Annotated in this window: 48 protein-coding genes and 3 pseudogenes (1 of these 51 running past the window's edge); 12 read left to right on the top strand and 39 right to left on the bottom strand. The window is 61.6% G+C overall.

What is annotated here, in order from left to right:
• The 4 genes in view from SO139_RS22210 to SO139_RS22195 are tightly spaced (at most 10 nt apart) and all read left to right on the top strand, a layout consistent with a single transcriptional unit that may run on beyond the window.
• A protein-coding gene (locus tag SO139_RS22210; RefSeq protein ID WP_449382211.1) for a carbohydrate ABC transporter permease crosses the window boundary here: on the top strand, positions 1-658 show its 3' portion. 221 nt of this gene lie to the left of the window's left edge; 658 of the gene's 879 nt are visible here — the last part of the coding sequence; its start codon lies beyond the left edge, outside the window; its stop codon occupies positions 656-658.
• Positions 655-1,494 (top strand): carbohydrate ABC transporter permease, encoded by an 840-nt coding sequence (locus SO139_RS22205; protein WP_449382210.1) that lies wholly within the window; start codon positions 655-657, stop codon positions 1,492-1,494. The genes SO139_RS22210 and SO139_RS22205 overlap by 4 nt, the downstream gene beginning before the upstream one ends.
• Before the next feature lie 3 nt (positions 1,495-1,497).
• Positions 1,498-2,568 carry an ABC transporter ATP-binding protein gene (locus SO139_RS22200; protein WP_449382209.1) on the top strand — a complete coding sequence of 357 codons (1,071 nt, stop codon included), beginning with the start codon at positions 1,498-1,500 and terminating at the stop codon, positions 2,566-2,568.
• 10 nt (positions 2,569-2,578) lie between these two features.
• A complete protein-coding gene (locus SO139_RS22195; RefSeq protein ID WP_449382208.1) occupies positions 2,579-4,543 on the top strand; it encodes a D-apionate lactonase family protein in 1,965 nt (654 codons plus the stop codon).
• 347 nt (positions 4,544-4,890) lie between these two features.
• Here SO139_RS22195 and rbsK read toward each other — a convergent pair whose 3' ends face one another.
• The 3 genes from rbsK to deoC all read right to left on the bottom strand — a co-directional run bounded on the left by rbsK (position 4,891) and on the right by deoC (position 9,194).
• Positions 4,891-5,814, bottom strand: coding sequence for a ribokinase (rbsK, locus tag SO139_RS22190; RefSeq protein WP_449382207.1), 924 nt, complete (start codon positions 5,812-5,814; stop codon positions 4,891-4,893).
• Positions 5,815-5,879: 65 nt separating this feature from the next.
• Positions 5,880-8,267: an aldehyde dehydrogenase family protein gene (locus SO139_RS22185; RefSeq protein ID WP_449382206.1), complete on the bottom strand. Its 2,388-nt coding sequence runs from the start codon at positions 8,265-8,267 to the stop codon at positions 5,880-5,882.
• Positions 8,268-8,276: 9 nt separating this feature from the next.
• Complete coding sequence (gene deoC, locus SO139_RS22180; protein ID WP_449382250.1) at positions 8,277-9,194, bottom strand: deoxyribose-phosphate aldolase; 918 nt, start codon at positions 9,192-9,194, stop codon at positions 8,277-8,279.
• Positions 9,195-9,550: 356 nt separating this feature from the next.
• On the opposite strand from deoC, the gene SO139_RS22175 reads away from it, so the two are divergent.
• Positions 9,551-10,345: a DeoR/GlpR family DNA-binding transcription regulator gene (locus SO139_RS22175; RefSeq protein ID WP_449382205.1), complete on the top strand. Its 795-nt coding sequence runs from the start codon at positions 9,551-9,553 to the stop codon at positions 10,343-10,345.
• A 77-nt stretch (positions 10,346-10,422) separates the two neighbouring features.
• Here the strand turns inward: SO139_RS22175 and SO139_RS22170 are convergent, their stop codons facing one another.
• From SO139_RS22170 to SO139_RS22100, 15 genes are all read right to left on the bottom strand, one after another.
• Positions 10,423-11,574, bottom strand: coding sequence for a substrate-binding domain-containing protein (locus SO139_RS22170; RefSeq protein ID WP_449382204.1), 1,152 nt, complete (start codon positions 11,572-11,574; stop codon positions 10,423-10,425).
• 203 nt (positions 11,575-11,777) lie between these two features.
• The gene (locus SO139_RS22165) at positions 11,778-12,770 is read right to left on the bottom strand and encodes an ABC transporter permease (protein ID WP_449382203.1); all 993 of its coding nucleotides are present in this window, start codon (positions 12,768-12,770) and stop codon (positions 11,778-11,780) included.
• The gene (locus SO139_RS22160) at positions 12,767-14,335 is read right to left on the bottom strand and encodes a sugar ABC transporter ATP-binding protein (protein WP_474799997.1); all 1,569 of its coding nucleotides are present in this window, start codon (positions 14,333-14,335) and stop codon (positions 12,767-12,769) included. The genes SO139_RS22165 and SO139_RS22160 overlap by 4 nt, the downstream gene beginning before the upstream one ends.
• Positions 14,336-14,871: 536 nt before the next feature.
• On the bottom strand, positions 14,872-15,678 hold the full coding sequence (gene iolB / locus SO139_RS22155; RefSeq protein WP_449378127.1) for a 5-deoxy-glucuronate isomerase: 807 nt from the start codon (positions 15,676-15,678) through the stop codon (positions 14,872-14,874).
• A 58-nt stretch (positions 15,679-15,736) separates the two neighbouring features.
• Positions 15,737-16,630, bottom strand: coding sequence for a myo-inosose-2 dehydratase (gene iolE, locus SO139_RS22150; RefSeq protein WP_449378126.1), 894 nt, complete (start codon positions 16,628-16,630; stop codon positions 15,737-15,739).
• A gap of 8 nt (positions 16,631-16,638) precedes the next feature.
• Complete coding sequence (gene iolD, locus SO139_RS22145) at positions 16,639-18,474, bottom strand: 3D-(3,5/4)-trihydroxycyclohexane-1,2-dione acylhydrolase (decyclizing) (protein WP_449378125.1); 1,836 nt, start codon at positions 18,472-18,474, stop codon at positions 16,639-16,641.
• Positions 18,471-20,381 carry a bifunctional 5-dehydro-2-deoxygluconokinase/5-dehydro-2-deoxyphosphogluconate aldolase gene (locus tag SO139_RS22140; RefSeq protein ID WP_449378124.1) on the bottom strand — a complete coding sequence of 637 codons (1,911 nt, stop codon included), beginning with the start codon at positions 20,379-20,381 and terminating at the stop codon, positions 18,471-18,473. The genes iolD and SO139_RS22140 overlap by 4 nt, the downstream gene beginning before the upstream one ends.
• Positions 20,382-20,395: 14 nt before the next feature.
• Positions 20,396-21,406, bottom strand: coding sequence for a Gfo/Idh/MocA family protein (locus tag SO139_RS22135; protein WP_449378123.1), 1,011 nt, complete (start codon positions 21,404-21,406; stop codon positions 20,396-20,398).
• A gap of 28 nt (positions 21,407-21,434) precedes the next feature.
• Complete coding sequence (locus tag SO139_RS22130) at positions 21,435-22,364, bottom strand: sugar phosphate isomerase/epimerase family protein (protein WP_449378122.1); 930 nt, start codon at positions 22,362-22,364, stop codon at positions 21,435-21,437.
• Between the two features lie 10 nt (positions 22,365-22,374).
• Complete coding sequence (locus SO139_RS22125; protein WP_449378121.1) at positions 22,375-23,550, bottom strand: Gfo/Idh/MocA family protein; 1,176 nt, start codon at positions 23,548-23,550, stop codon at positions 22,375-22,377.
• A 25-nt stretch (positions 23,551-23,575) separates the two neighbouring features.
• Positions 23,576-24,478 carry a sugar phosphate isomerase/epimerase family protein gene (locus SO139_RS22120; RefSeq protein WP_449378120.1) on the bottom strand — a complete coding sequence of 301 codons (903 nt, stop codon included), beginning with the start codon at positions 24,476-24,478 and terminating at the stop codon, positions 23,576-23,578.
• Positions 24,479-24,657: 179 nt separating this feature from the next.
• On the bottom strand, positions 24,658-25,680 hold the full coding sequence (locus SO139_RS22115) for an ABC transporter permease (protein WP_449378119.1): 1,023 nt from the start codon (positions 25,678-25,680) through the stop codon (positions 24,658-24,660).
• Positions 25,681-25,730: 50 nt separating this feature from the next.
• On the bottom strand, positions 25,731-27,269 hold the full coding sequence (locus SO139_RS22110) for a sugar ABC transporter ATP-binding protein (protein WP_449378118.1): 1,539 nt from the start codon (positions 27,267-27,269) through the stop codon (positions 25,731-25,733).
• 107 nt (positions 27,270-27,376) lie between these two features.
• Positions 27,377-28,315, bottom strand: a complete 939-nt coding sequence (locus tag SO139_RS22105) for a sugar ABC transporter substrate-binding protein (RefSeq protein ID WP_449378117.1) — start codon at positions 28,313-28,315, stop codon at positions 27,377-27,379.
• Positions 28,316-28,396: 81 nt separating this feature from the next.
• Positions 28,397-29,215, bottom strand: a complete 819-nt coding sequence (locus tag SO139_RS22100) for a TIM barrel protein (RefSeq protein WP_449378116.1) — start codon at positions 29,213-29,215, stop codon at positions 28,397-28,399.
• Positions 29,216-29,542: 327 nt separating this feature from the next.
• On the opposite strand from SO139_RS22100, the gene SO139_RS22095 reads away from it, so the two are divergent.
• Complete coding sequence (locus SO139_RS22095) at positions 29,543-30,574, top strand: LacI family DNA-binding transcriptional regulator (RefSeq protein ID WP_474800017.1); 1,032 nt, start codon at positions 29,543-29,545, stop codon at positions 30,572-30,574.
• A 130-nt stretch (positions 30,575-30,704) separates the two neighbouring features.
• On the opposite strand, the gene SO139_RS22090 is transcribed toward SO139_RS22095, so the two are convergent.
• Positions 30,705-31,184: a cyclic nucleotide-binding domain-containing protein gene (locus SO139_RS22090; RefSeq protein WP_449378115.1), complete on the bottom strand. Its 480-nt coding sequence runs from the start codon at positions 31,182-31,184 to the stop codon at positions 30,705-30,707.
• Positions 31,185-31,432: 248 nt separating this feature from the next.
• Between SO139_RS22090 and SO139_RS22085 the strand changes: the two genes are divergently transcribed.
• Positions 31,433-31,666 (top strand): DUF6894 family protein, encoded by a 234-nt coding sequence (locus SO139_RS22085; RefSeq protein ID WP_449378114.1) that lies wholly within the window; start codon positions 31,433-31,435, stop codon positions 31,664-31,666.
• Positions 31,667-32,194: 528 nt separating this feature from the next.
• On the opposite strand, the gene SO139_RS22080 is transcribed toward SO139_RS22085, so the two are convergent.
• The 5 genes from SO139_RS22080 to SO139_RS22060 form a co-directional block, all read right to left on the bottom strand.
• A complete protein-coding gene (locus SO139_RS22080) occupies positions 32,195-32,635 on the bottom strand; it encodes a hypothetical protein (protein WP_449378113.1) in 441 nt (146 codons plus the stop codon).
• An 85-nt stretch (positions 32,636-32,720) separates the two neighbouring features.
• On the bottom strand, positions 32,721-33,056 hold the full coding sequence (locus SO139_RS22075; RefSeq protein WP_449378112.1) for a hypothetical protein: 336 nt from the start codon (positions 33,054-33,056) through the stop codon (positions 32,721-32,723).
• Positions 33,057-33,152: 96 nt separating this feature from the next.
• Positions 33,153-33,425 (bottom strand): curlin repeat-containing protein, encoded by a 273-nt coding sequence (locus SO139_RS22070; protein ID WP_449378111.1) that lies wholly within the window; start codon positions 33,423-33,425, stop codon positions 33,153-33,155.
• Positions 33,426-33,809: 384 nt separating this feature from the next.
• Positions 33,810-34,220 carry a hypothetical protein gene (locus tag SO139_RS22065; RefSeq protein WP_449378110.1) on the bottom strand — a complete coding sequence of 137 codons (411 nt, stop codon included), beginning with the start codon at positions 34,218-34,220 and terminating at the stop codon, positions 33,810-33,812.
• Between the two features lie 29 nt (positions 34,221-34,249).
• A complete protein-coding gene (locus SO139_RS22060) occupies positions 34,250-35,125 on the bottom strand; it encodes a formylglycine-generating enzyme family protein (RefSeq protein ID WP_449378109.1) in 876 nt (291 codons plus the stop codon).
• A 65-nt stretch (positions 35,126-35,190) separates the two neighbouring features.
• On the opposite strand from SO139_RS22060, the gene SO139_RS22055 reads away from it, so the two are divergent.
• Together SO139_RS22055 and SO139_RS22050 are read left to right on the top strand one after the other, a co-directional pair.
• On the top strand, positions 35,191-36,309 hold the full coding sequence (locus tag SO139_RS22055; RefSeq protein WP_449378108.1) for a DUF4399 domain-containing protein: 1,119 nt from the start codon (positions 35,191-35,193) through the stop codon (positions 36,307-36,309).
• Between the two features lie 91 nt (positions 36,310-36,400).
• Positions 36,401-37,633 carry a caspase family protein gene (locus SO139_RS22050; protein ID WP_449378107.1) on the top strand — a complete coding sequence of 411 codons (1,233 nt, stop codon included), beginning with the start codon at positions 36,401-36,403 and terminating at the stop codon, positions 37,631-37,633.
• Between the two features lie 61 nt (positions 37,634-37,694).
• On the opposite strand, the gene SO139_RS22045 is transcribed toward SO139_RS22050, so the two are convergent.
• The 7 genes from SO139_RS22045 to SO139_RS22015 are packed head-to-tail and all read right to left on the bottom strand — an operon-like array spanning position 37,695 to position 46,592.
• Entirely contained in the window at positions 37,695-38,693 is a 999-nt protein-coding gene (locus SO139_RS22045) for an FAD:protein FMN transferase (protein WP_449378106.1), read from the bottom strand.
• An 11-nt stretch (positions 38,694-38,704) separates the two neighbouring features.
• Entirely contained in the window at positions 38,705-39,253 is a 549-nt protein-coding gene (locus SO139_RS22040; protein ID WP_449378105.1) for a nitrous oxide reductase accessory protein NosL, read from the bottom strand.
• A complete protein-coding gene (locus SO139_RS22035) occupies positions 39,250-40,077 on the bottom strand; it encodes a DUF2705 family protein (RefSeq protein ID WP_449378104.1) in 828 nt (275 codons plus the stop codon). Before SO139_RS22035 ends, SO139_RS22040 begins: the two co-directional genes overlap by 4 nt.
• Positions 40,074-40,982, bottom strand: a complete 909-nt coding sequence (locus tag SO139_RS22030; protein ID WP_449378103.1) for an ABC transporter ATP-binding protein — start codon at positions 40,980-40,982, stop codon at positions 40,074-40,076. Before SO139_RS22030 ends, SO139_RS22035 begins: the two co-directional genes overlap by 4 nt.
• On the bottom strand, positions 40,979-42,337 hold the full coding sequence (locus SO139_RS22025; RefSeq protein WP_449378102.1) for a nitrous oxide reductase family maturation protein NosD: 1,359 nt from the start codon (positions 42,335-42,337) through the stop codon (positions 40,979-40,981). The genes SO139_RS22030 and SO139_RS22025 overlap by 4 nt, the downstream gene beginning before the upstream one ends.
• A 14-nt stretch (positions 42,338-42,351) precedes the next feature.
• Complete coding sequence (nosZ, locus tag SO139_RS22020) at positions 42,352-44,301, bottom strand: TAT-dependent nitrous-oxide reductase (protein ID WP_449378101.1); 1,950 nt, start codon at positions 44,299-44,301, stop codon at positions 42,352-42,354.
• 17 nt (positions 44,302-44,318) lie between these two features.
• Positions 44,319-46,592 (bottom strand): 4Fe-4S binding protein, encoded by a 2,274-nt coding sequence (locus tag SO139_RS22015; protein ID WP_498540561.1) that lies wholly within the window; start codon positions 46,590-46,592, stop codon positions 44,319-44,321.
• A gap of 175 nt (positions 46,593-46,767) precedes the next feature.
• Here SO139_RS22015 and SO139_RS22010 point away from each other — a divergent pair, with 175 nt between their 5' ends.
• Positions 46,768-47,649, top strand: coding sequence for a ferritin family protein (locus SO139_RS22010; RefSeq protein ID WP_449378099.1), 882 nt, complete (start codon positions 46,768-46,770; stop codon positions 47,647-47,649).
• 151 nt (positions 47,650-47,800) lie between these two features.
• Here the strand turns inward: SO139_RS22010 and SO139_RS22005 are convergent, their stop codons facing one another.
• The 8 genes and pseudogenes from SO139_RS22005 to SO139_RS21970 all read right to left on the bottom strand — a co-directional run bounded on the left by SO139_RS22005 (position 47,801) and on the right by SO139_RS21970 (position 55,058).
• On the bottom strand, positions 47,801-49,597 hold the full coding sequence (locus SO139_RS22005) for a flavin-containing monooxygenase (RefSeq protein ID WP_449378098.1): 1,797 nt from the start codon (positions 49,595-49,597) through the stop codon (positions 47,801-47,803).
• A 373-nt stretch (positions 49,598-49,970) separates the two neighbouring features.
• Positions 49,971-50,222: pseudogene (locus SO139_RS22000) on the bottom strand (HpcH/HpaI aldolase family protein); the annotation flags it as partial.
• 1 nt (position 50,223) lies between these two features.
• A pseudogene (locus SO139_RS21995) lies at positions 50,224-50,531 on the bottom strand (SDR family NAD(P)-dependent oxidoreductase); the annotation flags it as partial.
• A 26-nt stretch (positions 50,532-50,557) separates the two neighbouring features.
• Complete coding sequence (locus SO139_RS21990) at positions 50,558-51,244, bottom strand: haloacid dehalogenase type II (protein WP_449378097.1); 687 nt, start codon at positions 51,242-51,244, stop codon at positions 50,558-50,560.
• 29 nt (positions 51,245-51,273) lie between these two features.
• Positions 51,274-51,846 carry a YkgB family protein gene (locus SO139_RS21985; RefSeq protein WP_449378096.1) on the bottom strand — a complete coding sequence of 191 codons (573 nt, stop codon included), beginning with the start codon at positions 51,844-51,846 and terminating at the stop codon, positions 51,274-51,276.
• A 117-nt stretch (positions 51,847-51,963) separates the two neighbouring features.
• Positions 51,964-53,385, bottom strand: coding sequence for a mercuric reductase (locus SO139_RS21980; protein ID WP_449378095.1), 1,422 nt, complete (start codon positions 53,383-53,385; stop codon positions 51,964-51,966).
• 37 nt (positions 53,386-53,422) lie between these two features.
• Entirely contained in the window at positions 53,423-54,295 is an 873-nt protein-coding gene (locus SO139_RS21975; RefSeq protein ID WP_449378094.1) for an alpha/beta fold hydrolase, read from the bottom strand.
• 67 nt (positions 54,296-54,362) lie between these two features.
• Positions 54,363-55,058 carry an alpha/beta fold hydrolase gene (locus SO139_RS21970; protein WP_449378093.1) on the bottom strand — a complete coding sequence of 232 codons (696 nt, stop codon included), beginning with the start codon at positions 55,056-55,058 and terminating at the stop codon, positions 54,363-54,365.
• A gap of 192 nt (positions 55,059-55,250) precedes the next feature.
• Between SO139_RS21970 and SO139_RS21965 the strand changes: the two are divergent.
• Together SO139_RS21965 and SO139_RS21960 are read left to right on the top strand one after the other, a co-directional pair.
• Positions 55,251-55,886, top strand: a pseudogene (locus SO139_RS21965) (AfsR/SARP family transcriptional regulator); the annotation flags it as partial.
• A gap of 573 nt (positions 55,887-56,459) precedes the next feature.
• Complete coding sequence (locus SO139_RS21960; RefSeq protein ID WP_449378133.1) at positions 56,460-57,233, top strand: tetratricopeptide repeat protein; 774 nt, start codon at positions 56,460-56,462, stop codon at positions 57,231-57,233.
• Positions 57,234-57,671: the final 438 nt, after the last annotated feature.

Here is a 57,671-nt window from a genome sequence, read left to right as displayed (position 1 = left end):
GCTTGTCATGGTCATAGCCCTTCCTATCGAACTGCTCCTCGGCCTCGCCATGGCCTATCTGTTCCTCGACCACATGCCCGGACGGCAGCTTTTCGTTTCGCTACTGGTGCTACCGGCAATCATCTCGCCGATCGTCGCCGGCGCCACATGGCGGCTCCTGTTCGACAACCGTTATGGCCCGATCAACCAGATCATCGGCTGGTTCGCTGGTCACCCCGTGCCGGCTCTTTGGACGGTCAATCCTAGCCTCGTCTATCCCGCCATCATCTTCTGTGAGATCTGGCAGTGGACGCCGTTCATGTTCCTGATCTTGCTTGCCGCCCTTTCGAATGTCGATCGCTCGTTGACCGAGGCCGCGGAGATTGACGGAGCGCGGTTCTGGCGCAGCTTCCGCTATGTGGTCCTTCCCGCAATCTTTCCGGTCATGTCGATCGCCATTCTGATTCGTGGCCTCGACCTCTTTCGCATCTTCGACATCATTTGGGCGCTCACGGCGGGCGGTCCCGGCACAATGACCGAGACGATCTCGGTCTATACCTACGTTCAGGGCTTCAGGCAGTTCGAGTCGAGCTACACGGCGGCGATCGCGTTTCTGGTCATCGCGCTTCTCACCGTCATCGTGACCTGGGCCATTCGACGCATGGGATTGGCAAAATGAAAGGCTTGCCGTTTCATCGTCGCAAGGAAACGAAGCTGGTCTGGCGCTATCTCATCGCGACGTTCCTCGTCGTTATCTTTGTCTTTCCGATATACTGGCTGTTTGCGATTTCGTTCAAGACGCCAGGCGAGATCTTCGCTTTCCCACCAGTGTGGTACCCCAAGAGCATCCAGTTCAACAATTATGCGGTGCTGTTCAAGGATGGCGATGCCAAAACGGTCGGCAACAGTCTGGTACTTGCTTCGGTATCGACCTTCTTTGCCATGATCTTCGGCACTATCGCCGCCTACTCACTGGCACGTTTCAAGACAGGCGGCGAGAACCTCGCCGTGTGGATCATCTCGCAACGCATGATGCCCCCCGTGGCCATCGCATTTCCGGTCTTCCTATTCTATGTCTGGCTCGGCTGGGTCGATACCTATATCGGGCTCATCATCCTCTATACCGCGTTTGGCCTGCCCTATGTGATCTGGATGATGCGGGGCTATATCGAGGACATTCCACTAGAGCTCGAAGAGAGCGCTCTCATCGACGGCTGCAGCCGCTGGGAGGTCCTGTGGAAGGTGGTATTTCCGATGGCGCGCTCCGGGCTGTTCGCCACCGCCGTCTTCACCTTCGTCTTTTCCTGGAACGACTTTCTGTTTTCACTGGTTCTCACGCGCACCGAGGTCACGACCTACACGGTCCAGGTCACGCATTACTTTGGAGGCCAGTCGAACTTCTGGTCCAAGATCGCCGCGATGTCGGTGCTCGGGACCATTCCCGTATTCATCACCGTCGCAACGCTGCAGCGCTATCTCGTCCGCGGCATATCCATGGGCGCAGTCAAGGGTTAACTCGTGTCGGACCTGAAGATTACCGGACTCCACAAGCACTACGGCACATACCACGCCGTCAAGGGAATCGATCTTGAGGTGCCCTCGGGCGAATTCACAGTCCTGGTAGGCCCGTCGGGATGCGGCAAATCAACCTTGCTTCGCACTATCGCAGGCCTCGAGGAGGCGAGCGCCGGCAAAGTTGAAATCGGCGGAAAGGATGTGACGTGGGCACGCCCACGCGATCGCGACATCGCGATGGTGTTTCAGAATTACGCGCTCTATCCCTATCTCAACGTCTATGAAAACATTGCATTTGGCTTGCGAGCGAGGAAAGTTGCATCCCCCCAGATCGACAAACGTGTGAAGCGTGCCGCCGACTTGCTCGGCATTGCACAACTTCTCCAGCGATTTCCACGTGAGCTTTCTGGCGGCCAACGCCAGCGCGTCGCGATCGGCCGCGCGATCGTGCGCGACGCGCTGCTCTTTCTATTCGATGAACCGCTGAGCAATCTCGATGCCCAGCTTCGCGACGACATGCGGGTCGAAATCAAGCGGCTCCATCAGGAGCTCGGCCGTACCATCATCTACGTGACCCACGACCAGATCGAGGCGATGACGCTTGCTGACCGCATCGCGCTGCTGCGCGACGGCAAGATTGAACAGCTCGGCACGCCGCTCGATTTGTTTGAGCGGCCGGCAACGCGCTTCGTGGCCGGCTTCCTCGGCAGCCCGAAGATGAACTTCCTTCCGGCCACGATCGAGACCGGAGAGGTGACCCTTCGCGACGGAACCAAGCTGACCCTGCCTACCGGACGAAAGGCGCCAAACGGCCAAGCCATTTTGGGACTCAGGCCCCAGCACATCGCCAAGGCTAGCGCGAATGCTGCGCCAGGTCACGTGCAGTTGCCATCGACTATAGAGCTCGTCCAACCGACGGGCTCGCGGGTGCAGGTTAGCATGCCGCTCGGGGGCATCAGCATCACCGCCGAATTTGCGGCTCACGAGGTCACGGCGCCGGGCGAACAGGTCAGTATCGACATCGATATGAACCGCGCCGTTCTGATCGATCCACAAACTGACAAGGTCATTTGAGGGAGCCGTCATGGCCCAGAGGAAGCCGAGCCGCGCAATCAAGCTCTTCGGAACCGAAGCTCCCGAAGGCAAACGTCGCGAATTGACCGCAGGTCCCATCTCGGCTGTGTTCGACAGCGGCGCCTTACGCTACATCCGCTATTACGGTGACGAGATCTTGCGAGGAATTTCCTATATCGCGCGGGACAAGGACTGGGGCACGTATGCTCCGGCGATCGAAGACCTGAAAGTCCACCAAAACAAGGATGGGTTTGCCATCACCTATCAGGCCGTTTGCAAGGACCAAAATCAGGCGATCCGATATTCCGCCAAGATCGACGCAAACAGCAATGGGACACTGAAGTTCTCGGCCGAAGGAACGCCCCTTTCCGACTTCCTCACTAATCGCACAGGGTTTGTGGTGCTGCATCCGCTCGCGGGAACGGTGGGGCGCCCGGTCGAAGTCGTGCACACGGATGGGAAGAAAGAGAGGCGCAAATTCCCGAAGTTCATCAGCCCCGGTCAGCCCATCTTTGAAATCCGCTCGCTTAAGCACGAGCCGCTGTCCGGCGTTGCAATGACCGTTCTTATGGAGGGAAACAAGTTCGAGATGGAGGACCATCGAAACTGGATGGATGCTTCCTACAAGACCTATGTGTGCTCCCTGCTCGATCCCTGGCCGTACACGCTGGAGAAAGGCAAGAGCTTCAGCCAGTCAATCACGCTCACCATCTCAGGCAAACCGCCGAAATCGAGACCGAGGACCTCCGCTGCCGATACGACGATAACTCTTGCGGGCGCGAAGGGCCGTATTCCGCAAATCGGCCTCGGCGTGCCGATGGAGGAAGCCGCGGCCGCGCTCGAGGCCGTGGACCTGATCGCTGCGGCAAAGCCTCAATCACTCGTATGTCAGATCGACGGACGCCGGCGAGGACAGGAAGAAGCCGCCGCCTGTTACCGCGATCTTTCAAGGCAAACGGGATCTCCCGTCACACTTGAGATCATTCTGCCAGCCAGAGAGCCGGCCGATAAGGAAGTGGCTGCGATCGCGAGCGCAGTGAATGCCGCGGGGCTCACACCTGCGTCCGTAGTTGTCACCCAGATGCACGATCTCAAATCGTTTCAGCCCAACACACCGAGGCCCTGGGGCCCCACCTACGAGGAAATGGCGACGGCAGCGCGAACCTCCTTCCCCGATGCCATGCTTGGTGGTGGAATGCTTTCCTATTTCACCGAATTGAACCGCAAGCCCGCCCCTCAGGGCGTGTTTGACTTCATCACACATACCGGATGTCCCATTGTCCATGCGCCTGACGACATCTCCGTCATGGAGACGCTTGAGACTCTTCCGTGGATCTTCGCTTCAGCACGCGCCATGATCGGCAAACTGCCCTATCACATTGGCCCGACCAGTATTCCATGTCGTGACAACCCCTATGGCGCAGCGGTTGCGCCAAACCCCGACAATAGGCGGGTCTGCCTCTCCGATATTGATCCGCGCCAGCGCGGGCTCTTCGCCGCCGCATGGAGTCTTGGCTATCTGTCGGCGGCCGCGAGAGCCGGTGTCGACGCAGTGGCCCTCGGCTCTGCCACCGGCCCGCAAGGGATGATCTATCGCAAATTGGCCCATGCCCAACCGTGGTTCGATGGCGGCGCCGGCCGACTGCTCCCTGTCTACCATGTGATTGCAGGTCTTGCCCCTGCGAGCAGCGCAAGGCGCATCGATACGGATTCGTCTGCGCCTTCAAAGCTTTCCGCTCTTGCCCATCGCAACAAGGCCGGGCAAGTGCTTTGGCTTGCCAACCTGTCGAGCGAGACTCAGCGCCTGAAGGTCAAGGGCTTCGATGGCCCTGCCAGTCTGGATGTCCTCGACCAAGGAAGCTTTGAAGCGGCCGTGCGCGATCCCGTCTGGCTCGACAGCGGCCGCACCTACATCCGCAAGGTGGGAGGCTTTGAACTTCAGCCCTATGGGATTGCTCGAATCAGGAGTGGCTGACCGCTTGAAAGGGTTGCGTGTTGCTCTAATTTGGCGATGCTTGTGCGTATTGGCATCATGAGCTCAACCGAAATTATTAGGCCAGCAATGACCGGCCAGCGTTCAAACCTTGCAGACTTGTAACGACATGAACACCAAGGCGCCGCTCCCGCGGCCAAATGCTGGCGAAATGTGAAGGCTTATGAGCGGCTCACCCTTGGCCCCACAGAAACCACTCCGATGTTATTTCAAGCCGCAATTGTTTGCCTGATGGTACTCAGCTTGAGCATTCTCATCGCCCACGCGGTCGACGCTCTTAGGACATAGCGAGCCCGCCGCCATGAAACCGGCGGGCATCATGGAGGAGATCACCCCGCCAACAATGCTTCGATCTCCGCACGTCGCGGCATGGCAGGCGCAGTCCCGGCCCGCGTCACCGAAATCCCCGCCGTCGCCGAGCCGAATCGTGCGGCCTGGAGCGGATCCGCACCGTCCGCGAGCGCCGCCGCGAAACCGCCGACGAATGCATCGCCCGCGCCCGTGGTCTCGACCACGTTGCCCGCGGTAAAGGGCGGCACGTGCAGCGAGCGGTCCGGCGCGTGAAATAGCGCCCCGCGTTCGCCGAGCGTGATCAGCGCTGTTCCGGCTCCCTTGGCCAGCAGCACATCTCCAGCACGGCGAGCGCCCGCAAGGTCGCTCACGGCAATTCCGGTCAACGCCTCAGCCTCGGTTTCGTTGGGGACGACGTAGTCGCACAGAGCAAACAGGCTGCTGTCAAACTTGATCGCAGGCGCTGGGTTGAACACTGTGATGCTTCCCGCGCCGCGCGCGATCTCGAGCCCTCGCCGCGCCGCATCCACCGGCTGTTCAAGCTGCGTAACGAACACGCGGCTGGCGCGGATAGCGTCAGCCGCTTTGTCGACATCGACCGGGCTGATGCCGCCGGCCGCTCCAGGCACCACGATGATCGCGTTGTCACCGCGCGTCTCGTGGACATAAATGAACGCGGCGCCGGTTGGCGCCTCCGTGGTCCTGGCCACGCACGGCTTGATTCCCTCGGCCTCCCACGTCTTGATCGCAAGCTCGCCGAAGGCGTCGCTACCAATCCGGGAGATGAAGCTCACGCTGGCGCCGGCGCGCGCCGCCGCCACGGCCTGGTTCGATCCTTTGCCGCCGGGTCCCATCGCAAATCCCGATCCGGCAATCGTCTCGCCGATCGCAGGCATATTGCCGGCGCGGAACGCCAGATCGACGACAAAAACGCCAAGGACTGCGACACCATTCTTGCTCATGTCATCACTCCGCGTCCGACCCGATAACGCCCTTGCTGAACAGGAAGCAGCCGTAGAAGCGGCGCTTAGTCTCCATAGGGGATCCATATGTTCTTCACCTGCACGGCATGGCGCAGCAGGATCGGGCCTTCGCAGGCAGCCTTGTCGTACCAATCGAGCGCGAGGCCATGATCGACGAGCGTGCGCTTGAGATTGCCGATCGAGAGCCGTTCGGCTGCTGTCGAGGCGTCCTGCGATCCAAAAACCCAGACCGCGTCGACATCGTCGTGCTCGGCAAGAACCTTCACAAGTCCGTCGCGGTCGCCCGTGACAATATTGACGACGCCCGCCGGCACGTCCGACGTCTCCAGCACCTGATAGAAATCGGTCGCGGCGAGCGGATGCCGCTCGCTCGGCACAACGACGACCCGGTTACCCATTGCTACCAACGGCGCGACCAGACTGACGAAGGCAAGCAGCGGCGCCTCATCGGGACAGGCAACACCAACCACGCCGATCGGCTCGTGCATCGCGAGCGCCACACCACGCAGCGGCGGTGCATGGACAGTCCCCTCGAATTTGTCGGCCCAGGCGCCATAGCTGAACAGCCGCTCGATGCTCGCATCGACTTCCGCGCGCGCCTTTGTACTTGATATCCCCGTCATGTCGGAGATGCGTCGGGCAAACTCGTCGTCGCGTGCCGACAGGTTCTCGGCAAGATAGTACAGAATTTGAGCCCGATTGTGCGCTGTTGCCCTTGTCCACGACTCGGCTGAGCGCGCCGCGGCCACGGCATTGCGGATATCCTTGCGGTTGCCTTCGCCCGCCTCGCCCAGATGCCGGCCGTTTAGCGACAGCACAGCACGCGAATAGTTTCCGTCGGGACGCACCTGCTTGCCACCGACGAAAAGTTTGGCCGTTCGATCGATCGGCGGCACGCCAAATCCGGCGCCGGCGTCGGAAGCAGCGGGCAGCGGCGATGCCTTGGTCCTCGCCTTGCGCCCGCTCCATACCTTCGGCTTGAGGTACTCATACATGCCTTCACGGCCACCCTCGCGGCCGAAGCCGGACTCGCGATAGCCACCGAATCCGACGCTTGCGTCGAACAGGTTGGTCGCGTTGACCCAGACAACGCCGGCCAGCAGTTTCGGCGCGATGTCCAGCGCCAACCCGATCGTTTCGCTCCACACGCTGGCGGCAAGGCCGTAGCGTGTATTGTTGGCGAGCATCACAGCTTCGTCCGGCGTGCGGAACGTCATCGCCACGAGAACCGGGCCAAAGATCTCCTCCATCGCAACCGTCGACGATGGATGTACGTTCCAGAGCAGGGTCGGCGGATAGAAACATCCCTCCGTGGGCATCGCGGCGGACGCCTGATATTTCTCTGCGCCCTCCCTCACCCCGGTCTCGACCAGTAGTTTGATCCGCTCGAGCTGGACTGGCGCCACCACCGCGCCCATGTCGATCGCCTTGTCGAGCGGCATGCCGACGCGAAGCGTCTCCATGCGACGGACAAGTCGCTTGCGGAAGGTCTCCGCGATCCCCTCCTGCAAGAGCAGGCGCGAGCCGGCACAGCAGACCTGCCCCTGATTGAACCAGATGGCATCGACCACGCCTTCCACGGCACCGTCGATGTCAGCATCGTCGAAGACGATGAATGGCGATTTGCCACCGAGCTCGAGTGTCAGGGATTTGCCGGAGCCTGCGGTCGATTGGCGGATCAGCCGCCCGACCTCGGTCGAACCCGTGAAGGCAATCTTGTCGACGCCGGGGCTCTCGACGAGCAAAGCGCCAGTCGTACCGTCGCCGGTCACCACGTTCAACACGCCCGGCGGCAGACCGGCCTCGGCCGCAAGCTCGGCGAACAGCAAGGCCGTAAGCGAGGTAAACTCTGCCGGCTTCAGCACCACCGTGTTGCCCGCAGCCAGTGCGGGCGCGATCTTCCAGGCCAGCATCAGTAGCGGAAAATTCCACGGAATGATCTGGCCGATCACACCGATCGGAACCTGGTCGGCGAATTCGCGCTCCTGCAACTGGGCCCAGCCAGCATGATGCAGGAAATGGCGCGCGGCGAGCGGCACATCGAGATCCCGGGTTTCCCGGATCGGCTTGCCATTGTCGATCGCCTCGAGCACGGCAAACAACCGGGCATGACGTTGCAACATGCGCGCCAACGCATAGAGATGGCGCGCCCGGCCGTGACCGCCGAGCTTTGCCCATGGCAACTGCGCAGTGCGCGCGGCGTTGACCGCCGCCTCCACATCGGCAGAAGAGCCTTGCGCAATCCGGGCCAGCGCCTTGCCGACGGCAGGCTCGATCGTCGTGAGATGCTGGCCCGAAAGTGGCGCGACGAATTTGCCGTTGATGAAATGCCCGAACGAGGCTTCATGCCGCGTCAGCCAGGCGCGCGCCTCGCCGTCTGCCTCGGGCGCGGGACCGTACTCCATCGTCTCGAAATAGTCTGCGACGCTCATCGCTGGGTCTCATCCCACGGGGTGGCGGTTGAAGGCCGAGTAGCGACCGGTGACGTGATGCTCGAGCTGCCGCTCGATGTCGGCGAGCAGGCTCGAAGCGCCGATGCGGAACAGATCCGGCTCGAGCCAGTCGCGCCCCAACTCCTCCTTCATCAGGAACTGATAGTTGAGCACGTCCTTTGCCGTCGAAATTCCTCCGGCCGGCTTGAAGCCGATCCTGTGCCCCGTGCGCTCCTGATACACACGGATCATCCGCAGCATCGCGAGCGTCACCGGCAGCGTGGCATTCACGCCTTCCTTGCCGGTGGATGTCTTGATGAAGTCCGCTCCGGCCATCATGCAAACCATCGACGCCTTTGCGACATTGCGCAGCGTCTTGAGATCGCCCGTTGCAAGGATCGTCTTCAGATGCGCGTCGCCGCAAGCGGCGCGAAAATCGCGAACCTCCGCGTAGACGGCCCGCCAATCGCCGGTCAGCACATGCTCACGGGTGATGACGATGTCGATCTCCCGCGCGCCGTCCCGGACGGATGCCTCGATCTCCTTGAGCTTCAGGTCGTGGGGCACGAGACCTGCAGGAAATCCGGTGGAGACCGCAGCGACCGGGATATCGGATCCGTCGAGCGCTTCGACGGCAGCCGCAACGAAGCGATGATAGACGCAGATCGCGCCAGTGTGCAGTTCGCGCGCGGCGAAGCCGAGCGCCGCGAGGAGGTCGCCGCGCACGGGGGCCTTGGCCTTGGCGCAGAGGCGCTTCACCCGCTCGGTCGTATCGTCGCCGTTGAGCGTCGTCAGGTCGATGCACGTGATCGCCTTCAGAAGCCACGCGGCCTGCGCGTCCTTCTTGACCGTTCGCCGGCCCGGCAAGCTCGCGACACGCCGTTCGGCAGCCGATAGGTTGATCCTGATCTCGTCGACCCAATCCATCTCGAGCGCGTGGCCGCTGTTGCGCGAGACGGAGTGCGCATGCCCCTCGCCTCGGGCATGGGGCTGCACGGGTACAGCGGACGCATCCTGTATCAAGACGCTCTGCTTCATCGACGCGCCCGTGCAGTCCTAGCGAATCGACGAGATCGCCAGATAGATTGAATGAGCTGATCGAAGCATGTGATCCTCCCTGGTCCTGGCTGCCCGGGGTTTGCCGCATGGGCGACGGACGGCATCGCTGGGATGTTCCGCTAACCTCGAACAGGCCGCGTGTTATAATTCTAACATTTCCACGTTGGCAAACTCACAACATTGTAAGATCATTGTCAACCGGATAAGCAAGCTCGGTGACCAAAATGGCTGAAACAGCGAACGCACGATCAAGCGAGACGCGCGTCCAGCGTTTGCAGAGACTGCGCCGCGCCGTCGAGACGAGCGGCGCGCTGCATCTGAAGGACGCGGCCGGGCTCCTCAAGGTTTCCGAGATGACGGTTCGACGCGACCTCGCCGGGCCGGAGGCTGCGCTCGCTTTGCTTGGCGGCTACGTCGTCAACGCGGCCTCGCCGACCGGAATCAAGTATGCGTTCGAGCAGGAGATCGACCAGCATACCCAGGACAAGCGCCTCGCCTGCCGGTCCGCTGCCGCCGCAATCAATGAAGGCGACACGATCTTCATCGACTGCGGCACCACGATGCAATCGCTGGCGGACTGCCTGCCCGAAGATCTGCCACTCTCGATTATCTGCTATTCGCTGAATGTGGCCACGATCGTCACGCGGCGGCCGGCCACGCAGGTGATGCTGATGGGCGGGCTCTACCACCCATCATCGCAGTCATTTGCGTCGGACGACGGCCTGTCCTACCTGCGACGGCTCGGAATCAACAAGGCGTTCATATCCGCCGGTGGCGTACACTGGACCCGCGGCACCAGCTGCTCCAACTTTCATGAAGTCGCGATCAAGCAGACTGTGATCGCGACCGCTATGGAGAGCATCCTGGTCGTCGATGCCAGCAAGCTCGGCAGCCTCAAGCCGGCCTTCTTTTCCGATATCAGCGCGTTTTCACGGATCATTGTCGGCGGCTCAGCGTCGTCAGACATGCGCAAGCATTTCCGCAGCCTTCCCGTGGAATACGTCACCAGCGCAGCCTGATCCGGACGGGGGCTGGTTCGCCCGGACCAAGTCTGCCTGGCGATGCGCGGCCTCCTGTGACCACGCATCCCGATCGCTCAATTGCAGGCGGGCTTCGCCTTGTTGCAGGCGTCGGTCAGTTCCTGCGGCGGCTCCTTCTTGAAAACCGTCCGATAGGATTCGAGCACGTTCGACTGCGTCACCGGCAGCGACTGCACACCGATCCAACCCGGCGTTTCCTTGCCGAGCAGCGCGTTCATCATTGCCATCGCTTCCGCCACGCCCTGATCATAGGGGCGCTGCGAGCCGGTGGCCTTCAACGGACCACCCTTGGCGATCTCGATCGCTGATTGCAGGCCGAGATCGACCGTGGTGACGGGAATGTCGATGCTCTGCGCCCGCATCGAACTCAGCGTATCCAGCGCCGGCTGATCCCAGACAGCGAACAGTCCCTTTACATCGGGATTGCCGGTGAGGAAGTCGCCCGCGATCTGCGAGACTTTCGGCGGATCCGTGAAATCGACCTGCTTCATTTTTATGTCTGGACGGTTCGCCTTCATCCATTCCCGAACCCCCTTGGTGCGCTCGTTGGTGCTGAAATAGTCGACGCCGAAATTGACGAGACCGATGGTGCCGCCCTGCGTAACACAGGATGCAAGGATCTGTGCCGCGATCTGGCCGTTGCCCTGGCTGTCCGCAGAGACCATCGAGGCATACTCTTCTGGGTGCTTCAGGCCGGTCGGAATGCTGTCCATCAAGACCAGCTTGATGCCGGCCTTGGCGATCTTCTTATAGGTCGGTGCGGTCGCCGTGAAATCGACCGGGATCGAGATAATGCCGTCCGGATGCTGCTGGATGGTGTTCTCGATGTCGGCGATCTGCTTGTCCACCTGATATTCGGCGGACGCAACCCCCGTCACCGTTACTCCGTACTTCTTCAACGTATCGGTGATGCCCTGGATCTGGAGCTGCGACCAGTCAAGGTTGACCGTCTGCATGGAAATGCCGACCTTGAAGTGCTTCTCCTTGACCTTCGCAGCGTCAGCCTCCGAGAGCGCGAGCACCTCGGGCGAAGCCGCCTTCTCGCCGTGGGGTCCCTGGCCGACGATCGATTTCGGTCCAAGCGTCGCGAGATCGACGCCCTTGACGCAGGTCGCAGGCACTTCGGCGCGGGCCGAGGGGGCGAACGAGACGGCTGTCGCTGCGATCAGCGCGGTCAGCGGCAAGGTTCGTCGTAAGATTGGCATCATTGCTTCCTCCATTTTGGCCACCGATTCACTGGAGGGCCGGCAGCCTTGCCCCCACCCAAGCAGCGCAATGATCCTGTGCTCATGCGCTGCGCCTTAATCTGACTAAAGCGCGATGAGATTAGGATGAATCGTCATCGCACTTTAGGTTGTCGTTTGAGCATGATCTTTTCGGAAAACCGCTGCACACTTTTCCGGATCATGCTCTAGCGTTTCGTGAAAGCGACCGCGGCAACGATGATCGCGCCCTTGATCACGAGCTGCATCGGCGAGCTCACACCGAGCAGCACAAGGCCATTGTTGAGCGTGCCGATCATCAGGCTGCCGAACAGCGTTCCCAGGATGTAGCCACGCCCCCCGAACAGGCTGCAGCCACCGAGGATCACCGCGGCGATGACGTCGAGCTCCATTCCCTGGACGACATCTGGCCGCGCAGCATGTGAACGCGCCGACAGCACCAACGCCGCGAGGCCGGCCAGCGTGCCAGTCAGGACAAAGGCTGCGGTCGTCACCCATTTGGTGTTGATGCCGGAGTAGAGCGCTGCCGTCGGGTTGCCGCCGACCGCGTAGATACGACGGCCGAACACGTTGTAGTGCAGCAGCAGGATGCCGAGGATCGTCGCGACCAGCGTCCAGGCGATCGGCACCGGTATGCCGAGGAACGTGCCTTCGCCGAAGATTGCAAAATAGGTCTCGTTGGTGATGATCACGGGCTTGGTGTTGGTGACCATCATCGCCAGTCCCCGGGCCATGCTCAACGAGCCGAGCGTCACCAGGAAGGACGGGATCGAAAGCTGCGTGGTCAGGATGCCATTGAGCAGCCCGATAAGCGCGCCGGTGCCAAGCCCGGCGACCGCCCCTACAACCCAGCTGTTGTTGATTTGGCTCATCGCGAGCGCGGCCGCCATGCCTGATAGCGCCAATGTCGATGCGACTGAAAGATCGATCTGACGCGCGACGATGACGAAGGTCATGCCCACCGCAATGATCGATACCAGCGTCGTCTGGCGTCCAATGTTCAGAAAATTGTCGACCGACAGGAACCAGGGTGAGGACAGGCTGAATACGACGAGCAGGATCACGAAGGCGATGTAGAGCATGTAGGGCCGCTCGCCCCGCAGCAGATTCTGCAGAAGCTTGCGGCGACGATCGGATCGGGTCGACGCGGCGACGACATTGGGCGCGATCAGTTCGGTCATGCGGGCAGCCCTTGCGATACGCCAGCCTGGTACATTTGAAGAAGATGGTGGAGCTCTTCGGCATCGTCGATCTCCCCGCGCATGAGCGTTCGAGCCACATGGCCATTGACGATCACTGAGATGCGGTCGCAGAGCTCGATCAATTCGACGAGATCGGACGAGACGACGAGGACGCCGGTGCCGTCACGAACGGCATTCCGGATTACACCGTAAATTTCCTCCCGTGCGCCCACGTCGACGCCAACCGTCGGCTCGTCCAGAAGCAGGACGCGCGGTCGCGGATCATTCCATTTTGCGAACACGACCTTCTGCTGGTTGCCGCCCGAGAGTGTCCGGACCAAGCTGGAGGCACCCTGCGCCTTAACGGCAAGCTTGGTGATCGCGGCCGCCGCACGCTTGGCGGCGGCGTGCTGCTGCATCCAGCCCCACCGCGAGAAATAGGGAATTCGTGACAGGGTGACGTTGCGTTCGATCGAATGGTCCAGGACCAGACCCTGCACGTGCCGATCTTCCGGCACTAGCGCGATACCCTGATCGATCGCATCGGCCGGGCTCTTCGGCAACCAGCGCCGGCCCTCGATCTCAATTGTGCCGCTGTCGAGTGGCCGGAGGCCGAACACCGTCTCCAGAATCTCCGTGCGTCCGCTGCCGATCAATCCGGCGAGGCCGTGGATCTCGCCTTTCAGCACGGACAGATCGACGGATCGTAGCCGGTCATTGAACGCACCCGACAGAGACAAGACCGACGACGGATCGAACGCGCGCTTTGCCGCGGGCTCGGCGCGCGACGCCGCTGCGGGCGTCAGTCGATCGGTTCCGACGATCGCATTCACCAGCCGCTTCATGTCGGTATCGACGGTGACGAACGTGCCAGCATTGGCCCCATCACGGAGCACTGTGACACGCTGCGAGATCTCGAAGACCTCGTTGAGCCGATGGGTCACATAGATCACGCCGACCCCCCGCCGCGTCACCTTTCCGATCGCATCAAACAGGATTCGGACTTCGTCCGACGTCAGCGACGATGTCGGCTCATCGAGGATGAGCAACCGCACCTCGCCCATTAGCGCCTTTGCGATCTCCGTCATCTGGCGGAAGGCGAACGGCAGCGAGCCGACCGTCGCTTTCGTATCCAGGGGTATGCCGAGTTCCGCCAGGAATGCTGTGGCCTGCGCCATCAGTTCTCGCTTGCGGACGAAGCCGAAACGCATGCGCGGCTCGCGGCCGAGCAGCAGATTGTCAGCGACGCTAAGCGATTCAACCAGGCTCAGGTCCTGATAGACGACGGCAATCCCCGCCTCGCGCGATTTTGCCGGACGGTCGAACGCCACTGGCCTGCCCGCAATCTCGATCGTGCCGCTGTCGAGGGCATGAACACCGCTCAGTATCTTGATCAGTGTGGATTTTCCGGCGCCGTTCTCGCCCAGCAGCGCGTGTACCTCGCCGGCTCGCACCTCGAGATTTACGTCGCGCAGCGCACGCACTCCACCGAAGCGCTTGTTGATGCCGTTGACCATCACAAGCGGCGTCGGAGGCCGTGCGGCAACCGAACCAGACGGCTCCAAGCTCTCCTCCGTCGTAGTCCCACCTCTGGTACGATGGTGACATTTTGTTATTATCGCAACTTAGTTTGTTATAATTCTATCAGATTGACCGACTGTCAATGGGAGATCGGCCCGAACGAACGTTTGAGGACACTGATCCGGCCGCATGCGGCCGTCATCATCGTGCGATAGGGTCGTGCGATAGAGATTGTCGTCGGCGTCGACATGCGGCCAACGCGCTGGGTGCGCCTGGTTCGCCGCAACCGATCTCTGCGCCAAGCCCTGCGGATTTTGCTTCGAACAGAAGCTTCACGGTAATCGCCGCAGCGACTACGTCTTGGCGTTGCCCAATTAGAACCGACCCGGCTCGCTCCGAGGCGGCTTCATCAGGCTTGAAAGTTGCGGGCTTCACCAATGGTTAGAAAGAGGCAGTCGACCTTACCAAGTTGGTGCCTTTTCCTTGTCAAAGATGAGACGTTGAAGCTGGACGTCACCTTCTCGAGGACAGAATTGGCCTGATCTCGGATCTGCGCTCCGGATGACCAGGCGTCCTCATTTTAGGCATCACGCTTCATGATCCATTCGACCGCCGGGCTCGGCAGGAAACGCCATTTGCGCAAAGGGCCGGCCATCACGTTGAGATAGTACATCTCGAAGCCATGGGGTGCGCCGCAGGGATGGTGCCCGCGCGGAACCAGGACTACGTCGCCGTCGTGCACAGCCATCGTCACGTCGAGTTGTAAATCGTCGGTGTAGACACGCTGAATACCGAAACCGCTCGATGGTTTGATGCGATGGTAGTATGTTTCCTCAAGGTAGGTGATACGCGGAAAATCATCTTCGTCGTGACGATGCGAGGGGTAACTCGACCAGTGGCCCGCAGGCGTGAACACTTCGGTTACGAGAAGGCTATCGCAATAATCCTCGTTCTCCATCGCAATATTGTTGATGTAGCGCGTGTTCGTCCCCTTGCCACGCTCGATCAGCGTGATTCCGTCCGGACCAATGCGCCGCGCCGCGTGGCCACCCCTGCCAGGAGCCGAACAGACGGCGATTGTACAATCTGTTTCGGCAGTTGCCTGCCACGCGGCGCCGCTGGGTAGATAGAGGCAGTGTGGCGGGGTCTTTTCAAAGACGTCCATCCGCTCGCCCAGACTACCCCAGTCATGCCCACAGCCGGTAAAGGCGGCCTTGCCCTCTACCATCACAAGGATCACCTCGCGATCGCCCTGCGCCTCGGCGGCCTGCTCGCCCTGGCGCAGCCGGTAAAGCGAGAAGCCGACATATCGCCAGCCTGCGGATTGCGGCGTGATTTCATGCACCTTCCCGTGGGTACCAAAGGGTTTGCGTAGCAGTTCCGCCATATTTTTCTCCTGAAGCGCCGCATGCTGGTTCAGCTAGGTTGGCGCTAACCCGCACGATCTACGCGAGGCCGACACGCGCGGCGATCTCCTTGAGCGTGCGCAAGCCCAGACCCTGATATTTGAGCGGTTCGCGGACCCGGCTGTCCTGCTCGGCCTCAATGACGATCCAGCCCGAATACCCATGTTGAGCGGCAATCGTCAGCACCGGCTCAAAGTCGATACAGCCTTCGGGATCGCCCGGCACCGTGAAGGCTCCGCGCCGCACACCTTCGAGAAAACTCAAACCGTGCTCACGCACCTGCCGCATGATCGGGGGACGGATGTTCTTGCAATGGATATGAGTGATGCGGTCGATATATTTGCGCACCATTTGCGATGGATCAGCACCTCCGAAAAAGGCATGGCCCGTGTCGAACAATAGCCGGGTATGGGGACCTGCCATTTCCATGAAGCGATCGATGTCGGCGCCGCTTTCAATGATCGTACCCATGTGATGATGATACCCCATCTTCACACCCTGACCATGGGCGTACTTCGAGAGCTCCTCATATCCTTTCGAGAAGCGCTCCCATTGTTCATCTGTCATGATCGGGCGGTCGTTGACCGCCTCGCGGTCATTGCCATGCACTGTGTTCGAACACTCGCACGCGTTGATGTGATCTCCACCGGCGGCTCTTACCATGTCGATGAAATGCTGAAGGCTCTTCTTCTCAGCATCGATATCGTTCACGAGAATATTGGTCGAGTGCCAGCCGGCCGCAAAGCGCAGACCGTACTCTGCGAGCTTCGCTTTGAGCGCCTGCCCCTCATCAGGCATCTTGTGGCCCTTTTCGATGCCGTCGAACCCGATTTTCTGGCAGTCGCTCAGACAGTCTTCGAGCGTGAGATGATCGCCAATGCTCCAGTCATCATCATTCGACCAAGCGATTGGGTTAGTACCAAACAGGATCATGAGGGACCTCAATCAAAAGTGCGCTGAAGTTGCGCGTTGGCTTCGTGCCGTTCTCGGGCATGCTCAAGACGCTCAGGACCACCGGCTTGCGGAACGGCCACGTCCCACCAGTGTCCGCCGGCGCCTGTACCGGGTACGGCGTCGGTATCGATCACGATGACAGTAGGCTTGTTTCGCGCGCGCGCCGCGATGATCAGCGCTTCCAGATTGGCGATGTCCGATGCTTTCTCCGCCCAGGCGCCCATGGCTCGAGCATGTGCGACGAAGTCGATTTCGGGCTGCTCCTCAACGGCGCAGTCCTTGTACAGGTTGTTGAACTCGGCTCCGCCGCATTCGATCTGCAGACGGTTGATGCAACCATAGCCGCGGTTATCGGTCAGAACGACGGTAAACGGGATGCGCCTCATGACGGCGGTGGCAAGTTCAGAATTCGCCATCATGTAGGAGCCGTCGCCGACGAAGCAGACGACCTCCTTGTCCGGCGCGGCGAGCGCGATGCCGAGCGCGCCGGCGACCTCGTAGCCCATGCAGGAATAGCCGTACTCCATGTGGTAGCCACCCGCTGCCGCCTGCCACAGAACCTGCAGCGCGCCCGGCATGGTGCCGGCGGCGCACATGACGACGGTCTTTTCGGTCGCGACCCGCTGCACTGCGCCGATCACCTGCGCGTCAGTCGGCAGGACGTTGGCGGTCCCCTCCGGCGCGGCCGTCACCGCCTTCACCTTGGCGTGCCAGGCGGTGCGCGAAGCGGCGTCCGGGGCTTGCGCCTTGTGGCCGCCGAGCAGAGCCGAGAGCTGTTCGAGCGCCACCTTGGCATCGCCGACAACACCGATCGCGCCGTGCTTGGTGGCGTCGTAGCCGTGCAGATTGATCGAGACGAGCTTGCGGGCGCCGTTCTTGAACAGGGCCCAGCTGCCGGTCGTGAAATCCTGAAAGCGCGTGCCGACGCCGATGACGAGATCTGCGTCGGACGCAAGCGCGTTGCCGCATTCCGAACCGGTCACGCCGGGCGAGCCGAAGTTCAGGGGATCGGTCCAGGCGTTCGCCCCCTTGCCGGCCTGGGTCTCCAGGAAGGCGATGTTATGCTTCGCGGCGAAAGCGGCGAGCGTCGCCTCGGCGCCGGAATAGACCACGCCGCCGCCTGAGATCAGCACCGGCTTCTTGGCGGCACGGATCAGGCCCGCGACCTCCTCGACCTCGCGCGGGTCCGGCCGCGGCCGGCGGATGCGCCAGATCTTGGGCTCGAAGAAGCTTTCCGGATAATCGTAGGCCTCGGCCTGGACGTCCTGGCAGAAGGCCAGGCACACCGGCCCGCAATTGGCCGGATCGGTCATCACGGCCAGCGCGCGCGGCAGCGCGGTCAACAGATGTTCGGGCCGCGTGATGCGGTCGAAGTAGCGCACCACCGGCCGGAAGGCGTCGTTGGCCGAGCCCGTGCCGTCGTCGAAATCCTCGACCTGTTGCAGCACGGGGTCCGGGCGACGGTTGGCGAACACGTCGCCGGGGATGAGCAGGACCGGCAGGCGGTTGACATGCGCGAGCGCGGCCGCCGTCACCATGTTGGTGGCGCCGGGGCCGATCGACGAGGTCACCGCCATCGCCTTGCGGCGCTTCATGGTCTTGGCATAGGCGATCGCCGTATGCGCCATCGTCTGCTCGTTCTGGCCGCGCCAGGTCGGCAACGCCGTGCCGATGCCGTGCAGCGCCTCGCCGAGACCGGCGACGTTGCCGTGGCCGAAGATCGCCCAGACACCCTCGATGAAGCGCCCGCCCTCTTCCGTCATCTGCACCGAGAGCCAGCGCACCATGGCCTGCGCCGCGGTCAGTCGGATCGTCTTGGTCATGCCGCCTTCTCCCCCGCGGTTGCGCGCGCCTCGTCCCAGATCTCGCAGAGCCGGCGGTAGCGCAGTGCCATTTCGGCGACCGCCGCCTCGTCGGACGTCTCACCCTTGAACCACGCCCGCGCCACCTCGCCGAAAATGGTGCGCCCGACCGCAAAGCCCTTCACCAGCGGGAAGCTGGCGGCGACGCGGAAGCTGGCGGCGAGTTCGGCCTCGGGCGCATCGAGACCGAGCACGACGATGCCGCGGGTAAAGCGGTCGTGCGCCTCGATCGCCTTGCAGGCAGCATCCCAGGCGGCTGCGCTCGCCAGCGGTTCGAGCTTCCACCAGTCGGGATAGATGCCGGCGGCGTAAAATTGCCGGATCAGCGTTGCCGTCGTCGCATCGTCGACCGGCCCGACCTTCGAGGCCACGATCTCCAGCAGGAACTCGAGGTTGTTGCGCCGTGATGCCTCGAACAGGCGCTTGACGCTCTCTTCCTGCGCCGCGCGCGTCGCAACGTCATCGTTCGGATGGCAGAAGCAGAGCACCTTCACGACGTTCTCGCGCGCCCACTCACCGAGGCCGCCGCAGTCGGCCCCGAGCTCCGGCTCCAAGGAGAGTGGCCGCGAGCCCGGCCATTCGCAGGGCCGGCCGATCCAGAGGCCCGAACCGGAGGCAGCGTGGAGCGCGCGCCGACCGGTGCGGTTGTCGCAAAGGATGCCGTAGCCGGGCTGCCCGCCCTGCACCTCGAGCGCGGCCTTGAGGCACAGCTCCTTGAAGGCGCCACCCTTGGCGAGCGTGTAGCCGTCCATCTGCTCGAGCTGCGACCGATGGTCGAAGGCGAACACCCGACATTCCGACCAGTCGCCCGACCGATTTGTCGCCCAGTGGATCTGTTCGAGCTCGGTGTCGTGGCGCAGCGCCTTCACCGTGATGCCGCGCTTGAGGAAGAACCGGAGCTCCTCCCAGGACGGATAAGCCGGCGTGCAGCCGTGGCGGCTGACCGCGAAGGCGCCGCAGGCATTGGCGTATTCGAGCGCCTTCGGCCAGCTCTCGTCGTCGAGCCAACCGCGCAGCAGCCCGGCGAAGAAGCCGTCACCGGCGCCAAGCACATTGAAGACTTCAATCGGGAATCCCGGGCCCATCTCGCCGTCGTCGAGACTGTCGGGGATGGCGGCAGCGAAGGCGACCGCCCCCTTCGCCCCGCGCTTGCAAACCAGCGTCGCCGGGGTCAGCGCGCGGACAGCTCGCAGCGCGGCGACCGTGTCGGTCGAGCCGCCGGCAATGTGGAATTCCTCCTCCGTGCCGACGATCAGGTCGAAGAGATGGAGCGCGCCCTGGAGCTTCCTGGTGACCGTCGCGCTTTCGATGAAGCGGCTTTCACCGGCGCCATGGCCCGCGAGGCCCCAGAGGTTCGGGCGATAGTCGATGTCGAGCGCGGTGCGGGCGCCGTGGGCGCGGGCGAGCCGCAGCGCCTTGAGGACGGTGGCTTCGGTTCGCGGGTTCGACAGATGCGTACCGGTCGGCACGACCGCGCGCGCGGAGGCGATGAAGGCCTCCTCGATGTCGTCCTCGGAGAGAGCCATGTCGGCGCAATTCTCGCGATAGAAGATCAGCGGGAACTGGTCCTCGTCGCGGATGCCGAGCAGCACCAAGGCAGTCAGACGCGCGGGGTCGGTCTTGACCCCCTGCACGTCGACGCCTTCCCGCTGGAGCTGTTCGCGGATGAACCGGCCCATGTGCTCGTCGCCCACCCGCGTGATCAGCCCGGACTTCAGCCCGAGCCGCGCCGCCCCGCAGGCAATGTTGGTCGGAGAGCCGCCGATGTACTTGTTGAACGATCCCATGTCCTCGAGCCGCCCGCCGACCTGCGCGCCGTAGAGATCGACCGAGGATCTTCCGATCGTGATGACGTCGAGTTTCTTCATTGGCCGGCTCCTCGTCAGCGGTAGAGCGACGGCCGGTCCGCCATCGTGATGGCGACGAGCGCGCCTGCACTTTCCTGCGCGGCAACGCAGGCATCAGAGGTGATCGCCGCGACATAGCCGTCCCAGGAGCTCGGACCCGTTGCCGTCCCCTCCGCCGCTGCCTTCAGGAAGTCCTGAAGCTCGACGTCATAGGCTGCGACGAAACGGTCCTTCCAATCGGTCAGGATGTCGTTCTGCAATTTCGCGCCGAGCCGCAGCTCGATCGCCATGGGCTCGGGCAGGCGCGCGGTTCCGTCCTCGCCCACGATTTCGCACTGGATGTCGTAGCCGTAGTGGCAGTTCACGAAGATCTCGACGTCGATCAGCACGCCCTTCTTCGTTTCGAGCACCACCACCTGCGGGTCGCGCAGCTTGGCATGCGACCGCGTGGCTCGACGCGGAAACAGCACACGGGCCGAGACGTAGTCGTCGTCGAGCAGCCAGCGCAGCACGTCGATCTCGTGGATCAGCGTGTCGTGGATCGCCATCGGCGTGACGTAGGCCTCGGGCACCGTGGGGTTTCGATGGGCGGCATGGACCATGATCGGCGCGCCCGTTCGCGTCCGGATCGCCTCCTTGAGGGCGACGTAGCCCGCATCATAGCGGCGCATGAAACCAACCTGCACGAGCCGGCGGCCGAGAGCCGCCTCCGCATCGACGATCCGCCGCGCGCCCTCCGCCGTCGTGGCGAGCGGCTTCTCGCAGAAGCAGGGCTTGCCGGCAGCAATGGCTGCGAGAACATACTGCTCGTGCGTCGCGCCCCAGGACGTGACCAGAACCGCATCGACGTCCTTCGCCGTGACCAGTTCCTCCCCCGTCGCGTAGATCGCCGCATCCGGCGCCACGTCCGCCTTGACGGCCTCCGCCACCGCCCGGTTGACGTCGGTAACGGCAACGATCCGACCTCCCGCGAGCACGTTATTGATCCTGCGGGCATGGTCGCGGCCGATGGCTCCCGAGCCGATCACGCCGATCTTGACTGTCATTGCTGGTCTCACTTTCTGTTCGGTTGCGTTAGAAGCCTGCTCGCCGCAGGAAATCGCGGCTGGCCGCGAGATCGTCGAGAATCGAGCTGGTATTGCGGGGGTCGCGCTCCTGCTCGATCGTGATGTAACCGCCATAGCCGATGTCGCTGAGCAAAGTCCGAATAGCCGGATAGGCGATCTTGCCTCTGCCGATCGGGCACATCACGCCTTTGGCGCAAGCATCGAAGAAACGGATACGCTCGTTCATCACGGTACTGAAGACGCCTGGGTCAATGTCCTTGAAATGGATGTAGTCGGCGCGCTCACGGTATTGCCACAGCACCTCGACCGGATCCATGCCCGCATAGGCGAGATGGCCGGTGTCGAGGCAGAGGCCGGCAAGCTCGGACGGAACATCCGCAACGATGCGCTCGATCTCGTCGGCGAACTCGATGTAGCCGCCGGCGTGGGGATGGATCACGGCGCGCACGCCGTATTTGTCCCGGGCGAGCGCCGCAATCGCGCGAATGGTCTCGACCATGCTTCGCCACCCGCTCGCCGCGAGGCGCGGTGCGCGATCCGAATGGCCGGCCGCGAAGTCGCGCGCGTCGTGTCCCCAATCCATGACCGTGAGGTATGGCGCCTCATGACGCTGGCCATCATGGGTCACGGGTTTTGGAAGGCTCACGATCAGCGCGCAAATCTCATCAGTTTGCCGGAGCAAATTGTCACGGTTTTCCGGCGAGACCAAATCATCGAAGATGGTCCCTGCGACGATGCTGAGCCCGCGCCGCTCAAGCGCGTCCGAGACGCGGGCCGCATCGAGCGGCAGGTAGCCGTAAGGCCCGAGCTCGAGACCACCGAACCCGGCCTCCGCTGCTTCGTCAAGCACCTTTTCCCACGCCGGCAGGTGGGGATTCCTGACGTCGTCGACGCCCCAGCAGCAGGGCGCGGTCGTGATGGTGATCGGCTTGATCATCCCCGGCCCCTCACCGAAAATCCACCCACACCGAACCAGCGTTGGCGGAGCGCACGCAGTTCTCGATCCAGCGGACGCCTTCGGTACCGTCGTTGATCCCGGGATAGATCAGGCCATCGAGCGCAGCCTGGTCGCCTCGCCGCTTCGCGTCGATTGCCTGCGCGAGGCGCAGATAGACGTTCGCCCAGGAGTCCCCAAGGCCTTCAGCATGCAGGCCGCCCATCCGATCGCTGCCAAGTGACAGCTCGTCGAGGTAAGGCATGCCGTGGCTCATGAGTTGAGCCGGCCGGCCCTGCATTTCATGCCAGAGCTCGTTAGGATGGGCGTCGCGCCAGACGAGGCTGGCCTGCGAGCCGACGATCCGGATCGTCTGGGAGTCCATCGAGCCCGCACAGACCGACGAACACCACAGGCGGCCGACGGCGCCGTTGTCGTAGTGGAAGAGCACATAGGCGTTGTCTTCGAGCGGCGCGCGCGACTTGACGAAGCTCTGCCGGTCGCACAGAAGCCTGGTGACCTTCATATGCGGCAGCACCATCTGGCTCAGGTAATAAGTGTGTGTGGAGAGGTCGCCAAGCACGAATGTCGGCCCGCTCGTTGCCGGGTTCGTCCGCCACCTCTGCGCTTCGGACGCGTTGGAGTCGTCAGCCGAATTGAAGCCGTGGATGTAGCAGAGGTCGACCATGCGGATCTCACCCAGCACGCCCTTCGCGACCATGGCCCGCATTTGCAGGAGCATGGGAAAGGCCGAATAGGTGTAGGCGACACCGACGATCAACCCCTTGTCGGTGGCGAGCCGCTCGATCTCGCGACATTCCTCAACCTTGAAGAAAAGAGGCTTCTCGCAGATGACGTGAAGTCCGGCCATGAGGCAGGCCTTCGTGATCTCGAAGTGCGTGTGGTTGGGCGTCGCCACCGTGACGACTTCCACCCCGTCCGGCCGTCCCGCTTCTTCGCCGATCATGGTCCGGTAATCGGGATAGCAGCGCTCGCCATCGACGCCGATATTGATGCCGAAATCCCGTCCGCGCGCCGCATCGACATCGAAGGCCCCGCACACCAGCGTATAGGCCGTGTTGTCCCGCAGCGCGCCGGTCCGGTGTTTGTAGCCCACTTGGCCCGTCCGCCCACCGCCCACCATTCCCCAGCGAAGCGGGCGCTGGATCAATCTCTCACCGTTCAGCATGGACGCTCCTCGCTTTCCGCCCCGACTACTTCTTCCAGTGGCTGTCGACGTATTCCTGCATCTTCCGCCGCATGAACCGGCCGGATTCGTCGGCCTTGTCCTCCCATGCGAAGACGCAGGAGCTCATGATCCCGTCGAAGCCGATCTCGGCGAGCGTAGCGAAGAAGTCGTCCCAGGGAACTTCGCCCTGGCCTATGTTGAGATGCTGATGCACGCGGGCGTTCGTGCCCGGCGGATTGAGGATATAGCGCAGGCCGGACGAGGCCTTGTGATTGAAGGTATCGCCGACATGCACATGTGCCAGGACATCTGCACATTCGCGAAGCATCGCCTTGGTGTCATCGCCGAAATAAAAGGTGTGCGGCGCGCAATAGAGGAACTTCACGCGCTTGGAATTGACGGTCCGGATGATGTCGACGGCGGGCTGCAGGGTTTCGCACCAATCCTCAGGATGCGGTTCGATATGCAAACTAATGCCCTCTTTCTCGAAGATCGGCACCAGCTCCTCCATCGAGCGCCACCACGCGTCCTCACAGGTTTCGATCATCGAACCGGTATGGCAGCAGTAGCAGGAGCCCTTGTCCGGATGCGGCCCCCGCCCGAACTCGGAGTTCATCGTATCAACCTCCATCTCAACGGCGATCTCGATGGCACGCTTCCAGTGACGCACGGCGGCGCAACGCTCGACCTCGTCGTTGGACGCCCAGCGATACATCGGCAGCAGCGAGGCAATGCGGACGTCCGCTTGCTTCAGCGCCTGCTTGAAGGATCGGATGCGCTCCGGAAAAACGCGTGGAGCCTTGAACCATTCGAGAAAATCTTCCCGCGGCGAAAGCTCGATCCAGTCGTAACCGAGTTCTTTCACCTTGACGGGCAAGGCTTCCAGCGAGAGGTGCCGATGCATGAAGGGATCGAGCGCGATACGCATCTATCTGTTCCTTGGTGTAATCTGGTTCGATCTAAGGTCGATCCCGATCGGTGGACCGCAGCCGCCAGACCTGGATCGAGCGGACATCTGAGCAATACCGTTGCTTTGCCGGTTGGCCTCGAGTCCTCTGAAAGAGATCTCGTAGGCCGTGGCGAGTGTCGATGTTCAGGCGACCAGTCTCATGATTTCTTCTGCCGCTTCTTCTGGCGATGAACATCGGTCACGACGGCGGCCACGATGATCGCGCCCTTGATCATCTCCTGGTAGTAGGCGTCGATACGCAGGAATGTGAAACCGGAGATAACCACGCCGAAGATGATCATTCCGATTGTGGTTCCCAGGACCGAGCCGCGCCCGCCCGACAGCGACACCCCGCCGATCACCGCCATGGCGATCGCGTCGAGCTCGTACATCTGACCCATGCCGGCCTGCGCGGTGAGACCGCGCGCAGCCACGACGATGCCGGCGAGAGCGGACAACAAACCGGCGACGGCATAGATCTTGACGATGTGGCGTTCGACGTTGATGCCAGTCACGCGCGCCGCTTGCGGATTGGCTCCGATCGCATAAGTGAATTTGCCGTAGCGTGTGTAACGCAGCACCACATGCATCACCACGGCGACGAACAGGAAAATGAAGACAGGGGTGAGCTTGGAGCCCAACGCGGCGAAGCTCTCCGTCGGAAAGCTGATCGGTTGGCCCTTCGTGTACCACTTCGCGAAACCGCGCGCTGTCACCATCATTCCAAGCGTAGCGATGAACGGTGGAATTTGGGTGTAAGCAATCAGCGCACCGTTCACGACGCCGCACAGAAGGCCCGTAAGCAGCCCGGCGACGATCGGCACGACGACCGGCATGTCCGTCAGCGCTGGATAGACAGCACGGGAATAGGTGCTGACCTGGGCGAGACTCATCGAGATCATGGCCGTCGCGCCGACGATCGAGCCCGAGCTGAGGTCGATGCCGCCGGATATGATGATCTGGGTCACGCCTATGGCGATGATACCCACGACCGAGACCTGGAGGATCATGATCGACAGGCGTTGCGGGTTCGCCAAAAAGCTTTGCCCCTGGATCAGCCATCCCAGAATCTCGAACGTCGCGGAAATGCCGATGAGAACGAGCAGAATGCTCAACTCGGGCGGCAACCGCCGCGTCGGCTTCGGCACGGCCTGCACGGATTGAACGACCGCCTCTGTCATGATCGATTCCTCCTTTGCTCTCTCTTGTTCTGTAACTCGCGCGTCGCAGTTCAGCGTGCGGCGAGATCCATGATCTTGACCTGGTTTGCCTCGCCACGATCGAGAAACCCGGCCACATGTCCTTCGTGCATCACCATGATGCGGTCGCTCATCCCGAGCACTTCCGGCAGCTCCGATGAGATCATGAGAACGGCGACGCCCTCGGCGGCGAGGCCAGTGATCAGGCGGTGGATTTCCGACTTCGCGCCGACGTCGATCCCGCGCGTCGGCTCGTCGAGGATGAGAATCCGGGGCTTCGTCAGGAGCCAGCGAGCGATCAACAGCTTCTGCTGATTGCCGCCCGAAAGGTTTTCGACGATCTCGGCGAGGTCCGGTGTCTTGACCCTGAGCTTCGCCGCCATCTCCGCAGCGAGCCTCGTCACCGTCTTCTGGTCGACGAATCCGGCCGTCACATGCGCGCCGGTGATCAGTGCTGACTGGATGTTCGCGAGACAATCAAGGATCAGGAAGCAGCCGGTCTCCTTCCGGTCCTCCGTGAGGAAGGCGATGCCGTGCTTCATGGCGGTCGCCGGACTATCGATGCTGACCGGCTTGCCATCGATCAGTATCTGTCCGGCTTCGGCCGGTACCACGCCGAACAGCGCCTCTGCGACATTGGAGCGCTTGGACCCGACCAGCCCTGCGAGCCCGAGGATCTCACCCCGGCGCAACGTGAAGGAAATGTCGTGGAACACCCCCTTCAGGGTGAGGTTCTTCGCCTCCAGCACGACATCGCCGATCGGACAATCGACCTTCGGAAACATGTCGGTGATCTCTCGTCCGACCATCATCCGGATGATGTCGTCGCGCGTCACGTCCTTCGCGGCATGGGTGCCAACGTAGCGCCCGTCACGGAACACCGTGAATTCATCGGCGATCGCGAAGAGCTCGTTCATCTTGTGGGTGATGTAGACGATGCCGATCCCGCCGGCTTTGAGATCGCGGATGATCTCGAAGAGATGCTCCACCTCACGTTCGGTCAGCGCCGAGGTCGGCTCATCCATGATCAGGATTTTGGAATTGTAGCTCACCGCACGGGCGATCTCGACCATCTGCTTCTGTGCCACGGTGAGCTCGGAGACCTGTGCGATCGGATCCAGGCTCAAATTGAGCCGGTCGAACAACTCCCGCGTCATTGCCGCCATGCGCGCGTGATCGATCAAGCCATACCGATTCCGCGGCTCGCGGCGAATCCAGATGTTCTCCGCGACCGTCATCCAGTTCATCAGCGCCAACTCCTGGTGGATCATCGCGACCCCCTGCTCCAGCGCATCAAGTGGAGACTTGAGCGTAACGGGCGAGCCGAAGAGCCGGATTTCGCCGGCGTCGGGCTGATAGATGCCGGCGATGATTTTCATCAGAGTAGACTTGCCGGCCCCGTTTTCGCCCATGAGCGCATGGACCGTGCCCGGCCGGACGCGCAGACGCACGTCGTCAAGTGCAACCACGCCTGGGAATTCCTTGCGGATACCTTCGATCGCCAGAAGACCGTCCTGTTCGATCTTTTCCTTGTAGCGAGCGACCGCTGCCAGCGTTTTCGGACTCAGCATGGCCTTGCCTCCCGGCGTCGTGGGGTTGCGCGCGGTTTCTCCGCGCCCGCCGTCACCGGCCGCGGGCTCGCAAGGGAGCATGCCTACGGCCGGAAGACGTTCGGGACTCAGTTCTTGGTGAGATAGTTCTTGAGATTTTCCGGCGTCACGAGTTCGAACGGCACCCACACGGTGCTGTCGACCTTGCTGCCCTTGGCGAGCTTGAGCGCGGTCTTCACGGCGCCCTGGCCCTGACCGGCTGCGTTCTGGAACACGGTCACCGCAAGGTCGCCGGCCTGCATCGCCGCGAGCCCGTCCTTGGTGCCGTCAATGCCGCCGACGAGGATCTCCTTCGTCGAGAGGCCCGCAGTCTTGATCGACCCGATGCCGCCGATCGCCATCTCGTCGTTGTTCGGGATGAAAGCATCGAACTTGAGCCCGGCCGACAGCCAGTTGGTCATGAGATCGGCCGCCTGGGTGCGCGACCAGTTGGCGGCCTGCTTCTCCACGATCTTCATGAAGCTACAGTCCGGAGTGGCAATCACATCCTCGATGTCCTTGGTCCGCTGGCGGGCCGCCTGGTTCGAAAGTTCCCCCATCATGACGACAATCCGGGCTTCTTTCTTGCCTTTGTCCTTCAGCGCACGGCAGATTTCCTTGGTTTCAAGCGTGCCGGACTCGGCCTCGTTCGAGCCGACGAAGGCCTGATTGGATGGAAGCTTTTCGAGATTGACCGGCATGCGGTTCACGAAGACGAGCGGGATGCCGGCGTCCGCCGCGGCCTTGCTCATCGCTGCCGTGGCGTCGGTGTCGACCGGGTTGACGATGATGGCGTCGACTTTGGCCGCGGCGAAGTTCTGGATCTGGTTCAGCTGCTTGCCGACATCGTTCTGCGCGTCTTCGATCTGCAGCTTCACGTTCTGTTTGGCAGCGCTGTCCTGAATCGCCTTGCGGAGCACTGTCAGGAAATTGTCGTCGAACAGTGCCATCGAGACGCCGATGTTCTCGGCCAAGGCCGATCCGGACATGAGCGCCGAAATGGCGGCCGCGAGCACGAGCTTCCTCATTATTTCCTCCCGCGTTCTGCGTGGCCGGCGTCCACGCTGATTATGCCGGTCGTGTTTTCCGCCGCATGCCGGCGGCTGCCGTTACGCGGGCGTGAGAGAGACCCTCTCGTTCATGAAGCCAATTGATCGACGCAGCGCGCTCTCCGGATCGGCCAACGCGTGCACCGCCGGAGAGAATGCCTCGTACGAAATCGGCCCGGCATATCCGGCTGCCAACAGAGCTTCGATCTGGGCGATGTTGCCGAGCCGGTCCGCCTCGTCGACGAGAACCCGATGGGCATCGCGCATGTCGGCTACCGCGAGATCGACATCGACGACGCCGGAAACGTGGACGATGCCCGTATATTCCGGAAAAAGGGGACCGCCGCCGGCAAGGTGATGATGAAAGGTGTCGTGAACGAGCCGGTAATGGCGCGCGACACCGAGACTCTCGATCACTTCGATCGTTTCCGCCTTGCTGCGGAGCGAAGAAGTTTCGAAGCCGAGCGGCTCGACAAGGGCGATCATGCCCGCGGCCTCCAGCATGGGCGCGATCTCGCGTAAAGCAAGGCGCAGATTGCCGATCCGCTCGCCCGCGCCGAGGCCCCAGCCGTCGTTCCGCGGGATGAGGCTGATGGTCTCCGCCCCGCAAGCCGACGCAGTCCGGATCAGAACATCGACAGCATCGCGACGGGAATCTGACCAGTCGTTGAACGGATAGACCTGTGACAGGCCGACGATCCGCAGCCCCTGATCCTTCGCCTTGGCGGCCACGACGCCGGGCGCATCGCCATTGAATAGCGGTTGAGCCAGATCATTGCGCAGTTCGACGCCAATGCACCCAAGCCGCTTGGTAAGCGCAAGGAGGCCCTCGTAACGCAGCCCCGGCACCGTCATGTGATTGATCGCTATGGGCAGCATGTCCGCCTGTTCCTCCGGCCTGTTGATGTCTGGTTGTACGTTCGGCGTGTTGACGCTCGGGATGTAACGATGCCGAAGCAGTGAACGTCAAGGCGTGTGGGGTATTTCGCGTCATTACATGACGTATCATGACGCATTTATGAGGCGACTCCACCACGCCTATCGGGGACAAGCATGAAGACAGATATGTTTTGTATTACAGATATTTGATCCGCATTTCTCGACCGTTGGCTTTAATTCCCGTTCAGCGAGTCAAACTTGACGCGCCATGAAAGCATCAATATCGTTGAGATCAATGATGTAAATTACATCAGAATGCGCAGTGCAATGGCTGACAGACCGACCATCATCGACGTCGCGAGGGAGGCGGGTGTCAGCCCCTCGACCGTCGACCGTGTTCTCAACGGGCGCCAGAACGTCCGCTCCGACACTGCGCACCGCGTCTTCGCGGCTGCCGTGCGGGTCGGCTATCACGCCACTCGGCTGATCGAGCAGCGTCTGAACCCGGATCTACCGAATTTCCGGCTAGGCTTTTTGCTGACCAAACCGGAGCAGAGCTTCTATCAGTCGATGGCGCGGCATCTGGAGCATGCGGTCAAAACCGCTCCGGGCATTTCAGCTCAGGCGATCATCGAGTTCTGCCCGACACAAACAACCAAGGACATGGCACAGATGATGCGCGCGATCGGCTCCCGGGTCGATGCGTTGGCCGCCGTCGCCGTCAATCATCAGGACACCACCGCAGCCGTAACCGATCTTAAGGCGGCCGGCGTGCCGACAGTCTCGTTGCTTTCGGACTACGCCCAAGGTGAACGCGCAGCCTATGTCGGACTTAACAATCTCAAGGTAGGGCGTGTCGCGGCCTATATGCTTGCGACGGCCATGCACGAGCCGGGAAAAGTCGCGGTCTTCGTCGGCGGTCATCGCTGGCACGGGCATGAATTGCGAGAAACCGGCTTCCGCAGCTATTTCCGAGAATACCATCCAAGGTGCACAGTGCTCGATACTCTCGTCAACTTGGAGACGCCCCAACTCACGCATGAAGCGACGCTCGACCTGCTCGAGCGCCACTCTGACCTGAAAGGATTGTACGTTGCCGGAGGCGGCATGGAGGGCGCAATCTCCGCCTTACGCGAAGCGCGCAGGCCGGGAGAGGTAAAGCTCATCGTGAACGAACTGACGCCCGAATCCCGGGCCGCGCTGTCTGATCGCTATGTATTGTTGGCGGTCTGCACTCCACTTGAGGAGTTCAGCAGGGATCTCGTGTCTTTGATGATCAATGCCACGCGGGGCCCCGGCGAAGGCCTGCCCGGGCAACGCTTTCTGGAACCTCATCTGTATCTGCCGGAATCGCTATGACTGGGTAAGCGAACTCGAACGCACCGCCGAGCGGCGCCTTGAAGTACCAGAAGTCGTTCGAGCCGGGAACATGAGGTCCGGGACCTGAGTCGCAGTTGCTCCTGAACCAGACGACGCAGACGAATTTGAGTCATTGCCTCTCTTGAAGTGTCAGCAGTTTGGCGATCCGATTGTCGGCGCGGCGGAGTCGTCGACAAAGCTCGCGGTTGATGTTCTGCATCACCATCACATAGGCGTGGATGTCGGCCTTGTAGTACGCGTAGAGTTTTCCGGCCGTGAGTTCATACAGTACGGTTGGGCTCTCCGCGACGACGGTGGCTGATCGGTTCTGCATTTCGATCAGCGTCATTTCACCGAAAAAGTCACCCGGCTCGAGAGATGACATTCGAACGACGCGCCCGGAGTCCCCGAGCTTGCTCACTACGAGCTCGCCGGAGTGAACAATGAACATCGATCGCCCCGCCTCCCCTTCCGCTACGATGGTGGCGCCGACGTCGATGCGTCGCTCGATCAGCATTGAGAGCAAGAGATCGAGGCTTGCGTCTGAGAGGCCACCGAAAAAAGGGGTGGCGAGTAAGAACGCTTTCAGATCGGGCGAGCTGACGGCCATCGACCTAGTATATGCCTGCCTCCAGCGACGGCAAGCGGGCCAAGCCCAACGAGCAGGCCGCTGACGTTGAAGCCATTCCTCGCCCCCGAGATGGGTGGAGCGCATATTTCGGGGCGGACCGGTCGTCGCCCTGTCGGACTGCCAAGTCGCACCATGTGCGCGGGATCACGGACGTCGATTTGGCCGCCTAGTATGACTCCGGCATGCAGGGGTGAGCTTGCTCACCCGGATGTTGCAAGGAGGCGTACATGGCTCAGATTTATTTCCATTGTTCCAATGCTCGGGGCGTATTGATGGATCGTCGCGGCACATTCGTGTCCGATCTGATCGAAGCGTGCGAGGAGGCTACCCGCAGGGTTCGATCGCTCGTCGCAGCGAGCACCCTGGAAGACTGGCGTCATTGGGCCCTGCATGTCAGCGATGAGGCTGGCGACGAGATCTTCGTTCTCCCCTTCGCATTCGTGCTCGGCAGGCCGCACTGAGTGGATGCCATGTCGTCGGGGCTGCCCTCATACTTGGTTGTTCGTCAGGGCGTCGATGCGATTGTGACGGCGATCATCCGACGTGCCTTCGCCGGAGCGATGTTCGCGCAAGCGCATGCCGGTCGTAGCCATCGTGCCATCTCAAGTGCATCGCGCGACTCCAAATGGCACATTTGGGAAAGACCACTTAAAGCTCTTGCCTCCCGGAGTCGTGCAGTGCCTCTCTAATGGAGTTTGCGGATTGGACGGAACAACCGGGCCAGTCGCAGCGCCGGGAGCCTGCGTCATAGTTGGCTCGGTCGTGGTCGTTAACTGTGGTGCGGTGATCGGATCGCCGTCTGAGACCAGCGCCAGTCCAAGCGAACCCACGGTGTGAGCGGACGCTGAAGCCAGCACCATGGCCACAATCATCTTGTGCATGTGATGTCTCCCGTTTTGCGTGTCCCGTGAATTGAGCTGCGGCCTTCCCCGCGACCTCGACGGTCGCGGGACGTGAGAGGGGTGGTGGCGGCGACATTGGGGGGCTGGTCACATCTTGTTTTGCAGGCCCATGGCTTTCATCAACCTGTCGAGCGTCTGCTGCGATTGCGGCGAGGCACCTTTGCGGATCTGCCGGTAGACGTCGGCATCGGTCGGCGGGGGATTGTGATCGGCATCGCCATCGGCTTCGCCTGGAGCTGCCTGCGCATCCGGGCTTTTGCCAGCTTCTGCGCCGGTCGGATCACCCGCAGCGGGGTTGGAGCGCTGGACGATCGTCGCCGAGTTGCCGCCGCTATGTTGCTCGATGCTGGTGTAGCCGGGGGCCGTCTTGACCTGCTTCTCGGTCTTGGATGGATCGCCGCTCTGGGTGATCGTAGCAGAATTGCTGCCGTTGTTCACGGACGTCGTCTCGGCCCGCGCGGACGCGCTCGCCAGCGCAGCCATCAACATTGCGGCAAGCACAACCGACTGTCGTTGCATGGGTTTCATGTCTACCTCCTTGACGATGGCGTGCGTTGGGCGAGAGGAACGCTCCGCCCAATCGCCGTACCGCTGGCCCGATTGGCCAGCGGTCTTACCATTGATGGACCCTGACGCGGTTGCCATCGCCGATCTGCATGGCGCCGGCGCTGTTGTCACGGCCATGCTGGCTGGTTCCAGCAAAGTTGCCGTTCCCGAGCTGGGTCTGGTACGACGTGTTGTTCGTTCCGGACTGCCGGGCAGTCGCCGACATTCCGTTGCCGGCCTGCACTTGGCCGTTCATATTGTACTGGCAGTTCTGGCTGGTGCTATCACTCGATCCACTGCCGATCTGCGTCCTCGCGTGCACGCAGGCGGTGGTGCCGCCAGCGAATGCCGGAGCGGAGACCAGGGTCAGCGCGGCACTGGCAATCAACAGAAGCTTTTTCATGGATTTGTCCTTTCGAGGTCAGGAATGGAAAGGAGCGTGCGGGAACCTGCCGGCACGACTCCTTTCAGGGCGATGTGGGATCGCTCGGCTGCCGGCTTACCAGCGCCGCCGCTGCACCTGGTCCACACCGGCAAAGTTGCCGTCGCCGACCTGACCGATGCCAGCGTTGTTGTTCCGGCCGACCTGGTGGATGCCGGCACCGTTGTTGTTGCCGTACTGAATGACCTGGCTGTCGTTGGTGTGACCGCGCTGATACGTCACGGCGTCGTTGCCGTTGCCGCTCTGCACGATGGAGGACGAGTTGCCAGCATAAGCCGAAGACGCGAGCGAGAGCACGGCCGCCGAGACGAGGAGGATGGAGCGAAACATAATATTTTCCCTTTGGATGATGTCGAACCGCGTGATTGCCGTTCGATGATTTGACGATAGGCCTCGTCGGCCCCCAATTCTGTGCGCGGAGTCACGCATGGTGGAGCAGCGCTTTTGCATTCGCATCGCGAATTCGCTGCATCCAACGAGCGGTACGCGAATGCGTTGAAGCTCACGACTCAGCCGTGTGCGCGCAAGCGATCAGAGGATTTTTCCAACCACATCGAATCACGCCGGTGTTGGACGCACAGCGATCACGTGCACCGCTGTAACAGCCTTTCTGACTCTTGGCGTTCGATGGTCGTGCGCGATCAGAAGACGCGCTCGGATCTCAATGCGCGGTCGATCACCACGTCTCTTGCGGACAATTGTCCGGCGACCTGCTCAAGGATTGGGGCCGGCGCGATTGGACGCTTCGGTCGCAACCGCGTTGCCGATCAGGAGATCGATCGGAATGCCTTGTCCACTGCGGCAGGTCAGCAACCCCGAGCCTGATGCTCCGGATGCGACGATGCGGCATTCATCGTCGTCCATGATCAATGTGCCTTCCAGTCGTCCGGACGACACTTTCAACTGCACGCGCGCCTGCTTCTGCTCGACGCCATTGACGCTGCACAGGCCAACGTGCCGCAGCGTGACTGCTCCTGAATAATCCGCGGCCTGGTGCGTTGCCGCTTTCGCGATACTTCCTGCAATCTCCCATTCGTGGAGATAGCCGATGTGCCCACTGATGGTGTGGGATTGCGCCCAAGCAGCGGAAGTCGCCCCAGTCAGCACGAGTAGTGCCACAACCATCGAACGCATCGTACTCGCGGGCGCCATGACTACGGCAGCTCCCGCACGACACGAAAGCCGTTGGCGTAGTAGCGAACGTCAACGTCGTAGCGAAACCTCGCCGACGATCTGACGTCGCTGCCCTTGCTGAGAAAGTTGCCCCCGCGCAGCACCCGCAGGCGGCAGTCGCCCGACGTCCAGGCCGATGCGTCCTTAGGCGCATTGCGATAGGAGTCGTTCCAGCAATCCTCGACCCATTCCGCAGCATTACCTGATGTGTCGTAGAGCCCAAAGCCGTTTGGCCGGAACGAACCCGCTGGCACGACCTGCTGCTTGATCGGACTACCACAGCCCTCGCACTGCGCATGACCGGCGCCGATGTCCCTGCCCCACCAGAATGGCGTTTTGGTTCCCGCGCGCGCGGCATATTCCCATTCCGCCTCGCTGGGCAGACGGTATTTTTGCCCGGTTCTCTGCGACAGCCAGGCGACGAACAGCTTGGCGTCCTCCCAGCTGACATTGATCACCGGCCGATCGCCACGTCCCCAGCCGTGATCCTCGGGGCGCACCCTGCACGCGCCCGTATCAGCGCACTGATCCCATTCCGCGAACGTCACCTCGCGGCGGCCGATGGCGAAGGGTTTGCGAATGCTGATCGAATGCTCAGGCTTCTCGTAGGGCGTGTCATTGGATCCCATCACGAACTCTCCCGGCGGCACGATCACAAGCTCGGGACAATTGTCGCAATCGCGAAATAGCTCTCCCGGCTCCGGATTGGCGCTTTGCTGGGCTACCCTGGTGTCTGATGACGCGGACGGCGGGTCCGCGGACGGGCTGTTGCTCAGCCCTCGCTGGTCGCTCGCTGCAGTACCTGCAAATTCAACGAGTGTTATGAGCAAAATCACAGACAAGACGGCGGATCTCATGTCTTGATCTCCGGTCGGCTCGAACGATCGGGAGTATGCACACGTCACATTCAATGCGGAATAACATGCTTCATTCGGCCGCAACCGGCAAGGCGGCGGTCGCGGCGCCGAATTTCGGTTTACATTGGGCGGCAAAGGAATATCGTTCCACTTCTCCCCTTCGTATTGCCGGATGGGGATACTTTCGACACGCAATTATTTCAGTTTCCCGCGGCCAGCGCGGTCCAGATTGTGGTCCATGCATTGGGAATATTGCGATGATGCAGCGATTGCTGACATTGGTTCTGGTTCCATTTGTCGCCGGATTGATCCATTGCCACGCCGTGCAGGCGCAGGCCCAGACGGGCGGACCGACGCCGTCGCCGCCGGGGGCTGCTGTTTATTTCATCGGGTTGAAAGATGGCGACACGCTGCCAACCAAGGCCACCCTGCATTTCGGGCTGCATGGCATGGGCGTCGCGCCGGCAGGTTCGGACCGCGCCAATAGCGGGCACCATCATCTGATAGTTGACTCGCCAACGCCGCCACTGAATTCCGAAATTCCCAACGACTTCCAGCACCTGCATTTCGGCGCCGGACAAACTGAGGCTGAGATTTCGCTGACGCCCGGCGAGCACACCTTGCAGCTTGTGTTCGGCGACAAGAATCACGTTCCGCATTCCCCGCCGGTGGTCTCCGAGCGGATCAAGGTCAAGGTGACTGACCAAACTGCTCCCGCGGCGGCTCAAGCCCCTCCTGCGACGGTTCAAGCCGCAGCCGGCGGACGTCGCCCCTCACCGAAAGATGCCAAAGTTTATTTCATCTATCCGAAGAACGGCTCCTATATTTCTCCGAACCCGGTGATCCGTTTTGGCCTGTTGAATATGGGCGTGGCTCCGGCGGGCTACGACAAGCCCAACACTGGCCATCATCATCTGCTTGTCGATGCCGAACTGCCTCCGCTCGACCAGCCGATCCCAAACGACTTCAACCACCTGCACTTCGGTGCCGGCCAGACCGAAGCGAAGATCACCCTTCCGGTCGGCCAACACAAGCTGCGCCTCCTGTTCGCCGATTTCGCCCACGTGCCGCACGATCCGGCGGTTTTCTCCGACGTCATCAACGTCACCGTGACGGAGAGCGGCCAGCCGCCGAGAAAGCGCTCCAAGTACCGCCATCGTTCCTGGCGGAGTTACGGATATTGATGCAGCGATGAAACTACGCCACCTCTTGATCTCCTGCCTCTGCCTTGTCGTCGGCGCGACGTTCGCCAACGCGGCAGCAGCGGAGCGTCGCGTGGCGCTGGTGGTCGGCAATTCCGCCTATAAAAACGCATCCACGCTGTCCAATACCATCAACGACTCAAATGCGATCGCAGCGTTGTTCAAATCGATCGGCTTTGAAGTCGTCATTTCGCGCAACGACCTTGGCGTCGTCGAGTTCAAACGAACCGTGCGGGAATTCCTCATCACGGCAGAGAACGCCGACATGGCGGTGGTCTATTACGCCGGCCACGGCCTCGAGATCGGCGGCACCAACTATCTTATCCCGGTGGATGCCCGGTTGAGCCGCGACTACGACGTCGACGACGAGGCTATCGCGCTCGACCGCATCATCTGGGCGCTGCAGCCAGTACGCCGCCTGCGCCTGATCCTGCTTGACGCCTGCCGTGATAACCCCTTTGCGGCCAAGCTGCGCTCGGCAGGCCGCACACCGTCCAGAGGCGGGCTCGCGAAGCTTGACGAAGTCGGGGCCGATACGCTGGTCGCCTACGCCGCGAAAGCGGGCTCGATTTCCTACGACGGCGACGGCGTCAACAGTCCCTATGCAATCGCGCTGCTGAAACACCTTGCCGAGCCTGGCGTCGACATTCGGATCGCACTCGGTCGTGTCCGCGATGCGGTTATCGCCATGACCGGCGGGCGTCAGGAGCCGTTCATCTATGGCTCCCTTGGCGGCGCAACCATCTCCTTGGTGTCACCGTCGGACGCAACAAGAGTCGCGCCGGCGGCTGCCCCAGCGCCACCCCCGGTTCCGGTGCCGACCTTGCCGAAGCCGCTCATGGTCAGTCCAGCGCCGGGAACGCCAACCACTGCGCCAACCGTAAACGCAGGGCTCCCAAAGATGCCCCTTCCGGCTCAGGCGGCGCCCCAGACGACAGACCCTTGCGTCCGCGACGAAGCGAGGCTGGCGCGTCTGCGCGCCAACCCCGCGCCGGAAGAAATCACCAACTTCCAACGCGAGGTCGCATGCAGTCGGCTGCGCCCGCAAGTGCAGCGCCTATTCGAAAGTTATGTGGGCGATACCGCTCTGCCCCCCGGCGGGACTTCGGCACCGCAAACGGCTCCGAGACAACAGGCTCAGAATGAGTCCACCCGTTCCGAAGACGCTTGCACCCGCGACATGGCGCGTCTGCAGACCATGCGCGCTGAACCTACACTTGAGGCGATCACCAAGTTTGAGAACGAATTGGGCTGCGAGCGGCTCCGGTCTCAGCTCCGCCGACTGCGCGAGAGCGTCGCACCTTGATTTTGTCGCTTACGGAACGAATCCGCGGTCGCCCTTCGGTTCTGTAGCCTGAAGCGACGTCTCACGCGCCACATACGGTCAAACGACCATTTGCATCGATCAGGCGCGCCTGGACATTCGGACGGCTGGCGACGATATCCCGTATGCGAGGAATGGCCATCAAGCTGAAGGCTGTCGAGAGAGCATCAGCTTCGGTTGCGCTCGGTGCGACCACGCTGACCGTTCGATAGAGCGACGGACTTAGTCCCGTTGTGGGGTCAAAGAGGTGAGTAAAGCGACCCGCGGCGTCGAAACGGAATCCGGCACCGGCCGTTGTCGCGACGGCGCGGTCGACGAGATCGATCGTCTCGGTGAGAGCGCCTGCTTTGTCCGGATCTGCAAGACCGACACGCCACGGCCCGCCCTCGGGTCGCGGCCCGATTGCGCGTATCTCTCCCATATTGATCAAGCTCGTCGACAAGCCGGCCTTTCGCAGCTTCTCGACGACCTTGTCGGTCACAAACCCCTGTGCAATGCCGTTCAGAGTAATCGCAGCGCCGCGGTGTGCCAGGGCAATGCGATCTGGCCTCACCAGCAGTCCGCGGCGACCGACCCTGGTCAGCACTTCAGCGAGTTGCTCCCACTGCGGACCGTTCGGATCCGGATGCTCCGAAGAAAAGTGATCGGCATAGAGCCGCCACAACGGCTGAACGGTCGGATCGAATGCGCCGCTGGTCAGGTCGGCAAAGGCCAGCGAGGCCTCCAGCAGAGCCACCATGTCCGGGTCCGGCGCAACGAGGATGCCCGTGGAGTTGAGCGTGCAGATCGCGGACTCCTGCCGATACAAGCTGAATTGCTGCTCCAGCCTGCGCACGTCGAGAAGACAGCTGCCGACCAATCGCGCTGCCTCGGCACGGTCCGGATGATAGATCTCCATCGAGACCTGCGCCCCGAGCGCCGAACCATGCCAACGCACGGCCTCTTGCGCCCGAGCCATACGTGAGCCGCTCGCGAGGGCCGAGCCGAGCGCCGTCGCCGTGATTGCAATCATCCGTCGCCGCGAGAGAGTTGGCTTGCGCATCATCGAGGTCCTCAGTTGAGCCTGACATCGCCACGATCATGTTCGACAGACTCGCTTGCCGCATCGCTACCCAGCACGTACGCGTCGGGAATTTCCGTAAGCGTCACGACCCGCCCGCCGTTATCGGCCGCGAACCCATCGGCTGCCGCCCGGTTCCCGAAGGACACTGCCTCCGCCGCCCCCATGCCGCCCTGCTTGCGGCTTTCGATCACGAAGAAAGCTTTCCGCGCGTCGATCCAGTTCGTTGCGCCAGGGTCCTCCCAACTCGTTGCCCGGGCCATGTCCGAGACGTAGATCGCCCGGATGTCACGCGGCTGATCCGGCATCAACGTGAACGCCACAGTATCCCGGACGGAGGTGAACCAGAACGGATCGATGCGGCTCGCCGTGATGATCTGCCCCTTGGGTCCGGGATGCTCCATCAGGTTCATGCCGCAAAAGACGCCCATCGCATCGCGCGTAAGAGGAAGCGGCGGCGGCATGTTGGTGTTGCCCGTGTCAGGATTGCAGCCAAGAAGCAACGCCGCGATGATGATCGCACCGACGGATCTTCGGGTCATAGTTCCCTCCGTGCGAAGAAGGTCGCCGCAAGCCCGAGCGGCGCCACAATCCAGACCAGCAGCCCCAGCAGGAGCGTGGCAATCCCGGTGGTGGCCGTAGCCGACAGCCCGGCCATGCCGGAAAACTGGCTCACATTGAATCCCGTGAGATTCGCCAGACGGTAAAGATCAGTGGGATTGAGAAACAGAAGCCATTCGAGGACCCTTGCCGAGATAATCTGTCCCTGGTCGATCACCAGGATCCCAAGCAGTGCCATATCGAACACCAACACCATCAAAAGCCAGATGCCGACCGACAGGCCCGCCGCGGTGCCACGGTCGCGGACGAGACTGCTGATCAGGTATCCTATCGCTACGAATACAGCCCCAAGCATGATCGACGTTCCAAGCATCGAGGCGAAGGCGTACCAGCTCGCCGCCAGGACAGAGGCGCCGGTGATCGCGAGCGCAGCGGCGGCTGCGCCATAACCGAGGATCGTCGCGAAGGCGAGGATCAGGACATGACCGCAGAATTTGCCCAGGATGACCTGGCTGCGACCGACGGGGTAGCTCAGCAGCAGGATCATCGTGCCCCGCTCCATCTCACCGACCACCGCATCGTGCGAGATCAGAAGTGCGATCAACGGCAACAGAAAGATCGTCAGGCTGGACAGGCTGACCACCACCACGTCGAGGGCACCGGCACCAACGTTGCCGGTCGGAGCGCTGCCGAGGAACGTCAGCGACAAGGCAAGACTGGCGAGCAGCAGCGTGGTCGCCAATACCCAGCGGTTCCGCAGGCCTTCCTGGATCTCCTTGAAGGCGATGACTGCGACTGTCCTCACGCGGCCTTCTCCTGCGTGTCGAGGAAGTGTGCGTAGAGATCGTCGAGGGTCGGTGCCGCAATTTCGATATTCTTGACGCGGGGATCGCTCGCAGCCGCGCGCAACAGATCCATTTTCCCCTTTTCGTCAGCCACCAGCACGGTTCTGCGGCCTGCAGCCGAAAAGGTTTCGTCCGCGATCGGGGCAATGGCGTCATCGGCGCCGGCCACCAGATCGAGCGAGACCCGGATCGGCAACTGCGAGAGCGAGCGCAACTCCGCCAACGTGCCCTGTGCGACCAGCCGGCCGCGATTCATAATCAGGACATGCTCGGCGCGATCTTCGAGTTCGTTGAGCGCGTGGGATGAAATCAGGACGGTGGCGCCACCGTTCCGCAATTCGTTCAGAACTTCGTAGAACGTTTGCCGCAGCGCCGGATCAAGTCCCGTGGTCGGTTCATCCAGCAACAGCACGCGTGGCTGCCCGAGCAGCGCCTGCGCCAGGCCCAGTCGCTGCCGCATGCCCTTGGAATAGGTCCCGACGCGGCGATCGGCGGCATCGCTCAATCCGACGCGGTCGAGCAGCGCCCACGCCGAGGCCGGCTCGATCCTTTTCAGGCGCGCATAGAATGCCAGCGTTTCGCGCCCTGTAAGGGCCGCATTGAACGCGACGTTTTCGGGAAGATAGCCAAGAAGCCGACGCGCCGAAAACTCGCCCGCCGCCGGATTTTGCCCCATCATGCGAATTTCGCCGCGGTCTGCGTGGATCAAACCCAGCATCAATTTGATCAGCGTGGTCTTGCCCGCACCATTGTGGCCGACCAGCGCACTCAGCCGCCCGGGGACGAGAGAGAACGAAACATCACGCAGCGCTCGCACCTTGCGATAACTCTTGTCGACGCCGGTCACGGACACGGTCGCGGTCATCTGAAACTCCGCTCGGGAGAGGGCTTCGGCGGCGGCGCCACCAGCGGATGGCTGTCGACAATGCCGCCGGGATAGAGAGCCGGAAACTGCGCTTGCGCCCAGCGCAAGACCTGCACCGCCGGGCTGTTGATCAAGACCTTGGCGGACGGCGCCGTCCACAGCACGCGGTCGACCAGATCGTTGGGCCGATAAGCAGTGTCGGCAATGCCGTCACCGTTCAGGTCGAACGCAGGGTTGTCGCTCCAGTAGTTGCCGCGGCCGCCCTTGGACCAGTCGAGATCGCGCGTGCCGACGTACTTGACCTGGTTGCGGTTACCGACGAAGGCATTGCCGGAAATCTCATTGCCTTCTGAGCCGGCGGTGAAGTGGACGCCGATGCCGCAACGTTCGAACCAGTTGTTGCGGAACTTGTTGTGGTTGGTGTTGTAGATGAACACGCATTTTTCCGGCCCGCTGCCGACGTCCCGCGTCGGCCGTATGTCGGGCACCATCTCCTTCTCACCGTCCACCCCTTCGCGGCTGACCGCGACATTGTCCAGCGGTCCGCCGACGACCCGGTTACCGTCAATCTCGGCGTAGTTGGCGTAGTTGAACAGTATCCCGTAGTCCCGGTCGCGATCGGAGATGTTGTTGCGGATCACCAGTCGGTTCGAATACATGATGGCGTAGCCGACAGTATTGCGCACGGAAACGTTGCCGCTAACCTCGCTGTCGTTGGTGTACATGTAGTGAATCGCGAAGCGCACCTGTTCGAAGCGGTTGTTGATGAAGCGGTCCTTGCGGCTGCTGATCGTGAAGATGCCGTCTCGACCATAGCGGAAGGTGTTTTCCGCGATGGTGACGTCTGGCGCGTTCCAGAGCGACACGCCATTCCCGCTCTCGCTGCGGCGCCCCTCGCGCAATCCTTCGATGATGTTGCGTTCGACGTGGGATCCCGCTGCGCCGTGAACGTAGATGCCAAACAGGTTTTCTTCCAGGCGGTTGTTTTCGATCACCGTGCGCTCGGCGGTCTTCTCGAGAAAGATCCCTGAATTCATGGCCTGAAGGTCGCGGCCGGATTCCCTGATCGTGATGCCGCGGATCGTGACGTCAGGCGCGGCGACAGTAACGACGTTGCCGGCCCCGCCGCCACTGAGCACGGCGCCCGGTCCCCCGGTCAAAACGAGGCGACGGTCAATCCTGATCGCACCTCGGTAAACGCCGGGCGCCAGCTTGACGACGTCGCCTTCCTGCGCACGGTCCAGCACTGCCTGAAGCGGCTGGTACGCGACAGCTTTCAGCTCAGCCGCGGCAGCGGGACCGAAGACTCCGGCGGCGAGGATCGCCGCCGGAATGAGTCGTTGCAGGAAAAACACTTTCCGTCCTCGCTTCAGACCATCTTGGGCTCGACGAACATGCGGCCCTTCATCTCCATGTGCATGGCATGACAGAACCACGAGCAGTAGTACCAGTAGACGCCGGGCTTATCCGCCGCGAACGTCACCGAGGCCGTCGCCATCGGCGCAACCTCCATCTGGATACCGTAGTTCACGATGCAGAAGCCGTGGGTCAGATCCTCGACGGCGTCGATGTTGGTGACATAGACGGTCACCTCGTCGCCCTGCTTGACCTGGAACGTCTCGAGACCGAACGCCGGCGCGGTCGACGTCATGTAGACGCGAACCTTGTTGCCGTCGCGGATGATCTTGGAGTCGGCTTCGAGATTGATCCCGTCGGCCTTCGCCTGCTTCACCGCGTCGGCGAACATCGGATCGGCCCTGTCCCAGATCGAGATCGGGTTGATCTTGGAGCGATGGACGATCGTTGCGTCGTGCGGCTCGGCGAAGCTCGGACCATCGTGGACGAGAACCATCTTGTCGCCCGATATGTCGATCAGTTGATCGTTCTCCGGCTTCAGCGGACCGACATTAAGAAAGCGGTCCTTGGAGAACTTGTTCAGGGAGATCAGCCACTTCCCGTCGGCCTCCTTGGTCTGGCCCATGGACGAGTGGTTGTGACCGGGTTGATAGTGGACATCGAGCTTCTGGATGATGGGATCGACCTTCTCGCCCTTGAATGCGCGTTTGGCGAGCTCGATGTTCCACTTGCAGACCTGGCTGTCGAGGAACAGCGTCGTATAGGCGTTGCCTCTGCCGTCATAAGCCGTATGCAGCGGCCCGAGGCCGAGTTCGGGTTCGGCCACAACGACGTCGCGCGGCTTGATCTTGTCGTCGAACAACTGGTCGAACAGCCGGACATCCATCACCGTGACGGTGGGTGACAGCTTTCCGGCCGCCACGATATGGATGCCGTCCGGCGCGGTATTCAAGCCGTGCGGATTGTTCGAGACCGGGACGTAACGCGTGTAGGGCGAGCCCTTGCGGCCGTCGAGTACCGGCACGCCGTTCATCTCCTTGAAGTCGCCCTTCTTGACGCCCTCTTCGATCCGCTTGAGATTGAAGATCACGACCCAATCCTGCTCGTTGGCCGTCATCTCGGCGAGGGTGACGCCCTCTTCCGAATTGTAGCAGGTCGAGACCGCGTACTTGCCCTGGTAGTCGGCATCGACGTTGTCGAGGTTGCCGTCGACGATCACCTGCCACGCGACCTTCATGGTATCGCTGTCCAGCGCCGTAAAGATCGAGTGATATTCCTTCGGCTTGTCGAGCACCTTGCCATCGTTCGGGAGCGGCACGCCATCCTCGCCGTTGCAGAACACGTATCCGGTGCGGGGATATTTTTGCAGTCGCAGACCGTGGACCGTATGCTGGTTGGGCAACTCGATGATCTTGTCGCACTTCATGACGTCGAGGCGCACGCGCGCGACCCGGCTATTGGCCTTGTCGTTCATGAATGCAAATCGGCCGTCATAGGTGCCGTCGGTGAACGTGATGTGGGGGTGATGCAGGTCGCCGTTCATGAACGTGCCGCCGCGGTTTTTGAGCAATTCGCGGGTGGCCGGCTGCATCCCTTCGGTCAACACCTTCAGGCTTTCATTGGTCTGTCCCCATCCCGTGGCGCTGCAGCGGTTGAAGACGGGAACGCGCATCAGCTCGCGCATCGAGGGCAGGCCGATGATGCGCATTTCGCCGGACTGGCCGCTGGAGAAGAACACGTAATATTCGTCGAGTTCGCCCGGCGCCACCTCGGTCTTCTGCACTGCTGGACGCGCCGTCGGCGCCTTTGGTGCCGCATTGGTCTGCGCGTCCGCAGCCGCGACGAGGCCGCGGCCGTCGCTCGACAGGCCGACGCCGCCCGCGATGCCTACGCCGGCGGCCGCAGCCGAGGTCCCCAACAAGGTGCGTCGACTGACGGATTTTCCATTTTCGTTCTCACTCATGCTATCCTCCTGGCTCTTCAAGTTGATGGTGGGGTGATGGCTTCTATACGCGGCAGCGCAACCGGCTTGCCGCCCGCGGTGATGATCGTGCCTGGACCCTTGCCGCCGCTGCGCATCGACTGAGACGAGAGGGCTTCCCGCTTCTCGCGCTTAAGCCGCACCTGGATCATGTGCGGGCAGCGGTGGTCGTCGAAGTAGAGCTCCTGGCAATGCATGCAGTAGATGCACTCATTGACATTGATGTGCCCTTCGGGATGGATCGCCTGTACCGGGCATTCGACAGCGCAGCGCTGACATGGCGAGCCGCATTCTGGCCAGCGGCGCAGCCATTCGAACATTCGGATGCGGCCCGGAATCGCCAGCGCCGCGCCGAGTGGGCACACGTAGCGGCAGAAAAAGCGCTCGACGAACAATCCCGCTGACAGAAGTGTCAGCGCGTAGATCACGAATGGCCATTCGCGCGCGAACTTCAGGACGATCGCAGTCTTGAAGGGTTCGACCTCCGCAAGCTGCTCGGCGAACGCGGTCGAGTACAACGACATCCCGAACAGGCCGAGAAAAATGATGTATTTTAGTGGCCACAGCCGTTCATGAAGACCCCACGGCAATCGATATTGCGGAATCTTCATCGCCTGCGCGACGTTGTTGAGGAGTTCCTGCAGGGCGCCAAATGGACAGAGCCAGCCACAAAACGGACCGCGTCCCCAAAACAAAAGCCCAGCGGCGATCGAACACCACAGCAGAAAGATCAGCGGTGCGGAGAGGAAGTATTCCCAGCTGAATCCTGTCAGTAGTGAATTGGCGAACGTCAGGACGTTGACGACCGAAAGCTGGGCATTCGCGTACCATCCGAGCCACACGAGGATGAACGCGAGGTAGGCCCGGCGCACCCAGGTGTAGACCTGCGGGCGGCGCACGAGCTGATTCTGAAAAAAGAAGATCAGGGTGAGCGCGCCAAGCGCGAGGACCGTCGTGCTGATCTTGACGATGTTGCCTCGCCAGATCTTCATCCACAGCGGTTCATCTTCGGCGCCAGGCGGTATCGCAGTGCTGCGTTGTTCTGCCGTCGATACAGGCGTTCCCTCCGGCATCTTAGCCGGCGAGGCGGCCGACTGCTGCGCCACCGGCCTGATCGGCTCGCGCTTCACGTAGACATCGGGCAGCGCATACCCCAGTTCGAAAGTCACCCATGCCTTTTCTCGCGTGCCCACGACGCGCTGCACGAGCAGTTGCAGCGTCCACGGTTCGGTCGGATCGAAATTGAATTCTGCCGGCACGACAAAAAGCGCGATCTCGGGAAAGTCGGGCGCGCCCTCGGCCTCGAGGCTCCCCAGCCGAGTGTGGTCGCGATCGCGAAAGCGGATGCTATTGGTCTCCTGGATCAACTCGATCCGGTCGAAGATCCCGCCGCGAACGTAGGCGGCTCCCTTGAAGGAGTAGCGGCCAGAACCTGCGACGACGAGAGCCTGCTGACCCGGCTTGAGCTTCGCGGTCAGGCGATCGTATCCGTCGTTGCCGAGCAGGCTGCGGCCGATGGTCGGCACCGCAACGTCGGCGACATAGAGGTTGATGAAGGTGTCGCCGGGGTCCCCTTCCTCGGTACGCGCCGCCGCAGCCGCATTGCCGGATTTCTCGAAAGCCATGTTGACATCGGCAACGGACAGGGCCAGGCGGCGAACGGAGCCGTCACCGACCAGGCTTGGCCAATCGCGGATCTCGCTCTTGCTGGGATCAATCGCTTTGGTGGCTTGAGGAGCCGTGTCGGCGTGCGCATTGCCCTGAGCATCGAGACGACCGCTCTTGATGAGCTTGGTCGCGGACCGGACGATGCTGTCTCCCATCACCAGAACGGTGACCGTCGCGCCACTGACGATGTCGACCTGCGGCGCGGGCACCGCTCCGCGCACGACGGGTTCCATGTCGGTGCCGATCAGCTTGTTGACGGCCTCCAAGATGCGTTTTTCCGGAATACCCACCAGAACGATGGGCTCCTTGTGCTCGACCAGCTTGAGGCCTGTGAGGATGCCTTTCGGACTGATGCCAATCAAAAGCTGAATTGGCTTGCCGGAGTAGCCGGTTGCGTTGGCGAAGTCCGAATTCAGGTAGACGAACCCGAGAAGCTGATCGTCCTTATATGCCGCCGCGATCGCCGGATCGCCTTGCGGCGATCCGAGCCTGTTTGCGCCGGGGACCAATTCGCCCGACTCTGCCTTCGGCAGATACTCGCTCAATCTGCCAGCCGCATTGGCCGGACAGCCGGAGCCGTTCCAGCCGAGAATGGCGAGTGCCAACCCCAAGAACAGACGGATGCCGAGGAATTTTCGCAAGGGCGCCGCTTCCAGTTAGCAGAACGCCGTTGTTCTGAATCCCGCTCCTTGTACCAGCGCGACTGCGCTCGCCTTTGCGCTATCTCAAACTAACGCGATCTGGTTCAGATCAAGCTCTGCAGCCTGATTGGAACCCAAGATGCGCAGCGAACCCCTGTTGGCCGCAGAGCCGCCCGCTCCCGTTCGGAATACCGGTGAGCTCTATGCGATTGCATTGGCTCAGAGCGAAAGGGCTGCGCAGCACTATGGCAAGCTCGCCGCGGCCGGTGACGATGCCTTCGAGCCCGTCCGTTGCGTATTCGAAGTGTTGAGTCAGCAGGAAAACGAACGCGCTGGATTAATCGAAGAAGCCTGCATCGCGGCTCTCGGACGCGCGCCGGCTCAGGCCGATCTGAGGTGGATGCCGGTAGATTTGGTTCCCACGGAAGAGCTTTCCGATTTCAAGAACTCCCTCCTTTCGACCGCCTATGGCGCTTGGGCTCTCGCCGTCAGGCACCGCGAACGTGCTTTCATCTTCTGGACATATGTTGCAGCGCGCGCGGAGACGGGAATCGTGCGCACGGTCGCCGAGAGTATGGCCCGCGAGGCGCTGCGCGACGGCAATCTGCTTCGCCGCGAACGTCGCCGGGCATGGCGGACTGAGCGAAGAGAGGCCCTCGCAGGGGACGCGCCGGAAACCACTGAGCTGTCCTCGGCTGCGCTGCTTGAGAGCCTCCTCCTCCGTGACATCTATCGATGGTCGCAGGACGCGCCCGCGCCGCAGCGAGGACACCTCCTGTCCCTGATCGGAGACGGCTCGCAGGGGTTGATCACCGGGACGAACGACACGCTGCCGCACACCGACGCACTCGACGAGATCAAGCGGCGCGTGCTTCGTCGCGCGGAGCAGCTGTCTTCGATTTATCTGGATGAAGCAGACAATGCCGTCGACCAGTCTCGGTTGGAGCTGGCTCAGCAACTCGCGGCGCGCTCTATCGCTCGGCTGGCGGACCTTCGGACCATCGCATCCCTTGCCGGATGATAGACAGCGAACGTCTCCGACGCTCGCGCTACGACCAAGACATGATAGCCATCCCGGCCGATGTCGAACAACAGCAGCTCGTCGAGAGAAACCTTTCTCCGAGCGCGCAAGTCCATTGCGACGCCAACCCGCGAGCACGTGCCGTGAAAGTTCAGGCCTTGTGATAGACGGTCTGCAAGCCATAGACCGGCGTTGGGATGCCCTCGTAGCGTGCTTTCAACTGTAGCGAAAGGAATTGCGAGTAATGGCGCGACTGGTGCAGATTACCGCCGTGGAACCACAGCCCCTCCTGCTGTGTCGGCTTCCACATATTGCGCTGTTCGCCTTCCCATGGGCCGGGGTCCTTGGTCGTGTTCGAGCCGAGCCCCCAGACCTTGCCGACCTTGTCGGCCATTTCCCGGCTGATGAGGTCGGCAACGAAGCCGTTCATCGAGCTGTAGCCAGTCGCGTAGACGATTACATTAGCGGGCAGTTCCTTGCCATCGTCGAGCTTGACGCCGTTGGGCGTGATTTCCTCGACCTGCCCCGCGGCCAGCTTGACCTTGCCGTCGATGATGAGCTGCGAAGCGCCGACATCGATGTAATAGCCGGAGCCGCGCCGCAGATATTTCATGAACAGCCCGGAATCATCGTCGCCGAAATCGAGACGGAAACCGGCTTTCGCTAGCCCCGCATAAAATTCGGCGTCATCCTCGCGGATCTTGTCATAGACCGGCTTCTGGAATCCGGCCAGGATCTTGTATGGCAGCGAGGCGAAAATCAGATCAGCCTTTGCCGTGGTCATGCCGCCGCGGACGGCGCGCTCGGAATAGAGATCCGCTATCGATGACATCAGCGAATCCGAGCGCACGATATGGGTGGTCGAGCGCTGCACCATGGTCACGTCGACGCCGGCCTCGTATAGGGCGGCGCAGATGTCATGCGCGGAATTGTTCGAGCCGATTACAACTACCTTTTTGCCTTTGCAGCGGTCGGCACCTGGATGGCGCGAGGAATGGTGTTGCTCGCCCTTGAAAGCGTCCATGCCTCTGAATTGCGGCATGTTCGGCTTGGCCGACATACCGGTCGCAAACACGAGCTGCTTTGGCTTCAGCGTGATCTCCTTGCCATTGCGCTCGACGGCGACCGTCCATTCTTTGCGGGTATCGTCCCAGTCGGCGTGTTTGACCGTGGTACCGGTCCAGTAGTTCAGCTCCATGACCTTAGTGTACATCTCCAGCCAGTCGCCGATCTTGTCCTTCGGCGAAAATACCGGCCAGTTCTTCGGGAAGTCGATGTATGGCAAATGATCATACCAGACCGGGTCATGCAGGCAGAGCGACTTGTACCGGTTGCGCCAGGAATCGCCTGCGCGTTCGTTCTTCTCGGCGATGATGGTAGGCACGCCAAGCTGACGCAACCGCGCTCCGAGCGCGACGCCCCCTTGGCCGCCGCCTATGATGAGCACATAGGGCTGGGTCTTGATGCCGAGCTGCTCGGTCTCCTCGTCGCGCAACTCCTTCCACGTCTTGGCGCCGGGATTGACTCCGTGCCGGGCGCCGAGCGGGCGGGTGAAACCCGCCTTTTCCTCGTGACCTTTGAGCTCGACCATCGTCGTCAGAAGGGTCCAGATCTGGCCGTTCTGGAGGCGGATCAAGCCGTAGCCGCGCGCGAGTTCAGTCTCGAACGAGATCCAGCACTCGGTTACGCCGCCGGCTTCGGTCGCGCTTTCCCCATCGGCGACTTTCCAATCGCGCGGCTTTGTGCGCTCAAGGCAAGAGCTGAGCATCTCCCGGACCTGATCGCGGCCTTCCAGGGTCTTGATATTCCAGGTGAAAGCAACGAGGTCGCGCCAGTAGCATTCCGAAGCGAACATCGCTGCGGCGGCATCGAGATCACCTGCCGCAAGAGCCGCTTCGAATTTGTCAAGAAAGACCTGGACGCGCGCGTTGAGCGTGGTGTCGAGCATGACTTCCTCCCGGCGGGTCGATTGGTATCCCTCTGTGTTTCTTGAAACTAGCTTATCCGAATTATCGAACGAATCCACACTTGCGCAGTTCGGGAAGCGCCTCAATAGAGCGTGAAGGGCATGATGAAAACTGGATCACATGGCCAACCGCCCCAGAGCGCAGCGGGACCATCGATTCCGTGCCAGATCCGTCAAATGCACGTGCAAGGCGTCGAATCACACCAAAGCGCATGAGATCGGGATGAATCGTCATCGCGCTTTAGGTCATTGTTTGAGCATGATCTTCTTGGAAAACCGCTGCACGCTTTTCCGGATCATGCTTTAGTTTCGCGAACTGAGTATCATTCCGAGGTTCGCCCTTCCGCGAACGGAATTACCGACCGAGCATCTTCTTCACGCCGGCCAGACCGACGCGAAGGAACGGATCGGAATGAATGTAGAAGTATCGCACGCCCTGCTCGAGCCAGGACGGCAATTCGTCCGACGTCACAAGCGTACCGGCGACCTTGCACGCAGCGCGAGTCTTCTTCACGGCAAAGCCGACCCGCTCGGTGACGGCTTGCGGCCGCGGCTGACCGAATGGCGGCGCTGGCGGGTACCCCATGTTTTGAGAGAGATCGCTGGGGCGCGCGCGCGACATCATGTGGGCTGAGCATCACCGCACGTTCGTTTTGCAACGGGGGCCGTGCGCGATTGTCCATGATCGGAGTATCGGTCTCGCCCGGCAGGATCGTGTCGCTTGGATGCCCTGATTGCGGTACGTGTTGTGCAGGAAGGTCATGAAATTCTTCACGCCGGCCTTGGCCGCGCCGTAGGCAGCACCTCCGAGCAAGTTCGGATTGACGACCGCCAGCGAAGAGATGGTGATGATCGTGCCCTCCTTCTGGGCGATCATGCCCTCCAGCACAGCCTGGGTCAGGTTGAAATTGCTGGTCGGCGGCAATTTCGTCAGCGGGCGGATCAGGCGCGCCGCTTGTGGCGCTCGATCAGCTGGTCGGCCACGTCGCTTAGATCATTGCCTATGATGTGCGGCTGCGGGCCGACGCCCAAGACATCATTGCCGATGCGCTTGATGAGGGCTGCTTCCCAACCGGCCGCGACCGCACCGAGCGTGTCCCAGGTGTGACAGGCGATCAGGCAGAGCTGAGATGGACGGACACCAAGTTCCTTTTCAACATAGCCGTAGGCCTGGCGCGAGGGCTTGTGATGCTTCACGCCGTCCGCGCTGAACCGCCGCTCGAACAAATCGACAATGCCGCCATGCTCGAGCTGACGGGTTTGCACCTCGAGCAAATTATCCGTGAGCGTGAAGAGCTGGAACCCGGCGCCACGCAGCTTTCGCAAAGCGCCCGGCACCTCCGGATAGGGCGGCATGGTCGAGAATTTTTCGGTGAGCTCTCGCTTGTCCGCATCACTGATCTGGATGCCTTGCGTATCCGCGAGCATCTTCATCACGGCCGCACCGATGTCGGTGAACGGTACATAACAGCCGGCCACCGTGAGCGCCGCCGAATACATGATGAAGTTGGCAAACCAAAGCCGCATGTCCCGCTTGTCGCCGAAGATGCGCTCAAAGGTCGGCTCCATGGTACGAAGGTCGAGCAGTGTTTCATTGACGTCAAAGACGATCAGTGGAAGATCGGACATGGTCAGCCTCCAATATTGCGGTGACCCGGTTAGATCGACTTTACCTCACCGGCGTCGATGCGGATCTGCGCGGCGGCGTGCAGTTCTGCGTGACCGGATGACCGCTCATCCTCCAGCGCCGCACGTGTCACATCTTGCTTGAGCAGGTAGAACGACGCGGCGAGGAACAGAACGTCCTTCATGAGGAAGCCGACCGGCAGGGTCATGATCGGAAATCCACCCGCCTCAGGGGCCCAGCCATCTGGCAGAAAGGGAATGATGCTCGTGGTGCCGACGAAAGTTACGATCGACCCGAGCGCCCCCAGGATGCCCAGCCTCGAGCTCCAATAGCCAAGGAAGATGAGACAGCCGAAGATCGTTTCGGTCGTCCCGAGGAAGTAGCCTGCGCCCCGCACGCCAAAGGCCGGGATCAGCCAAAAGACGACGGGGCTATGGCTGATCAAAGGCACCAGCATCTCAACGGTATACTGGTTCCATTTCTGGACGCTGAATGCGAAGAAGGTAAAGACCATCGCGGCACGAATTAGATGACGGTCCAGATCGCTCCGGAACGGAATGGTCCTCGAAGCATAACGAACAAGCTGGCTCACCTGCTTCATCATGTCGTTCCTCAACAGCGGCCACGGAGCGGACTTTTCCAGATCCTCGTCAGCCCAACGTTCTCATTCAACCGACCGCAACCGACTGCGGATCGCAGCGATGAAGCTGATTGGACATCACTAAGCCGCCTTTGAGCTGGTCTGTTGCACCTCGCGAGGAGGCACGACCGAAAATAATGCGCCGAGCCCTTCAGCCATTGTTGGATGCGCAAGAGCTGCGCCAGCCAGGCTGGAATACGGAAGGCCTGCCAACACGGCCATTTGTACGGCCGCCATGACCTCGCCGGCAGCGGCACCAATCATCGTAAAACCGAGGATGCGGTCGTCGCCGTCGCCGACAAGTGCCTTCATAAAGCCCTGTGTCTGATCAGTCGCCTGCGCTCCGAGCACAGAGTCCATCGGCAGCTTTGCGACACGAGTAATGATACCTTGGCGTTCCGCCTCTCCTTCGCTCAGCCCTATATGGGCAAGAGGCGGATCGGTGAACATACAATACGGAATCAGCCGGCCGCGCGTGCTGCGACTTGCTCCCGCCAGATTGTCGCGTACGATTCGAAAGTCGTCCTCAGATATGTGAGTGAATTGCGGACTGCCCGCGCATTCGCCTACCGCCCATACATCCGGCGCACTCGTTTCCAGCCGATCGTTGACGCGAATGAAACCGCGCGCGTCCAGCTCGACGCCGGCCTTATCCAGGCCAACTTCAGCCGTATTGGGAATACGCCCTGCTGCTACCAGGATATCGCTGCCATCGATTTGCTGCTCTCCCGAGGGGGTGCGCACCACGACAGAAACTACATCTCCGGATCGCCCGCTTACCCGAAGCAGCTCGGCCGCGACAAGAACTCGAATAGCTTCGCTGCTGAGAATGCGCCTCATCTCCTCCGAGACGTCGATATCCTCGCGAGCCAGGAGTTGAGGACCGGATTCGATAATGGTTACATCGCTGCCAAAGCGACGATAGGCTTGTGCAAGTTCCAGCCCCGAATAGCCCCCGCCGATCACGATCAGGTGTCGCGGTAAATAATCAAGCTCCAGAACCTCCACATGCGTGAGCGGCCCAGCCGCTCGAAGGCCCGGAACGTGTGGAATTGCCGCGTGGGTTCCGACATTGAGGAAAACCTTATCGGCCGCGAGTTCGCGCGTGCCTCCGCCGTTCAAATTCACTTCAACGGTTTTCGGCGCGATGAAACGTCCGCTGCCCGTGATCAGTTCTGCGCCGCTCGCCTGGTAGATCTGCATGTGCTTCGCAACTTGGCGCTCGACCATCGCGCGCTTGCGCTGACGAATCGTTGCCATGTCGACAGTGACGTTATGGGCCAAGGTGCCGTATTCGCCGGCCTGACGCGCGACATGCGCGACTTTTGCGCTCGAGATCTCATTCTTGGTCGGCATGCAAGCAACGTTGGGACAGGAGCCGCCGATCCATCGCCGCTCGACCACCGCGGTTTTGAACCCTGATCGGGCCAGGTGCCAAGCCAGAAGCTTGCCGCCGGTTCCGCTGCCAAGGATGAGGGCGTCCAATTGCTCTAGGTGAGGCATGTGCTTCTCCGCTGATGCGGGCCTTGCGTTGACATCGCTACGCTGCCTTCGATCTGGTCGCATCCAGGAAATCGCCGATGGCTTTTGCGATGTCCTCGCAGTGCGTCTCCAAGGCGAAGTGACCTGTATCGAAGAAGCGTATGTCGGCGAGCGGCAAGTCGCGTTTGAATGCCTCCGCCCCTGCCGGCAGGAAGAATGGATCGTTCTTACCCCAGGTTGCCAAAAATGGCGGCTTGTGCTGGCGGAAGTAAGCCTGGAATTCCGGATACATGGCGACATTGCTCTTGTAATCGCCAAAGAGATCGAGTTGCACGTCATGAGCGCCGGGACGTGCCAGATAGAAATTGTCGAGCGAATAGCCATCCGGAGACACACGCGATGTGTCGGCAACACCATGGGTGTATTGCCAGAGCGTGGTCTCCGGCGAAAGAAAGGCCCTGAGCGCGGCACGGTTCTTCTCCGACGGGTCCTGCCAGTACGCGCGGATCGGGATCCAGCCGTCGCTCAGCCCCTCCTCATAGGCATTGCCGTTCTGCGAGATGATCGCGCTGATGCGCTCGGGACGGCGAACCGCCAAGCGAAAGCCGGTGGGCGCACCGTAGTCGAAAACGTAGATCGCAAACCGCGACAGACCGATCACTTCCGTGAAGCGCTCGATCACGTCAGCCAATTTAGCGAAGGTATAGGAAAAAGTGTCGCGCGGCGGCGTGTCGGACTGGCCGAAGCCGGGCAGGTCCGGCGCGATCAGGCGCAACCGATCCGAAAGCATGGGAATGAGCTCGCGAAACATGTGGCCCGCGGACGGAAAGCCGTGAAGCAGCAGCAACACCGGCGCGTCGCTTCTGCCGGCCTCTCGGTAAAACACATTGAACCCGTCGACATTGACCTTGCGGTATCTGAAAGGCGCCATCGGATTCTCCTACCTGCAAATTCGATCTCCGCGACCGATGCTTCGTCGCGAGCCTGGCCGTAACCGATCAGTTGCCGGCGACCGACTGGACCGCGTCATGGATGATGTCGATGACAGGTCCGGGAGCCGTGACGATCGGCGTGTGGTCGACGGCATGCGACCTGATCTTCGCTTTCATGCGCTCGGCCATGAAATGCTGCGTCGCTGGGATGATCATATGATCCTGCTCCGCGAGCATGAACCACGTCGGAACGTCCTTCCATAACGGACGCCCTGCCGGGACCGTGATGCACGCCAGCGAGATGGGCCGCTGCACCGCGGCGAGCACCGACCGATCTTCCGCCGAAGCGTTCGGCGCGAAAGATTTGGCGAAGGCATCGTCGGGCAGCCAAATCAAATTGTTGGCGTCCGGTGCAAGCTTCGGCGCCAGCGGATGCGGTTCCGCGCGATAGAACACGTCCTCGACCTTCTCACCCTCGTCCGGCGCCAGTGCGGCAACATAGACCAGCGCCTTCACTTGCTCGGGCCGCGCCAATGCAATGACGGCACCCGCATAGGCATGTCCGACCAGGACGACCGGTCCGGACATGCGCCCGATGCTGCGATTGAGCGCGGCAACGTCGTCGGCAAGCGACGTGAGCGGCAGCGGCGCCGCAGACGCCTTCACGCCGCGGGCCGCGAGGCCGGTTATGACGCGCGCCCAGCTCGATCCATCCGCCCATGCGCCATGAGCCAGCACAATGCCCACATCCTTTGTCGTCATCCGACTTCTCCCGGCCACGCGCCCTAGGCGTCACCTGCAGCCCATCCTTCCCACCCAGCCTCATAAAATATTGATTTTGCTTACAATCCTTCCATCTGGAGCAATCGATCATCTGTTACTTTCCCAAGGGCCCGGCAAACCCTAAGACCTTGAAGTTAGGCGGCCGTCGTTGGAGCAAGCGTTGGAGAAATCATGGAAATGGCCACTCCGGCGGACCATGTGCTTTTGCTGGGACCGTTGCAGATCATCCGGAATGGGGCGGAGTTATCCGAGCCGCCTTCGCGCAAGGTGCGGGCGCTCCTTGCCTATCTGGCGATGGCGCCGCGTCCGGTCACCCGCGAAAAACTCTGCGAGCTGTTCTGGGACGTCGCCGATGATCCCAGAGGCGAATTACGTTGGTGCCTTTCCAAGCTGAGGTCTCTGGTCGATGGACAGGCGACGAAGCGGCTCATCGCCGACCGCAGGCAAGTCAGCCTCGATACGGCGTCGCTCCACGTGGATGCCCTCGCCGTTGCGCGCAGTGCGCAGAGGACGCTAAGCAGTCCCTCGCCGAGCGACCTTCGCTCGCTACTGGCTTTGTTTCGCGGCGACTTTCTCGAAGGTCTCTCGATCGAAAGGGCCCCGTCGTTCGAGAATTGGCTCGCAAGCCAACGGCACCGTTTCGGTCAATGGCGCCAACAGCTCCTCGAACGGCTCATCTTCATCCTGCCTCCGGAGAACGATGACCGCATCGCATTGCTGCGTCAGTGCATCGAAATTGCGCCGTTCGACGAAGCGGTTCACATCGAGCTCGTTCGCACGCTGCTTCGCCGCGGGCTTTATGCCGAGGCCGAGCACCAGATCGACGCAGCGGTGAGGCAATTCCAGACCGGAGGCATCGATCCGGCATCGCTCAAGGCCGTTCTGGCGGCGGCACAACGCTCGGGTTCGAGGCCGGCCAGTGTCAGTTCGGCCGGCGTCGCGCATTTCGAGCCGCCGACGGATCAGCAAGCGGTGGCCACGAATAGGCCGACGCTGCTGCTGATGCCGTTCACAGCGGCGCAGGAAAACGTTGCGGATGCCGACAGCGTCACAAGCGACATCATCTTTGGTTTTGCCAAGCTGCGAAGCATCCGCGTCATTGCCCGCGGTACGGCTTTTTCGCTGCGCAGCCAGACGCCCTCGACGGCCGCCGGGATTGTGAACGCGCAATATGTTGCGTCCGGCCATCTGCGACGCGACGGCAGGAAATATCTTGTCTCGGTCGAGCTCATCGACCCCAAGAGCGATCGCATCTTCTGGGTTGACGAATTCAGCTGCAACGCCGTCGATTCCTTCGCTGCGCCTCCGCTGCTGGCCACGCGGATCGTCTCGGGTCTTGATGCGGAAATTCACGTTATCGAACGCAACCGTGCGCTGCTCATGCCGCCTGCCTCGCTCGACGCGTGGCAGGCGTACCATCTGGGGCTCTCCCACATGCATCGCTTTACGAGCGAGAGCAATCGAGAGGCGCAGCAGTTCTTCACCAGGGCAATAGCTCTCGACCCGACCTTCTCGCGAAGTTATGCGGGAATGTCGTTCACACATTTTCAGAACGCGTTCCATCTGCACGTGCGTAAGTCCGAACACGAGATTGCGTCGGCGATCGAAACTGCCGAACAGGCCTTGCAGGCGGATCCCAGCGACCCGGCGGCACATTGTGCGATCGGCCGGGCGCTATGGCTTGCGCACGCGCACGACGGCGCCGTTGGCGAGCTCAATCAATCGATTCGCTTGAGTCCCAATTATGCGTTTGCTCACTACTCTATGGCCTTTGTGCAATGCCAGACCGGCGATCCCGGGTGCGCGATCGACGCAGCCGACATCGCAGCGCAGCTCAGCCCGCTTGATCCGATGATGTTCGGGACGCATCGAGTGCGAACGTTCGCCTTGTTGCGGCTCGGCAAGATCCAGGAGGCCGCGGACTGTGCGGCGCTTGTTGAACGGCATGCCGGCGATCATTTTCATGCACATGCCGTAGCAGCGCTGACGCTTGCGGCCGCTGGCCGCATCGAGGAGGCCCGAGCGGCACGTCAACGCATCAGTGCGTTACGTCCGGACTACAATTTCAGGCAATTCACCGAGGCGCTACATATGCTCGACGATCTTACGGGCATCTACCAAAAGGCCGCGAAAGTGCTGCAAATCCCGGATTGAGCTTGAGGACAAACAAGGCGGCTCATTCGATCACCTCGTCGGCGCGCAACACCGTTGAAAGCGAGCTGATTGTCCGCCGGAAATTCGAGAGCAGCGGCTGGGTTCCGTGGACAGAGGAGGACATACCGAAGTATCGCGCGCTGTGACCGCTCGGCACCGCGGCGGGGATGGCGAAGATGTCGTCCCATGATCAAATCGAGAACATCGCCGCTCGGGCAATGCCAACGATCAGAACAGAATAGTGACCTTTGAAAGTAACGGGCGAAAGAAATCCTGAGATTTCAATGCCAATGGTGCGCTCGGAGCGCATGTAACTACGCGTCACGTCATTGAAAAGATTGAACAATTATGCGCACACTTCCGTGTGTGTATCACACCCTGTGCCCCGGATTGTATCACAGTTGGGCGCCAGCTTGCCTGCCTTTTAGCGGCGATATA

It is taken from the genome of Bradyrhizobium sp. UFLA05-89 (assembly GCF_059803475.1).
This window is presented reverse-complemented; position numbering and strand designations above follow the sequence as displayed.

Coding starts and splice junctions, on each gene's coding strand:
- SO139_RS22010 (WP_449378099.1), top strand. CDS start 46,768: ATGCGCAGCGAACCCCTGTTGGCCGCAGAGCCGCCCGCTCCCGTTCGG.
- SO139_RS22060 (WP_449378109.1), bottom strand. CDS start 35,125: ATGAGATCCGCCGTCTTGTCTGTGATTTTGCTCATAACACTCGTTGAA.
- SO139_RS22135 (WP_449378123.1), bottom strand. CDS start 21,406: ATGACAGTCAAGATCGGCGTGATCGGCTCGGGAGCCATCGGCCGCGAC.
- SO139_RS22055 (WP_449378108.1), top strand. CDS start 35,191: ATGCTTCATTCGGCCGCAACCGGCAAGGCGGCGGTCGCGGCGCCGAAT.
- SO139_RS22075 (WP_449378112.1), bottom strand. CDS start 33,056: ATGAAAAAGCTTCTGTTGATTGCCAGTGCCGCGCTGACCCTGGTCTCC.
- SO139_RS22085 (WP_449378114.1), top strand. CDS start 31,433: ATGGCTCAGATTTATTTCCATTGTTCCAATGCTCGGGGCGTATTGATG.
- SO139_RS22185 (WP_449382206.1), bottom strand. CDS start 8,267: ATGAGCGTCGCAGACTATTTCGAGACGATGGAGTACGGTCCCGCGCCC.
- SO139_RS22045 (WP_449378106.1), bottom strand. CDS start 38,693: ATGCGCAAGCCAACTCTCTCGCGGCGACGGATGATTGCAATCACGGCG.
- SO139_RS22110 (WP_449378118.1), bottom strand. CDS start 27,269: ATGCTGAGTCCGAAAACGCTGGCAGCGGTCGCTCGCTACAAGGAAAAG.
- SO139_RS22105 (WP_449378117.1), bottom strand. CDS start 28,315: ATGAGGAAGCTCGTGCTCGCGGCCGCCATTTCGGCGCTCATGTCCGGA.
- SO139_RS22170 (WP_449382204.1), bottom strand. CDS start 11,574: ATGATGCCAATCTTACGACGAACCTTGCCGCTGACCGCGCTGATCGCA.
- SO139_RS22130 (WP_449378122.1), bottom strand. CDS start 22,364: ATGATCAAGCCGATCACCATCACGACCGCGCCCTGCTGCTGGGGCGTC.
- SO139_RS21980 (WP_449378095.1), bottom strand. CDS start 53,385: ATGCCTCACCTAGAGCAATTGGACGCCCTCATCCTTGGCAGCGGAACC.
- nosZ (WP_449378101.1), bottom strand. CDS start 44,301: ATGAGTGAGAACGAAAATGGAAAATCCGTCAGTCGACGCACCTTGTTG.
- SO139_RS22070 (WP_449378111.1), bottom strand. CDS start 33,425: ATGTTTCGCTCCATCCTCCTCGTCTCGGCGGCCGTGCTCTCGCTCGCG.
- rbsK (WP_449382207.1), bottom strand. CDS start 5,814: ATGAGCAAGAATGGTGTCGCAGTCCTTGGCGTTTTTGTCGTCGATCTG.
- SO139_RS22080 (WP_449378113.1), bottom strand. CDS start 32,635: ATGAAACCCATGCAACGACAGTCGGTTGTGCTTGCCGCAATGTTGATG.
- deoC (WP_449382250.1), bottom strand. CDS start 9,194: ATGGATTGGGTCGACGAGATCAGGATCAACCTATCGGCTGCCGAACGG.
- SO139_RS22040 (WP_449378105.1), bottom strand. CDS start 39,253: ATGACCCGAAGATCCGTCGGTGCGATCATCATCGCGGCGTTGCTTCTT.
- SO139_RS22140 (WP_449378124.1), bottom strand. CDS start 20,381: ATGAAGAAACTCGACGTCATCACGATCGGAAGATCCTCGGTCGATCTC.
- SO139_RS22095 (WP_474800017.1), top strand. CDS start 29,543: ATGGCTGACAGACCGACCATCATCGACGTCGCGAGGGAGGCGGGTGTC.
- SO139_RS22205 (WP_449382210.1), top strand. CDS start 655: ATGAAAGGCTTGCCGTTTCATCGTCGCAAGGAAACGAAGCTGGTCTGG.
- SO139_RS22195 (WP_449382208.1), top strand. CDS start 2,579: ATGGCCCAGAGGAAGCCGAGCCGCGCAATCAAGCTCTTCGGAACCGAA.
- SO139_RS21975 (WP_449378094.1), bottom strand. CDS start 54,295: ATGGCGCCTTTCAGATACCGCAAGGTCAATGTCGACGGGTTCAATGTG.
- SO139_RS22125 (WP_449378121.1), bottom strand. CDS start 23,550: ATGCTGAACGGTGAGAGATTGATCCAGCGCCCGCTTCGCTGGGGAATG.
- SO139_RS21970 (WP_449378093.1), bottom strand. CDS start 55,058: ATGACGACAAAGGATGTGGGCATTGTGCTGGCTCATGGCGCATGGGCG.
- SO139_RS22120 (WP_449378120.1), bottom strand. CDS start 24,478: ATGCGTATCGCGCTCGATCCCTTCATGCATCGGCACCTCTCGCTGGAA.
- SO139_RS22065 (WP_449378110.1), bottom strand. CDS start 34,220: ATGGTTGTGGCACTACTCGTGCTGACTGGGGCGACTTCCGCTGCTTGG.
- SO139_RS21985 (WP_449378096.1), bottom strand. CDS start 51,846: ATGATGAAGCAGGTGAGCCAGCTTGTTCGTTATGCTTCGAGGACCATT.
- SO139_RS21990 (WP_449378097.1), bottom strand. CDS start 51,244: ATGTCCGATCTTCCACTGATCGTCTTTGACGTCAATGAAACACTGCTC.
- SO139_RS22090 (WP_449378115.1), bottom strand. CDS start 31,184: ATGGCCGTCAGCTCGCCCGATCTGAAAGCGTTCTTACTCGCCACCCCT.
- iolD (WP_449378125.1), bottom strand. CDS start 18,474: ATGACCAAGACGATCCGACTGACCGCGGCGCAGGCCATGGTGCGCTGG.
- iolE (WP_449378126.1), bottom strand. CDS start 16,630: ATGATCCTGTTTGGTACTAACCCAATCGCTTGGTCGAATGATGATGAC.
- SO139_RS22175 (WP_449382205.1), top strand. CDS start 9,551: ATGGCTGAAACAGCGAACGCACGATCAAGCGAGACGCGCGTCCAGCGT.
- SO139_RS22165 (WP_449382203.1), bottom strand. CDS start 12,770: ATGACCGAACTGATCGCGCCCAATGTCGTCGCCGCGTCGACCCGATCC.
- iolB (WP_449378127.1), bottom strand. CDS start 15,678: ATGGCGGAACTGCTACGCAAACCCTTTGGTACCCACGGGAAGGTGCAT.
- SO139_RS22115 (WP_449378119.1), bottom strand. CDS start 25,680: ATGACAGAGGCGGTCGTTCAATCCGTGCAGGCCGTGCCGAAGCCGACG.
- SO139_RS22005 (WP_449378098.1), bottom strand. CDS start 49,597: ATGCTCGACACCACGCTCAACGCGCGCGTCCAGGTCTTTCTTGACAAA.
- SO139_RS22030 (WP_449378103.1), bottom strand. CDS start 40,982: ATGACCGCGACCGTGTCCGTGACCGGCGTCGACAAGAGTTATCGCAAG.
- SO139_RS21960 (WP_449378133.1), top strand. CDS start 56,460: ATGCCGCCTGCCTCGCTCGACGCGTGGCAGGCGTACCATCTGGGGCTC.
- SO139_RS22100 (WP_449378116.1), bottom strand. CDS start 29,215: ATGCTGCCCATAGCGATCAATCACATGACGGTGCCGGGGCTGCGTTAC.